This is a genomic window from Streptomyces actinomycinicus (assembly GCF_016741775.1).
GTDB classification, from domain to species: Bacteria; Actinomycetota; Actinomycetes; order Streptomycetales; family Streptomycetaceae; genus Streptomyces; species Streptomyces actinomycinicus.
Window position 1 is genome coordinate 1 of sequence record NZ_JAERRK010000014.1, and the last position, 57,671, is coordinate 57,671.

The 57,671-nt window shown below is 71.2% G+C and carries 48 protein-coding genes and 1 tRNA gene (1 of these 49 running past the window's edge); 28 read left to right on the forward strand and 21 right to left on the reverse strand.

Annotation, left to right across the window (positions count from 1 at the left end):
- Positions 1–113 precede the first annotated feature (113 nt).
- Positions 114–776: a DegT/DnrJ/EryC1/StrS family aminotransferase gene (locus JK359_RS24440; protein WP_201840004.1), complete on the forward strand. Its 663-nt coding sequence runs from the start codon at positions 114–116 to the stop codon at positions 774–776.
- 83 nt (positions 777–859) lie between these two features.
- Positions 860–935 (forward strand) — tRNA-Thr (locus JK359_RS24445).
- A gap of 45 nt (positions 936–980) precedes the next feature.
- Here JK359_RS24445 and JK359_RS24450 read toward each other — a convergent pair.
- Positions 981–3,740, reverse strand: a complete 2,760-nt coding sequence (locus JK359_RS24450) for a SpoIIE family protein phosphatase (protein ID WP_201839603.1) — start codon at positions 3,738–3,740, stop codon at positions 981–983.
- A gap of 409 nt (positions 3,741–4,149) precedes the next feature.
- On the opposite strand from JK359_RS24450, the gene JK359_RS24455 reads away from it, so the two are divergent.
- From JK359_RS24455 to JK359_RS24495, 9 genes are all read left to right on the forward strand, one after another.
- Positions 4,150–9,609, forward strand: a complete 5,460-nt coding sequence (locus tag JK359_RS24455) for a HAMP domain-containing protein (protein WP_201839605.1) — start codon at positions 4,150–4,152, stop codon at positions 9,607–9,609.
- Between the two features lie 297 nt (positions 9,610–9,906).
- A complete protein-coding gene (locus JK359_RS24460) occupies positions 9,907–10,587 on the forward strand; it encodes a response regulator (RefSeq protein ID WP_201839607.1) in 681 nt (226 codons plus the stop codon).
- A 124-nt stretch (positions 10,588–10,711) separates the two neighbouring features.
- Positions 10,712–13,459 carry a DNA translocase FtsK gene (locus JK359_RS24465; protein WP_201839609.1) on the forward strand — a complete coding sequence of 916 codons (2,748 nt, stop codon included), beginning with the start codon at positions 10,712–10,714 and terminating at the stop codon, positions 13,457–13,459.
- A gap of 279 nt (positions 13,460–13,738) precedes the next feature.
- Positions 13,739–14,581, forward strand: a complete 843-nt coding sequence (locus tag JK359_RS24470) for a helix-turn-helix domain-containing protein (RefSeq protein WP_201839611.1) — start codon at positions 13,739–13,741, stop codon at positions 14,579–14,581.
- Between the two features lie 104 nt (positions 14,582–14,685).
- On the forward strand, positions 14,686–16,158 hold the full coding sequence (gene rimO / locus JK359_RS24475) for a 30S ribosomal protein S12 methylthiotransferase RimO (protein ID WP_201839622.1): 1,473 nt from the start codon (positions 14,686–14,688) through the stop codon (positions 16,156–16,158).
- Positions 16,155–16,907, forward strand: a complete 753-nt coding sequence (pgsA, locus tag JK359_RS24480; protein WP_201839625.1) for a CDP-diacylglycerol--glycerol-3-phosphate 3-phosphatidyltransferase — start codon at positions 16,155–16,157, stop codon at positions 16,905–16,907. Before rimO ends, pgsA begins: the two co-directional genes overlap by 4 nt.
- On the forward strand, positions 16,904–17,449 hold the full coding sequence (locus JK359_RS24485) for a CinA family protein (RefSeq protein WP_201839628.1): 546 nt from the start codon (positions 16,904–16,906) through the stop codon (positions 17,447–17,449). The genes pgsA and JK359_RS24485 overlap by 4 nt, the downstream gene beginning before the upstream one ends.
- A gap of 109 nt (positions 17,450–17,558) precedes the next feature.
- Entirely contained in the window at positions 17,559–17,933 is a 375-nt protein-coding gene (locus tag JK359_RS24490; RefSeq protein ID WP_201839630.1) for a helix-turn-helix domain-containing protein, read from the forward strand.
- A gap of 208 nt (positions 17,934–18,141) precedes the next feature.
- Entirely contained in the window at positions 18,142–18,612 is a 471-nt protein-coding gene (locus tag JK359_RS24495) for a Dps family protein (RefSeq protein ID WP_201839632.1), read from the forward strand.
- A gap of 514 nt (positions 18,613–19,126) precedes the next feature.
- On the opposite strand, the gene JK359_RS24500 is transcribed toward JK359_RS24495, so the two are convergent.
- From JK359_RS24500 to JK359_RS24510, 3 genes are all read right to left on the reverse strand, one after another.
- On the reverse strand, positions 19,127–19,891 hold the full coding sequence (locus JK359_RS24500) for an SDR family NAD(P)-dependent oxidoreductase (protein WP_201839634.1): 765 nt from the start codon (positions 19,889–19,891) through the stop codon (positions 19,127–19,129).
- A 214-nt stretch (positions 19,892–20,105) separates the two neighbouring features.
- Positions 20,106–20,951, reverse strand: coding sequence for an Fpg/Nei family DNA glycosylase (locus JK359_RS24505; protein WP_201839637.1), 846 nt, complete (start codon positions 20,949–20,951; stop codon positions 20,106–20,108).
- Between the two features lie 44 nt (positions 20,952–20,995).
- A complete protein-coding gene (locus JK359_RS24510; RefSeq protein WP_201839639.1) occupies positions 20,996–26,116 on the reverse strand; it encodes an ATP-dependent helicase in 5,121 nt (1,706 codons plus the stop codon).
- Between the two features lie 120 nt (positions 26,117–26,236).
- Here JK359_RS24510 and JK359_RS24515 point away from each other — a divergent pair, with 120 nt between their 5' ends.
- Genes JK359_RS24515 through JK359_RS24525 form a run of 3 tightly spaced genes read left to right on the forward strand, consistent with a single transcriptional unit; the run spans position 26,237 to position 28,289 of the window.
- Positions 26,237–27,094, forward strand: coding sequence for an AraC family transcriptional regulator (locus JK359_RS24515; protein ID WP_201839641.1), 858 nt, complete (start codon positions 26,237–26,239; stop codon positions 27,092–27,094).
- Positions 27,095–27,117: 23 nt separating this feature from the next.
- Positions 27,118–27,984, forward strand: a complete 867-nt coding sequence (locus JK359_RS24520) for an AzlC family ABC transporter permease (RefSeq protein ID WP_307788260.1) — start codon at positions 27,118–27,120, stop codon at positions 27,982–27,984.
- On the forward strand, positions 27,981–28,289 hold the full coding sequence (locus tag JK359_RS24525; protein ID WP_201839642.1) for an AzlD domain-containing protein: 309 nt from the start codon (positions 27,981–27,983) through the stop codon (positions 28,287–28,289). Before JK359_RS24520 ends, JK359_RS24525 begins: the two co-directional genes overlap by 4 nt.
- 100 nt (positions 28,290–28,389) lie before the next feature.
- On the opposite strand, the gene JK359_RS24530 is transcribed toward JK359_RS24525, so the two are convergent.
- On the reverse strand, positions 28,390–29,334 hold the full coding sequence (locus JK359_RS24530; RefSeq protein ID WP_201839643.1) for a hypothetical protein: 945 nt from the start codon (positions 29,332–29,334) through the stop codon (positions 28,390–28,392).
- An 80-nt stretch (positions 29,335–29,414) separates the two neighbouring features.
- On the opposite strand from JK359_RS24530, the gene JK359_RS24535 reads away from it, so the two are divergent.
- Positions 29,415–29,609, forward strand: a complete 195-nt coding sequence (locus JK359_RS24535) for a DUF3046 domain-containing protein (protein WP_201839644.1) — start codon at positions 29,415–29,417, stop codon at positions 29,607–29,609.
- Positions 29,610–29,725: 116 nt separating this feature from the next.
- The gene (locus JK359_RS24540; protein WP_372445466.1) at positions 29,726–30,997 is read left to right on the forward strand and encodes an AI-2E family transporter; all 1,272 of its coding nucleotides are present in this window, start codon (positions 29,726–29,728) and stop codon (positions 30,995–30,997) included.
- 85 nt (positions 30,998–31,082) lie between these two features.
- Here JK359_RS24540 and JK359_RS24545 read toward each other — a convergent pair whose 3' ends face one another.
- Entirely contained in the window at positions 31,083–31,829 is a 747-nt protein-coding gene (locus JK359_RS24545; protein WP_201839645.1) for a hypothetical protein, read from the reverse strand.
- A 400-nt stretch (positions 31,830–32,229) separates the two neighbouring features.
- On the opposite strand from JK359_RS24545, the gene recA reads away from it, so the two are divergent.
- From recA to JK359_RS24560, 3 genes are all read left to right on the forward strand, one after another.
- Positions 32,230–33,357, forward strand: a complete 1,128-nt coding sequence (recA, locus tag JK359_RS24550; RefSeq protein ID WP_201839652.1) for a recombinase RecA — start codon at positions 32,230–32,232, stop codon at positions 33,355–33,357.
- 2 nt (positions 33,358–33,359) lie between these two features.
- A complete protein-coding gene (gene recX / locus JK359_RS24555; protein WP_201839655.1) occupies positions 33,360–34,106 on the forward strand; it encodes a recombination regulator RecX in 747 nt (248 codons plus the stop codon).
- A 398-nt stretch (positions 34,107–34,504) separates the two neighbouring features.
- A complete protein-coding gene (locus JK359_RS24560) occupies positions 34,505–37,033 on the forward strand; it encodes an FtsX-like permease family protein (RefSeq protein ID WP_201839657.1) in 2,529 nt (842 codons plus the stop codon).
- Between the two features lie 194 nt (positions 37,034–37,227).
- Here JK359_RS24560 and JK359_RS24565 read toward each other — a convergent pair whose 3' ends face one another.
- The 5 genes from JK359_RS24565 to JK359_RS24580 form a co-directional block, all read right to left on the reverse strand.
- A complete protein-coding gene (locus JK359_RS24565; protein WP_372445470.1) occupies positions 37,228–37,659 on the reverse strand; it encodes a rhodanese-like domain-containing protein in 432 nt (143 codons plus the stop codon).
- A gap of 32 nt (positions 37,660–37,691) precedes the next feature.
- A complete protein-coding gene (locus JK359_RS24570) occupies positions 37,692–38,276 on the reverse strand; it encodes a cupin domain-containing protein (RefSeq protein ID WP_201839659.1) in 585 nt (194 codons plus the stop codon).
- 68 nt (positions 38,277–38,344) lie between these two features.
- Positions 38,345–38,392: a hypothetical protein gene (locus JK359_RS40445; protein WP_309506048.1), complete on the reverse strand. Its 48-nt coding sequence runs from the start codon at positions 38,390–38,392 to the stop codon at positions 38,345–38,347.
- Between the two features lie 256 nt (positions 38,393–38,648).
- Entirely contained in the window at positions 38,649–40,271 is a 1,623-nt protein-coding gene (locus tag JK359_RS24575; RefSeq protein WP_201839661.1) for an FAD-dependent monooxygenase, read from the reverse strand.
- Positions 40,272–40,416: 145 nt separating this feature from the next.
- Positions 40,417–40,971 carry a response regulator transcription factor gene (locus JK359_RS24580; RefSeq protein ID WP_201839663.1) on the reverse strand — a complete coding sequence of 185 codons (555 nt, stop codon included), beginning with the start codon at positions 40,969–40,971 and terminating at the stop codon, positions 40,417–40,419.
- 369 nt (positions 40,972–41,340) lie between these two features.
- On the opposite strand from JK359_RS24580, the gene JK359_RS24585 reads away from it, so the two are divergent.
- Entirely contained in the window at positions 41,341–41,811 is a 471-nt protein-coding gene (locus tag JK359_RS24585; RefSeq protein WP_201839665.1) for a hypothetical protein, read from the forward strand.
- Positions 41,812–41,887: 76 nt separating this feature from the next.
- Positions 41,888–42,334 carry a hypothetical protein gene (locus JK359_RS24590; protein ID WP_201839675.1) on the forward strand — a complete coding sequence of 149 codons (447 nt, stop codon included), beginning with the start codon at positions 41,888–41,890 and terminating at the stop codon, positions 42,332–42,334.
- Between the two features lie 105 nt (positions 42,335–42,439).
- Here JK359_RS24590 and JK359_RS24595 read toward each other — a convergent pair whose 3' ends face one another.
- The 4 genes from JK359_RS24595 to JK359_RS24610 all read right to left on the reverse strand — a co-directional run bounded on the left by JK359_RS24595 (position 42,440) and on the right by JK359_RS24610 (position 45,969).
- Positions 42,440–43,360: an amino acid ABC transporter permease gene (locus tag JK359_RS24595; protein WP_201839677.1), complete on the reverse strand. Its 921-nt coding sequence runs from the start codon at positions 43,358–43,360 to the stop codon at positions 42,440–42,442.
- A complete protein-coding gene (locus JK359_RS24600; protein ID WP_201839679.1) occupies positions 43,357–44,004 on the reverse strand; it encodes an amino acid ABC transporter permease in 648 nt (215 codons plus the stop codon). Before JK359_RS24600 ends, JK359_RS24595 begins: the two co-directional genes overlap by 4 nt.
- Before the next feature lie 216 nt (positions 44,005–44,220).
- Positions 44,221–45,138: a glutamate ABC transporter substrate-binding protein gene (locus tag JK359_RS24605; RefSeq protein WP_201839681.1), complete on the reverse strand. Its 918-nt coding sequence runs from the start codon at positions 45,136–45,138 to the stop codon at positions 44,221–44,223.
- 54 nt (positions 45,139–45,192) lie between these two features.
- Positions 45,193–45,969, reverse strand: a complete 777-nt coding sequence (locus JK359_RS24610; RefSeq protein WP_201839683.1) for an amino acid ABC transporter ATP-binding protein — start codon at positions 45,967–45,969, stop codon at positions 45,193–45,195.
- A 296-nt stretch (positions 45,970–46,265) separates the two neighbouring features.
- On the opposite strand from JK359_RS24610, the gene JK359_RS24615 reads away from it, so the two are divergent.
- The gene (locus JK359_RS24615; protein ID WP_201839685.1) at positions 46,266–46,952 is read left to right on the forward strand and encodes a response regulator transcription factor; all 687 of its coding nucleotides are present in this window, start codon (positions 46,266–46,268) and stop codon (positions 46,950–46,952) included.
- A 9-nt stretch (positions 46,953–46,961) separates the two neighbouring features.
- Positions 46,962–48,389, forward strand: coding sequence for a sensor histidine kinase (locus JK359_RS24620; protein ID WP_201839688.1), 1,428 nt, complete (start codon positions 46,962–46,964; stop codon positions 48,387–48,389).
- A 41-nt stretch (positions 48,390–48,430) separates the two neighbouring features.
- On the opposite strand, the gene JK359_RS24625 is transcribed toward JK359_RS24620, so the two are convergent.
- Positions 48,431–49,429 (reverse strand): TAXI family TRAP transporter solute-binding subunit, encoded by a 999-nt coding sequence (locus JK359_RS24625; RefSeq protein WP_201839691.1) that lies wholly within the window; start codon positions 49,427–49,429, stop codon positions 48,431–48,433.
- Between the two features lie 107 nt (positions 49,430–49,536).
- On the opposite strand from JK359_RS24625, the gene JK359_RS24630 reads away from it, so the two are divergent.
- Positions 49,537–49,944: a pyrophosphohydrolase domain-containing protein gene (locus JK359_RS24630; RefSeq protein ID WP_201839694.1), complete on the forward strand. Its 408-nt coding sequence runs from the start codon at positions 49,537–49,539 to the stop codon at positions 49,942–49,944.
- A 15-nt stretch (positions 49,945–49,959) separates the two neighbouring features.
- On the opposite strand, the gene JK359_RS24635 is transcribed toward JK359_RS24630, so the two are convergent.
- From JK359_RS24635 to JK359_RS24645, 3 genes are all read right to left on the reverse strand, one after another.
- On the reverse strand, positions 49,960–51,396 hold the full coding sequence (locus tag JK359_RS24635; protein WP_201839696.1) for a hypothetical protein: 1,437 nt from the start codon (positions 51,394–51,396) through the stop codon (positions 49,960–49,962).
- Between the two features lie 194 nt (positions 51,397–51,590).
- Positions 51,591–52,034 (reverse strand): MarR family winged helix-turn-helix transcriptional regulator, encoded by a 444-nt coding sequence (locus JK359_RS24640; RefSeq protein ID WP_201839706.1) that lies wholly within the window; start codon positions 52,032–52,034, stop codon positions 51,591–51,593.
- Between the two features lie 46 nt (positions 52,035–52,080).
- Positions 52,081–52,440, reverse strand: coding sequence for a DUF6204 family protein (locus tag JK359_RS24645; protein ID WP_201839708.1), 360 nt, complete (start codon positions 52,438–52,440; stop codon positions 52,081–52,083).
- Positions 52,441–52,608: 168 nt separating this feature from the next.
- Here JK359_RS24645 and miaB point away from each other — a divergent pair, with 168 nt between their 5' ends.
- Both miaB and JK359_RS24655 read left to right on the forward strand, forming a co-directional pair.
- Entirely contained in the window at positions 52,609–54,135 is a 1,527-nt protein-coding gene (gene miaB / locus JK359_RS24650) for a tRNA (N6-isopentenyl adenosine(37)-C2)-methylthiotransferase MiaB (protein ID WP_201839716.1), read from the forward strand.
- A 542-nt stretch (positions 54,136–54,677) separates the two neighbouring features.
- Complete coding sequence (locus tag JK359_RS24655; protein WP_201839718.1) at positions 54,678–55,391, forward strand: class III extradiol dioxygenase subunit B-like domain-containing protein; 714 nt, start codon at positions 54,678–54,680, stop codon at positions 55,389–55,391.
- Between the two features lie 366 nt (positions 55,392–55,757).
- Here JK359_RS24655 and JK359_RS24660 read toward each other — a convergent pair whose 3' ends face one another.
- A complete protein-coding gene (locus tag JK359_RS24660) occupies positions 55,758–56,036 on the reverse strand; it encodes an antitoxin (protein ID WP_201839719.1) in 279 nt (92 codons plus the stop codon).
- A gap of 24 nt (positions 56,037–56,060) precedes the next feature.
- Positions 56,061–56,426: a hypothetical protein gene (locus tag JK359_RS24665; protein ID WP_201839721.1), complete on the reverse strand. Its 366-nt coding sequence runs from the start codon at positions 56,424–56,426 to the stop codon at positions 56,061–56,063.
- A 184-nt stretch (positions 56,427–56,610) separates the two neighbouring features.
- Here JK359_RS24665 and miaA point away from each other — a divergent pair, with 184 nt between their 5' ends.
- On the forward strand, positions 56,611–57,549 hold the full coding sequence (gene miaA / locus JK359_RS24670; protein WP_201839723.1) for a tRNA (adenosine(37)-N6)-dimethylallyltransferase MiaA: 939 nt from the start codon (positions 56,611–56,613) through the stop codon (positions 57,547–57,549).
- Between the two features lie 108 nt (positions 57,550–57,657).
- Positions 57,658–57,671: the beginning of a hypothetical protein gene (locus JK359_RS24675; RefSeq protein ID WP_201840012.1), read on the forward strand. It continues 610 nt past the right edge of the window; the window shows 14 of its 624 coding nt (coding positions 1–14); it begins with the start codon at positions 57,658–57,660; its stop codon lies beyond the right edge, outside the window.

Below are 57,671 nucleotides of genomic sequence, written 5' to 3' on the forward strand. Positions count from 1 at the left end.
AATTCTTCAAAGGTCGGACCCTGAACTTCGGTTCAGGGTCCGACCTTTTTTTGTTGTGCGTAACGTGTCGTTCACGTTCCGCGCCCAGCATCCACTACATGGGTACTGCTGCAATGCTCAGGGCCGCCGGCGTAGGAGTCGGTGACGAGGTCGTCGTACCGGCCTTCGGCAACGTCGAGATCGCCGAGGCCGTGACCCTGGCCGGCGCGCTTCCGGTGTTCGCCGACATAGACCCGGTGACCTACTGCCTCAACCCCGGCGCGGTCGAGGCCGCCGTAACACCGCGTACCGCCGCCGTCGTTGTCGTCCACCGCTTCGGACGGCACGCCGACATCGCACGGCTGCACGCGCTCGGGTCCCGGCACGGACTGCTCGTGCTCGAACAGGGCGAGTCCGAGGCGCCGTACGACGAGATAGCGCAGCGCCGCGAGCGCGCCGCGTACCTCGACGCCAAGCTGAAGGGGGTCCGGACGCCGGACGGCGGCGACGGTCACACCTACCAGCAGTACGTCGTACGGGTGCCGGGCAACGGCCGGCCGGACCGGGACGCCTTCGCACGCGCCGTGCGCGCCAAGGGAGTGGAGTGCCGGGTACCGGTTAAGACCCCCGTGCACCGGCTACCGGAATTCCGCCGGTGCGTGTCGTTGCCGGAGACCGAGCTGGCCGCGGACGAGACGCTCGCCCTGCCGGTGGACGCCTCACTGACGAAGCGTGAGATGCAGCGCGTCGTCTCCGCCTGCAACGCCCTCGGGGGACTGCTCCAGCCCGCCTTCTGAGCGTGCACCGAACGAGTTTGGGAACTCGAGCCTGTTCGGGGTACAGTTTCTTTGTCGCCGCGAGGGAAACCTCGAAACGACAGGCCCCTATAGCTCAGTCGGCAGAGCGTCTCCATGGTAAGGAGAAGGTCAACGGTTCGATTCCGTTTGGGGGCTCCAGCAAAAAGGCCCCACCCTTCCGGGTGGGGCCTTTTTCGTGTTTCCTCACGCTTCCTTGTGGAGTCCCGGGACGCGCATCGCCAGAATCGCCATGTCGTCCGAAGGGGCGTCCGAGGCGAAGCGCTCCACCGCGCGCATGATGCGTGCCGCCACCGCGCCGGCCGTCAGACCCGTACACGTCGTGAGGACGTCGGCGAGGCCGTCGTCGCCCAGCATGCGGGTGCCCTCCCGGCGTTCGGTCACGCCGTCCGTGACGCACAGCAGCACGTCACCGGGGTCGAGGGTGAGCGTCTCCTCGTACAGCTCCAGGTCCTCGATGACGCCCAGCAGGGGCTGCGGTTCGGCCGACGCCACCACGGTGCCGTCCTGGCGCAGGCGCAGCGGAAGCGGATGGCCGGCGCAGACCAGCTTCAGCTCGGCGCTGCCGTCCTCCTGCGGTCGCAACTCGCCGTAGAGGAGCGTCAGGAAGCGGCTGCGGTCCCCCTCGTCGAGGATCGCGGAGTTCAGGCGCTCCAGTACCGCCGGGCCCGACAGGCCCTCCCGGGCCAGCAGGCGCAGGGCGTGCCGGGCCAGGCCGGTCACCGCCGCCGCGTTCGGGCCCGTACCGCAGACGTCGCCGATGGCGAAGCCGTACGCGCCGTTGCCGATGGGGAAGACGTCGTAGAAGTCGCCGCCGACCTCGTTGCCCTCGCCGGCCGCGCGGTAGATGACCTCGACCTCGATGCCCTCGATGTTCGGAGTGCCCGGCGGGAGCAGGCTGCGCTGGAGGGCCTGGCTGATGGCCGTCCGTTCCGAGTAGAGGCGGGCGTTGTCCAGGGCGAGGGCGGCGCGGCGGCTCAGGTCCTCGGCGAGTTCGAGGATCTCCTGGCGGAAGTGCTCGTCGGTGGGCTTGCCGAGGGTCAGCATGCCGATGACGCGGTTACGGGCGACGAGCGGCAGCACCACGGTCTCGCCACCGACCGCGGAGGCCGTCGCCAGTGTCGGGCCGATCCCGGAGGCGACCCGGTGCGTGGGCCCGCCGGACAGCCCGAGGCTGCGCATCGAGCTGCGCAGGGCGGCCTGGTGGGCGACCTCGCCCGGGGTCGTCCACACGCGCGCGCCGGGCGTCGGTACCGGATCCGGCGGGGGGACCTTCGACAACAACGACTTGATGCCGTCGATGAGTTCCTCGTCCTCGTGCAGGACGTACGACAGATAGGGCTCCGAGGCCTGGTCGGCGATGGTGTACACCGCGCACCAGGTGGCCAGCGTCGGGACGGTCATCTGGGCCATCAGGGCCAGGGTCTGGTCCCGGTCCAGGGTGCCGGCCAGCAGGTCCGAGGCCTCGACCAGGAAGCTCAGCGAGCCGCGGCGCAGCCGCTCCAGCTCGCCGAGACGGGCGGACTCGACGGCCAAGGCGATGCGGTCGGCGGCGAACTGGAGGCGCAGTGCTTCTTCGTTGGTGTAGCGGCCGGGCGCCTCCGCGGCGACGCCGAGGGAGCCGGTCAGACGGCCCTCGACCTTCAGCGGGACCGTGACCACCGAACGCATGCCGGTGCCGGCGAGCAGCGGTACGGCACCGGGCACGGCGGCGAGGTCGTCGTGGACGGCGGGCATGCGGGCCGAGCCGTAGCGGCCGGGGCCCGCCTCGACGGGCACGCGCGCGAAGCGCTGCCGGGCCGAGGGCAGGCCCGTGGAGGCGCGGACCTCCAGTTCCGTCTCGTCGTCGGTGGCGAGCAACAGGAACGCGGAGTCGCCGTCGAGCATGTCGCGGGCGCGTTCCACCGTGCGCTGCAGCAGACCGTCGAGGTCGTCCGGGGCGGGGGAGCCGATGAACACCTCGAAGGGGTCGGCGCTCTGCCCGTCGGCGGACTGGGCCTGGTCGGTGGCCGGGACCCGGGGCGGGGACTGCAGGACGGCGCGCTCGTGGTCGCGGACCAGGAGGCAGACGGTGGACGGCTCGCCGCCGGTGTCGCGGACCCGGAGGTGGGAGGCGTACACCCGGGCCACACGGCCGTCGGTGCCGCGGATGCCGTAGGTGCCCTCCCAGCGGGACAGCTGGAGGGCCTCGGCGATGCCGGTGCCGGTACCGGGGGTGTGCGGCCAGGCGGCCAGCTCGGTGAGGGGCTTGCCGACGACGTCGCCCGCGCGGTAGCCGAAGAGTTCCTCGGCGTCCTCGTTCCAGGCGCTGATGGAGCCCTTGCGGTCGACCTGGAGGACCGCCACACGGACCCGGCCGTCGGCCAGCGGGAGAAGCTCGGCGGGCAGGGCGGGGCCGGCGGTGCGGGTACCGACCGGGCGTTCGGGCAGGTTGAGCTGGAACCAGACGTTCTTGTGCGTGGGCGTGTAGTCGACGCCCCAGCGGGTGGCCAGGGCGGCGCAGAGCTGGAGGCCGCGGCCGCCCTCGCGGTCGGGGCTGCCCATGGCCGCCGCGGAACTCTGCAGCGGGACCTCGCGCTCCGGGTAGCGGTCGGAGACCTCCACGCGCACCCCGTCCTCGGTGCGCAGACACAGCACGTCCGCGTGCGTGCCCGCGTGGACGACCGCGTTGGTCACCAGCTCGCTGGTGAGGACCACGGCGTCGTCGACGATGTCGGCGAAACCCCAGCCCTGGAGGGTGTCGCGGACGAAAGCCCGGGCGGTCGCAACCGAACGCCCGACGGGCTCGAAACGGGCAGCCGCGCGCGCGGTGATCACAGAACTCCTCGGCCGGTCGTCGTCGTGCAGGGCTTCCGGGCCGGACGGCTCGCGCCGCTGCTGCGGCATCAGCTCGCCCGTCGGCTGTGGCTCCGGGGGCTGTCCCCCGGGGATCAGTCCGGTGGTCATGGTCTGCGGCCGCCCCTCCGATGCCCGCTCGTTCTCGTGCCACCGCCCAGGCCGGTCGCACCGGTGCGGCTGGACAGCCGGATGCAAGGTTACTTACCTTCGCCGTCCGAACGGATGCCGGTCGCCGGTGTTCACCCCCCACGGTGTGCGGACGATGTGCGAAGCTGCCGAACTGTTATGGCCTGGTTCGGCCGGGGTGAAACACTGGGCAAGCTTCTGGTGAAGGTCGGGCCGGGGTGCGTGTGTTCCGTGCGCGGCGGGCAGCAGCCCCTGGTGTGGCCGGATCTCGTCTGGCAGAAATACGCAGCAGTAACCGGTACGCGGAAGTAACCGGTATGCCGATGAGCGGCACGCCGGGCCGAAGCGGCCGAGCACAGCAGTAACGGTCTACCCCTCCGGGAGGGACACAGTGGAGTCTGGCGCGGCGACGCGAGGCACGAAGACGCGCGCGAAAGGCGGACCGTCCCTGGGCAGGAGCGGCGGTACCACCGAGGTGGACACGGCTGCGCTGAACCGGCTGCTGGCGGCGCTGGTGTCCATGCGGGACGGCAACTTCCGCAAGCGGCTCACGGTGTCCGGGGACGGCGTGATGTCCGAGATCGCGGCCGTCTTCAACGAGGTGGCCGACCGGAATCTGCATCTGACCGGTGAGCTGTCGCGGGTGCGGCGCATGGTGGGGCGTGAGGGAAAACTCACGGAACGGCTGGAGACGGGGGCCTGTGAGGGCTCCTGGGCGACGGCCGTCGACAACTCCAACGCGCTCGTGGACGATCTCGTCTGGCCCGTCTCCGAGGTCAGCCGGGTGCTCACGGCGGTCGCCGAGGGCGATCTGTCGCCCCGGATGGAGCTGCGTACGCAGGCGCCCGACGGCGGCACCGGGCATCCGCTGCGGGGTGAGTTCCTGAAGGTCGGCCGTACGGTCAACAACCTGGTCGACCAGTTGTCGACGTTCACGGACGAGGTCACGCGGGTGGCCAGCGAGGTTGGCACCGAGGGCAAGCTCGGCGGACAGGCCCGGGTGCGCGGTATGTCCGGTTCGTGGAAGGACCTGACCGAGTCCGTCAACACGATGGCGGACCGGCTGACCGCTCAGGTGCGGGACATCGCACTGGTGACCACGGCGGTCGCCAAGGGTGATCTGTCACGCAAGGTGACCGTGCATGTCGCCGGCGAGATGCTGGAGCTGAAGAACACCGTCAACACGATGGTGGACCAGCTTTCGGCCTTCTCCTCCGAGGTCACGCGCGTGGCCCGCGAGGTGGGCACCGAGGGCATCCTGGGTGGCCGGGCGCAGGTGCCCGAGGTGGCCGGTGTGTGGAAGGAGCTGACCGACTCCGTCAACACCATGGCGGGCAACCTGACCGCGCAGGTGCGGGGGATCTCCCAGGTCACGACGGCTGTCGCCAACGGTGATCTGTCGCAGAAGGTGACCGTCCAGGCGCGCGGTGAGGTGGCGCAGCTCGCCGAGACGATCAACCAGATGACGGAGACCCTGCGGATCTTCGCCGACGAGGTCACGCGCGTGGCCAACGAGGTCGGTGCGGAAGGGCGGCTCGGCGGGCAGGCGAACGTGCCGGGGGCGGCCGGTACGTGGAAGGACCTGACGGACTCCGTCAACACGGTGTTCCGGAACCTGACGACCCAGGTGCGGGACATCGCCGCCGTGACGACGGCGGTGGCCAGCGGTGATCTGTCGCAGAAGGTCACCGTGGACGTGGCCGGCGAGATGCTGGAGCTGAAGAACACCGTCAACGGCATGGTGGACCAGCTGTCGGCGTTCGGTGCCGAGGTGACGCGGGTCGCGCGGGAGGTCGGTGTCGAGGGTGAGCTGGGCGGCCAGGCTCAGGTGCCGGGTGCGGCCGGCACGTGGAAGGACCTGACCGACTCGGTCAACACCGCATTCCGCAACCTCACCGGTCAGGTCCGCAACATCGCCCAGGTGACGACGGCGGTGGCCAACGGCGACCTGTCGCAGAAGGTCACCGTGGACGTGTCCGGCGAGATGCTCCAGCTGAAGAACACCGTGAACACGATGGTGGACCAGCTGTCGAGCTTCGCCGACCAGGTCACACGGATGGCCCGGGACGTGGGTACGGAGGGCCGGCTGGGCGGTCAGGCTCAGGTGGACGGCGTCTCCGGCACCTGGAAGGAGCTGACGGACTCCGTCAACTTCATGGCCGGCAACCTGACCTCCCAGGTGCGGCAGATCGCCCAGGTGACGACGGCGGTGGCGCGCGGCGACCTGTCGCAGAAGATCGACGTCGACGCGCGCGGTGAGATCCTCGAGCTGAAGAACACGATCAACACGATGGTCGATCAGCTGTCCGCCTTCGCCGACCAGGTGACCCGGGTGGCGCGTGACGTGGGTACCGAGGGGCGGCTCGGCGGGCAGGCGCAGGTGCCGGGTGTCGCCGGTGTGTGGCGGGACCTGACGGATTCGGTGAACGGCATGGCCGGCAACCTGACGGCCCAGGTGCGCAACATCGCGCAGGTCGCCACCGCGGTGGCGCGTGGTGACCTCTCCCAGAAGATCACCGTGGACGCGCGCGGGGAGATCCTGGAGCTGAAGAACACCCTGAACACGATGGTCGACCAGCTGTCGTCGTTCGCCCAGGAGGTCACGCGGGTGGCCCGTGAGGTGGGCACGGAGGGCATGCTCGGGGGGCAGGCCGAGGTGCAGGGCGTCTCCGGCACCTGGAAGGACCTCACGCAGTCCGTGAACTTCATGGCGAACAACCTGACGATCCAGGTGCGCAACATCGCCGAGGTGACGACGGCGGTCGCCAAGGGCGACCTGTCGAAGAAGATCACTGTTGACGCCAAGGGTGAGATCCTCGAGCTGGTCACGACGGTCAACACCATGGTCGACCAGCTGTCCAGCTTCGCCGAGCAGGTGACCCGGGTGGCCCGCGAGGTGGGCACCGAGGGCATCCTGGGCGGCCAGGCGCACGTACCGGGCGTGACCGGTATCTGGAAGGACCTGAGCAACAACGTCAACCTGATGGCAAACAACCTGACCATGCAGGTGCGGAACATCTCCCAGGTGTCGGCGGCCGTCGCCAACGGTGACCTGACGCGTCAGGTGACCATCGAGGCGAGCGGTGAGGTGGCACAGCTGGCCGACACCATCAACACGATGGTGAAGACGCTGAGTTCGTTCGCCGACCAGGTCACCAAGGTGGCCCGGGAAGTGGGTACGGACGGCATCCTCGGCGGTCAGGCGCACGTGCCGGGTGTGGCCGGCACCTGGAAGGACCTCACCGAGTCCGTGAACCAGATGGCGTCCAACCTGACCGGACAGGTGCGGAACATCGCCATGGTGACCACGGCCATCGCCAAGGGTGACCTGACGAAGAAGATCGACATCGACGCGCGCGGTGAGATCCTCGAGCTGAAGACGACGATCAACACGATGGTCGACCAGCTGTCCAGTTTCGCCGAGGAGGTCACGCGCGTGGCCCGCGAGGTGGGTACGGAAGGACAGCTCGGCGGTCAGGCACGCGTGCGTGACGTCGACGGCACCTGGCGGGACCTGACCGAGTCGGTGAACGAGATGGCCGGGAACCTGACCCGGCAGGTGCGTGCCATCGCGCGCGTGGCGACCGCGGTGACCCGTGGCGACCTGAACCTGAAGATCGACGTGGACGCGTCCGGTGAGATCCAGGAGCTGCAGGACTACATCAACAAGATGATCGCCAACCTGCGCGACACCACGATCGCCAACAAGGAGCAGGACTGGCTCAAGGGCAACCTGGCCCGGATCTCCGCCCTCATGCAGGGCCGGCGGGACCTGGAGGACGTGGCCTCGCTGATCATGAGCGAGCTGACTCCGGTGGTGTCCGCGCAGCACGGGGCGTTCTTCCTGGCGATGCCGCTCATGGAGGGCAAGGACGTCGGGTACGGCGACGACGACTACGAGCTGCGGATGCAGGGCTCGTACGGCTACTCGATGGGCTCCATGCCGACGTCGTTCCGGCCCGGTGAGGCACTGGTCGGCACGGCCGCCGAGGAGAAGCGCACGATCCTGGTGGAGAACGCGCCCAGCGGCTACCTGAAGATCTCCTCCGGGCTCGGGGAGGCACCGCCCGCGCAGGTGATCGTGCTGCCGGTGCTGTTCGAGGGCAAGGTGCTCGGCGTGATCGAGCTGGCGTCCTTCACCCCGTTCACGCAGATCCAGAAGGACTTCCTCAACCAGATCGCCGAGATGATCGCGACCAGCGTCAACACCATCTCGGTCAACACCAAGACCGAGGAGCTGCTGAAGCAGTCGCAGGAACTGACCGAACAACTGCGCGAGCGGTCGGCCGAGTTGGAGAACCGGCAGAAGGCGCTGCAGGCCTCCAACGCCGAGCTGGAGGAGAAGGCCGAGCTGCTGGCCCGCCAGAACCGGGACATCGAGGTGAAGAACACCGAGATCGAGGAGGCCCGGCAGGTTCTGGAGGAGCGTGCCGAGCAGCTCGCGGTCTCGATGCGCTACAAGAGCGAGTTCCTCGCCAACATGTCGCACGAGCTGCGCACCCCGCTGAACTCGCTGCTGATCCTGGCCAAGCTGCTCGCCGACAACGCCGAGGGCAACCTGTCGCCGAAGCAGGTCGAGTTCGCCGAGACCATCCACGGGGCCGGCTCGGACCTGCTGCAGCTGATCAACGACATCCTGGACCTGTCGAAGGTCGAGGCGGGCAAGATGGACGTCTCGCCGACGCGTATCGCGCTCGTACAGCTCGTGGACTACGTGGAGGCCACTTTCCGGCCGCTGACCGCCGAGAAGGGCCTGGATCTGTCCGTACGGGTCTCCCCGGAGCTGCCGGCGACCCTGCACACCGACGAGCAGCGGCTGCTGCAGGTACTGCGGAACCTGCTGTCCAACGCGGTGAAGTTCACCGACTCCGGGTCGGTGGAACTGGTCATCCGGCCCGTCGGCGGGGAGGTGCCGCAGTCCATCCGGGAGCAGCTGCTGGAGGCCGGTTCGCTGACCGATCCGGACGGCGAGCTGATCGCCTTCTCGGTGACCGACACCGGCATCGGCATCGCCGCCGGCAAGATGCGGGTCATCTTCGAGGCGTTCAAGCAGGCGGACGGCACCACCAGCCGCAAGTACGGCGGCACCGGCCTCGGCCTGTCGATCTCGCGGGAGATCGCGCAGCTCCTCGGGGGAGAGATCCACGCGCAGAGCGAACCGGGCCGTGGCTCGACGTTCACGCTGTACCTGCCGCTGTACCCGAGCGAACTGCCGCCGCAGGGCTACCAGCAGGCCGTGCCCGCACTGGAGGCCGGCGACCTGGTCGCCTCCGAGGCGCAGCGCTCCTCGGAGCTGTCCGCGGCCGAGGTCGAGACGCCGGCCGAGGTGAAGTCGTACCAGGAGACGCAGAACGGCGCCGCCGCGCTGTTCCGGCGCCGCCGGCGGACGTTGCCCGAGGAGGTGCAGCGGCCCGAGCAGTGGACGGTGGTCACGGAGCAGGAGAGCGGACAGCAGCAGGGGCGCGCGGTACGGTTCGGCGGCGAGAAGGTGCTGATCGTCGACGACGACATCCGCAACGTGTTCGCGCTCACCAGCGTCCTGGAGCAGCACGGTCTGTCGGTGCTGTACGCCGAGAACGGCCGCGAGGGCATCGAGGTGCTGGAGCAGCACGACGACGTGGCGGTGGTGCTGATGGACATCATGATGCCCGAGATGGACGGGTACGCGACGACCACGGCGATCCGGCGGATGCCGCAGTTCGCGGGACTGCCGATCATCGCGCTCACCGCGAAGGCGATGAAGGGCGACCGGGAGAAGGCGATCGAGTCGGGTGCCTCCGACTACGTCACCAAGCCGGTCGACCCCGATCACCTGCTGGCGGTGATGCGCCAGTGGATGACCGCGCGGTGACAGTGCCGGGCGGCCCGGCCGGACCTGGCGTGAACGGCCGGGGAACCTCGGACGGGCCTCGGGAGTTGCTGCATGATGAGGGTCGGCGACGCGCAGGAATCCCGGAGCAGGAATCCCGGATTCCGGGAACCTTCCGGGGTTCCGCGGCGTTTCCGGTAAGTGCACAGTGACATCACGGTGACAGGGTGTGGCGACGGGCGGGGTGCGGCTACGATGACCGGCACAAGGACGGGCGGCGAAAGGGAGTCGTCCCCTGGGGCGGCGCCCGGTGTACCGCCGGGGCGAGGAGGGCGGGCCATGGTGCAGAAGGCCAAGATCCTCCTGGTCGATGACCGGCCGGAGAATCTGCTGGCGCTGGAGGCCATCCTCTCTGCGCTCGATCAGACGCTGGTGCGGGCATCGAGCGGGGAGGAAGCGCTCAAAGCGCTGCTCACGGACGATTTCGCCGTGATTCTTCTGGATGTCCAGATGCCGGGCATGGACGGGTTCGAGACCGCCGCCCACATCAAGCGGCGCGAGCGGACGCGGGACATCCCGATCATCTTCCTCACGGCGATCAACCACGGCCCGCACCACACCTTCCGGGGCTATGCGGCGGGCGCGGTGGACTACATCTCCAAGCCGTTCGACCCGTGGGTGCTGCGCGCGAAGGTCTCGGTCTTCGTCGAGCTGTACATGAAGAACTGCCAGCTGCGCGAGCAGGCCGCGCTGCTGCGGCTCCAGCTGGAGGGCGGCGGCAAGGGCGGGGCCGCGGGCAAGGAGTCGGCCGGGCTGCTCGCGGAGCTGTCCGCGCGACTCGCGGCCGTCGAGGAGCAGGCGGAGGCGCTGTCCAAGCAGCTGGACGACGACTCCGCGGACGCGGCGGCGGTGGCCACGGCGGCGCATCTGGAGCGCAAACTCACCGGACTGCGCCGGGCGCTGGACGCCCTGGAGCCGGGCACGGGCGGCGCCGGTGCCGCCGTGCCCTCACAGAACTGACGTACGCCGGGGCCGGAGTTGCCGGTGAGCGTGCGTCAGTTCCGGGCCCCGGCAGACACGACACGAACGGGTGAAGCTGTGGGCACACGTGTCCGCCGTCGTCTCCCCCGGTAACCTCACACCCATGGCCTCACGTCCCTCCGCAGCCAAGAAGCAGCCCGCCAAGAAGGCTGCGGCTCCCGCGAAGGCTCCGGCGAAGAAGGCCGCAGCGAAGAAGGCCCCGGCCAGGAAGACCGCGGCGAAGAAGCCCGCGCCGAAGCCCGCCCCCAGCCCCACCGGGGGCGTCTACCGGCTCGTGCGCGCCGTCTGGCTGGGCCTCGCGCACGCCGTCGGCGCCGTCTTCCGGGGCATAGGGCAGGGTGCGAAGAACCTCGACCCGGCCCACCGCAAGGACGGCGTCGCGCTGCTGCTGTTCGGCATCGCGCTGATCGTCGCCGCCGGCACCTGGGCCGACCTGAAGGGCCCCGTCGGGGACCTGGTGGAGATCCTCGTCACCGGCGCCTTCGGCCGGCTCGACCTGCTGGTGCCGATCCTCTTCGCGGTGATCGGCGTACGGTTCGTCCGGCACCCGGAGAAGCCCGAGGCCAACGGCCGGATCGTGATCGGCCTGTCCGCGCTCGTCCTCGGCGTGCTCGGCCAGGTCCACATCGCCTGCGGCTCACCCGCCCGCAGCGCGGGCATGCAGGCCATAAGGGACGCCGGCGGCCTCATCGGCTGGGCGGCGGCCACCCCGCTGACGTACACCATGACCGAGATGCTCGCCGTACCCCTGCTGGTGCTGCTCACGGTCTTCGGACTGCTCGTGGTGACCGCCACCCCGGTCAACGCTGTCCCGCAGCGGCTGCGCATGCTGGGGGTGCACCTGGGCGTGCTCCCCGACCGTGACGACGAGTTCGCCGTGGACGCGGAGGAGTACGACGAGCCGTGGCGCGAGACTCCGCCCCCGCGCACGCGCAGGCGCTCGGGCGCCCCTCGGGCGTACGACCCCGAGAGCGCCGAGGAAGAGGCCCTCTCGCAGCGCCGCGGGCGCCCCAGGCGCTCCGCGGTGCCCCAGCCGGATCTGCAGCGGCAGATGGACGCCGTGGACGTCGCTGCGGCGGCCGCCGCCGCCCTCGACGGTGCCGTCCTGCACGGCATGCCGCCGTCCCCGCTCGTCGCCGACCTCACCCAGGGGGTCAGCGCCGGGGAACGCGAGGACACCACACCGGTGCCCGCTCCCGCGCCGACGCCGGTCCCGGCCGCCCGCCCCGAGCAGGAGAAGCTCGACGCCGAGCCCGCACCCGACCGGACCAAGTCCGTCGCCGACCGGACCAAGTCCGTACCCGACCTGACCAAGAAGGCCCCGGAGGCTCCCCGCGAGCTGCCCGCGCGCGCCGAGCAGCTCCAGCTGTCCGGCGACATCACCTACGCGCTGCCCTCCCTGGACCTGCTCCAGCGCGGCGGCCCCGGCAAGGCCCGCAGCGCCGCCAACGACGCGGTCGTCGCCTCACTCACCCAGGTCTTCACCGAGTTCAAGGTCGACGCGGCCGTCACCGGCTTCACCCGCGGCCCGACGGTCACCCGCTACGAGGTCGAACTCGGGCCCGCCGTGAAGGTCGAGCGGATCACCGCGCTCACCAAGAACATCGCGTACGCGGTGGCCAGCCCCGACGTGCGGATCATCAGCCCCATCCCCGGCAAGTCCGCGGTGGGCATCGAGATCCCGAACACCGACCGGGAGATGGTCAACCTCGGCGACGTACTGCGCCTCGCGGAGTCCGCGGAGGACGACGACCCGATGCTGGTCGCGTTCGGCAAGGACGTCGAGGGCGGGTACGTGATGCACTCGCTCGCGAAGATGCCGCACATGCTGGTCGCCGGCGCCACCGGGTCCGGCAAGTCGTCCTGCATCAACTGCCTCATCACCTCCGTCATGATGCGGGCGACCCCGGAGGACGTCCGGCTGATCCTGGTCGACCCCAAGCGCGTCGAGCTGACCGCCTATGAGGGCATCCCGCACCTGATCACGCCGATCATCACCAACCCGAAGCGGGCCGCCGAGGCGCTGCAGTGGGTCGTCCGCGAGATGGACCTCAGGTACGACGACCTGGCGGCCTACGGCTACCGGCACATCGACGACTTCAACCGCGCGGTGCGCGAGGGCAAGGTCACGGCGCCCGAGGGCAGCGAGCGGGAGCTGCAGCCGTACCCCTACCTGCTGGTCATCGTGGACGAGCTGGCCGACCTGATGATGGTCGCCCCGCGTGACGTCGAGGACGCGATCGTACGGATCACCCAGCTCGCGCGCGCGGCCGGCATCCACCTGGTGCTCGCCACCCAGCGGCCCTCGGTGGACGTGGTCACGGGCCTCATCAAGGCCAACGTGCCCTCCCGGCTGGCCTTCGCCACCTCCTCGCTGGCCGACTCCCGCGTCATCCTCGACCAGGCCGGCGCAGAGAAGCTGATCGGCAAGGGCGACGGGCTGTTCCTGCCGATGGGCGCCAACAAGCCGACCCGTATGCAGGGCGCGTTCGTCACCGAGGAGGAGATCGCGGCCGTCGTCCGGCACTGCAAGGACCAGATGGCGCCGGTCTTCCGGGACGACGTCACGGTCGGCACCAAGCAGAAGAAGGAGATCGACGAGGACATCGGCGACGACCTCGACCTGCTGTGCCAGGCGGCCGAACTGGTCGTCTCCACCCAGTTCGGATCGACGTCCATGCTCCAGCGCAAGCTGCGCGTCGGCTTCGCCAAGGCCGGGCGGCTCATGGACCTCATGGAGTCCCGCAACATCGTCGGACCGAGCGAGGGCTCCAAGGCACGTGACGTTCTCGTGAAGCCCGACGACCTGGACGGCGTGCTCGCGCTGATTCGCGGGGAGACCGGGGGATGAGGCGTACGGCCGTCCGGCGGATGCCGGTTAGGCCGGCCGGCGGCATCGCCGTGATACACCCGTTAGAGAGCGGCGAGCAACCGTTTCCCTTTGTCGCACGTCAAGTTGAGCGAAAGGACAGCTAGGCGTCCCACCCTGGGGTACCTGCTTGTCCAGCCCTCGGGATGTCCGGCCGTTCCGATGGGGTACAAAGTCATACCGTCCGGTTGTTCCACCCTTTCGTACCCCCTCTAGACTGAGCTTCCAGCACAGGTGGCTTCACGCTCGAAAGGCGCCCCCGTGTCCATCGGCAACTCCCCTGAAGACGAGCGTCCGTTCCCAGACGAGTCCCAGGAAGCCCGACCCTCCGTCGGCCGCGCCCTGCAGCAGGCGCGGATCGCGGCCGGGCTCACCGTGGACGAGGTCAGCAGTGCCACTCGTGTCCGTACCGCCATCGTGCACGCCATCGAGGCGGACGACTTCGCCCCCTGTGGCGGCGCCGTATACGCCCGTGGCCACATCCGCACGCTGGCCAGGGCCGTCCACCTCGATCCCGAACCGCTGATCGAACGGTACGACGCCGAACACGGCGGTCGTCCCGCACCCACCCCCGCCGCACCTCTGTTCGAAGCCGAGCGGATCCGGCCCGAGCGACGCGGGCCGAACTGGACCGCGGCCATGGTCGCCGCGATCGTCGTCGTGATCGGCTTCGTCGGGTTCACCGCCTTCAAGGGCGGCGACGACAGCGGCGACTCCAAGTCGCAGGTCGCCGAGGGTGCCAAGCCCTCCGCCGGCAAGACGTCCTCGCCCAAGCCCCAGAAGGAGAAGCCCGCCGAGCCGAGCGGCGAGCCCTCCGACAGCGCCATCGCCGCGGCGCCGCAGGACAAGGTAACCGTCCAGGTCAGCGCGCCCGACGGACGCAGCTGGATCTCCGCCAAGGACCACAACGGCCGGATGCTCTTCGACGGGCTGCTGAAGAAGGGCCAGTCCAAGACCTTCCAGGACAGCTCGAAGATCAACCTGATCCTGGGCGACGCCGGCGCGATCGAGCTGTACGTCAACGGCAAGAAGATCGAGGACGACTTCAAGCCGGGCTCCGTGGAGCGCCTCACCTACACGAAGGGTGACCCCGTGGCGGGCTGACGGGCGGTGCGGCGGACGCACGCGCAGCGGATGTGACGGAGTCGGCCAAGATCGGCCAACCCCGTCGACGTGGGCTGTCAGTGAGACAAAGTAGTCTTGAGCCCATGCCTGAACGCCGTACCGTCGCACTCGTCACTCTCGGCTGCGCTCGTAACGAGGTGGACTCCGAGGAGCTCGCAGGCCGTTTGGAGGCGGACGGCTGGCAGCTCGTCGAGGACGCCGCGGACGCCGATGTCGCCGTGGTCAACACCTGTGGCTTCGTGGAAGCCGCGAAGAAGGACTCCGTCGACGCCCTGCTCGAGGCCAACGACCTCAAGGATCATGGCAGAACCCAGGCCGTCGTGGCGGTGGGCTGCATGGCCGAGCGGTACGGCAAGGAACTGGCCGAGGCGCTGCCCGAGGCCGACGGCGTGCTCGGCTTCGACGACTACGCCGACATCTCCGACCGCCTGCAGACCATCCTGTCCGGCGGCATCCACGCCGCCCACACCCCGCGCGACCGCCGCAAGCTGCTGCCGATCAGCCCCGCCGAGCGGCAGGAATCGGCCGCCGCCGTCGCGCTGCCCGGCCACGGCCCGGCCGACCTCCCGGAGGGCGTGGCGCCCGCCTCGGGCCCCCGCGCACCCCTCCGCCGCCGCCTGGACGGCTCCCCGGTCGCCTCGGTGAAGCTCGCTTCCGGCTGTGACCGGCGCTGCTCCTTCTGCGCCATCCCGTCCTTCCGCGGGTCCTTCATCTCCCGCCGCCCCAGCGACGTGCTGAACGAGACCCGCTGGCTGGCCGAGCAGGGCGTGAAGGAGATCATGCTGGTCTCCGAGAACAACACGTCCTACGGCAAGGACCTGGGCGACATCCGCCTGCTGGAATCCCTGCTGCCGGAGCTGGCCGAGGTCGACGGCCTGGAGCGGGTGCGGGTGAGCTACCTGCAGCCGGCCGAGATGCGCCCGGGCCTGATCGACGTACTGACCTCCACCCCGAAGGTGGCGCCGTACTTCGACCTGTCCTTCCAGCACTCCGCGCCCGGCGTGCTGCGCGCCATGCGCCGTTTCGGCGACACCGACCGCTTCCTGGAGCTGCTCGACACCATCCGCACCAAGGCCCCCGAGGCCGGCGTGCGCTCCAACTTCATCGTCGGCTTCCCCGGCGAGAGCGAGTCGGACCTGGCCGAACTGGAGCGCTTCCTGAACGGCGCCCGGCTGGACGCCATCGGTGTCTTCGGCTACTCCGACGAGGAGGGCACGGAGGCGGCGACCTACGCCGACAAGCTGGACGAGGACGTCGTCGCCGAGCGGCTCGCGAGGGTCTCCCGGCTCGCCGAGGATCTCGTCTCGCAGCGGGCCGAGGAGCGCCTCGGCGAGACCGTGCGGGTTCTGGTGGAGTCGGTGGACGAGGAGGAGGGCGTCCACGGCCGTGCCGCGCACCAGGCGCCGGAGACCGACGGCCAGGTCCTGCTCACGAGCGGCGCCGGCCTGAGCGTCGGACGTATGGTCGAGGCGAAGGTGGTCGGTACCGAAGGGGTCGACCTGGTGGCCGAGCCGCTGACCGGCTCGCTCGCGTGTAGTGAGGAGGCGGGCAGATGACCGGAGTCCCGGCATCCGCCGCGGGCGGCTCCTCCGGTGCGCAGGGCGCCCGGGGCCCCGCCGCCGACGGCACCCGGTCCGAGGTCTCCGGTTCTGCTTCCGGCCCCGACGGCGGGGGCAGGGCACCGCGCGGCGGCAAGATCGCGGCGGCGGCCGTCAACCAGGCGAGCGTCTGGAACGTAGCCAATCTGCTGACGATGCTCCGGCTGGTCCTGGTCCCCGGCTTCGTCGCGCTGATGCTGGCGAACGGCGGCTACGACCCGGCCTGGCGCTCGCTGGCCTGGGCGGCCTTCGCCGTCGCCATGATCACCGACCTGTTCGACGGGCATCTGGCGCGCACCTACAACCTGGTCACCGACTTCGGGAAGATCGCCGACCCCATCGCCGACAAGGCGATCATGGGGGCGGCGCTCATCTGTCTCTCCGGCCTGGGCGATCTGCCGTGGTGGGTGACGGCAGTGATCCTCGGCCGGGAACTCGGCATCACGCTGCTGCGTTTTCTGGTCATTCGCTACGGCGTGATCCCCGCCAGCCGGGGCGGCAAGCTGAAGACCCTCACCCAGGGCGTGGCCGTCGGGATGTACGTCCTGGCGCTGACCGGCTGGCTGGCCACCCTGAGGTTCTGGGTGATGGCCGCGGCGGTCGTGCTCACGGTCGTGACGGGCCTTGACTACGTAAGACAAGCCATTGTGCTGCGCAGGCGGGGAATCGCAGAGCGCGCGGCAGCGTTGGAGGAGAAGGAAGCGTGAGTTCCGCGGCCACCGAACTGGTGCGACTACTGACTGTGAGGGGCGAGACCCTCGCCGTCGCCGAGTCGCTCACCGGTGGCCTGGTGGCGGCGGAGATCACCGCGGTGCCCGGGGCGTCCCGGGTGTTCCGGGGCTCGGTCACCGCCTACGCGACCGAGCTGAAGCACCGGCTGCTGGGCGTCGACGCCACTCTCCTGGCGCAGTGCGGGGCGGTGGATCCGCAGGTAGCGGGGCAGATGGCGGCCGGAGTCCGCAAGGAACTCGGCGCCGACTGGGGTATCGCGACCACCGGGGTCGCCGGCCCCGACCCCCAGGACGGCAAGCCCGTCGGGACGGTCTTCGTGGCCGTCGACGGGCCCCTCACCGCCCGGACCGGTTCTGCCGGTGGCGGAAAAGTCGGGGCTCTGCGGTTGAACGGCAACCGTGCGGAAATTCGTATGGAGAGTGTACGGAGCGTACTCGCGCTGCTCCTGGAGCAGCTTGCGGGCGAACAGACCGGGAATGAGCGGGCACAGGATACGGAACGGAACGGGGGGTTTTGATGTTTGCAGCCCTGAGTGAACACGACATCGCTCCCCGCACGGCCGCGGCGCGAGGCGGTACGGTGGGGCGAGAAGGATGCGGCTACGCGGTCCGAGGAGGGAGCCACCGATGATTCTGCTCCGTCGCCTGCTGGGTGACGTGCTGCGTCGGCAGCGCCAACGCCAGGGCCGTACTCTGCGCGAAGTCTCCTCGTCCGCCCGAGTCTCACTCGGCTATCTCTCCGAGGTGGAGCGGGGGCAGAAGGAGGCTTCCTCCGAGCTGCTCTCCGCCATCTGCGACGCGCTGGACGTACGGATGTCGGAACTCATGCGAGAAGTGAGCGACGAGCTGGCGCTCGCCGAGCTGGCCCAGTCCGCCGCGGCCACCGAGCCGGTGTCCACGTCGGTCCGTCCGATGCTGGGTTCCGTGTCGGTGACCGGTGTGCCTCCGGAACGGGTGACCATCAAGGCGCCCGCGGAGGCGGTGGACGTGGTCGCCGCGTGAGGTTCGCGCGCGCGGCCTGACGACCCGAGACGACTGAAGCCCCGGCAGGCTTCCCAGGGGGACCTGGGAGGGCCCGTCCGGGGCTTCGTGCTGCGGGGCTGTCCTCCTTCTGCGGCACCTTGTATCCGTCCTGCCGCATTTGCCGGGGTTGCGTGGTGCGGTCATCGTGGGAGGCACGTGACGGCGCCGAAGCACCCGGAGGAAGCCGATGTACGTCGTGAAGAGCCCGTTGCCCGACGCGGATCTGAAGGTCGTCTCCGAGGCGCTGCAGGGCGCGCTCCTCGACCTGGTGGACCTCTCCCTGGTCGCCAAGCAGATCCACTGGAACATCGTCGGGCCCCGCTTCCGCTCCATCCACCTGCAGCTCGACGAGGTGGTCGCCTCCGCCCGCGCCCACTCGGACACGGTGGCCGAGCGGGCCTCGGCCCTCGGTGTACCGCCCGACGGGCGTGCCGCAACGGTGGCCTCGAGCAGCGGCATCAAGCCCACGCCGGCGGGATGGATCAAGGACGAGGACGCGGTCGGGACGATGGTGGACGCGCTGGGCGCGGTCATCACCCGGATGAGGGAGCGCGTGGAGGCGACCGGGGAGCCCGACCCGGTGTCCCAGGACCTCTTCATCGGGATCACCGCGGATCTGGAAAAGCACCACTGGATGTTCCAGGCGGAGAACGCATAGCGGGTGCGACCCGGCGGGCGCGGCTCGGGCACGGCTCGGGTGCGGCTCGCGGGTTGTACGGGTGCGGCTCGGATGCGGCTCGAGTGCGGCACGCGGGCCGCTCGGAGGTGACTCAAGGGTGGCTCGGGTGCGGCTCGCGGGTGATGCGGTCGCGGACGGGTTGACGGGCCCTCGCGAGATCCGCTGTCTCTGATGCCGGATGGTCCTGCGTTGCATCGGTGAGCCCGTGGTGCGCCTCCCGCGCGGGGCAGGCGACGGTCTAGCGTCCGGCTGGAGGTGATGGCGGGCATGGTGGGGCGGATAGTGCGCCGGGGGGTTGCGCTCGGGCTCGGAGCCCTGTGGTGGTGCGCCGTGCTGCGGCTGGCCATGAGCGACGACGCGAGTGCGGTCGAGGCAGCCTTCGTGGCCGGCGGCTGGGGACTGAGTCTGCTGCCCGTGCACTGCGCGCCCAAGGGACGTGCGACCGGGGCGGTCCCACCGGGACGCCGGGCGGCGGCCCGGCGGACACGGGACGCTACCAGGGCATCGCCACACCCCCGTTCGGGCGAAGTATCTGACCCGTCGTGAACGCCGATGCGTCCGACGCCAGATACAGCACCGCATGAGCGACGTCGTCCGGCTCGCCGACCCGGCCCAGCGGTGTCATCCGGGTCAGCGTGGCCTCGGTGTGCGCCTGCGCCTCACGGTCGTGGCGGTCGGTCATGGGGGTGCGGATCCAGCCGGGCGCAATGGCGTTGACCCGGATGCCGTGCGGACCGACCTCGGTGGCCAGCGTCTTGGTCAGCTGTACGACGGCCGCCTTGGCCGCGCCGTAGCAGAGCAGTCCGGCTCCGCCGGTGTCGACGGCGCCGGAGGCCATGGTGACGATGCTGCCGCGCATCCCCCGCGCGAGCATCAGCCGGGCCGCCTCCTGGCAGGCGTACAGCACACCCTTGAAGTTGACGTTCAGCACCCGGTCGAGATCCTCGTCCCGCGTCTCCAGGACCGGGCTGCTGTGCATGATGCCGGCGATCGCCGCCATCACGTCCAGCCGCTCGCAGGACCGGACCGCCTCACCGAGCCGGGCCCGGTCGGTGACGTCGAGGACGTGCACGTGGGCCGCGCCGCCGCGGTCCTTCACCAGCGCTGCCGTACCGTCCAGGCCCTCCGCGTCCCGGTCGGCACAGTGCACCGTCGCCCCCGCCTCGGCCAGCAGCACGGCCGAGGCCCGGCCGATCCCGCCGGCGGCTCCGGTGACGAATGCGGTGCGTCCACTGAGGTCGTACGCGGTGAGGGCCATGCAGGGACCGTACGAGCCTTTCTGACGGGGCGTCAATTATTGGGAGCTGGCTCATGACTTGCGGGGCGCCCCTGACGGCGGGTGGAGGGTGCGGGTCAGGCGGTCGTGACTTGGGCGGGAGCCTGCACGGGAGGGGGAGGCGGAGGGTGGGGTTCGGTGACGGCCTTGCAACGGAGGGCGTGTGGCTGCCGGCCGGCCCGAGGTGTCGCGGGGGTCAGCCGGTGCGGCGGGGATAACGGTCGCGCCAGCGCTGGGCCGTGCCGGCTGCGGGAGCGGGGCCCGGCTGGCAGGTGGGGCACCAGTAGGTGGGGCGTTCCTGCGAACCGTCACTCTGGTCGGCCACCCGTACCGAGGTGTGGCAGCGCAGGCAGGGGCGGGGTGCACGGCCGTAGACGAACAGGTCGTGCCGGTGCAGGCCCGTGGTCTGCCGGACCGGACGGTCCCGGTTCGCCTCCAGGAGCCGCTGGGCCAGGCCGGGCAGCTTCTCGGCGCGGTCCGCGGGGAGCGCGCCGACCGGCAGCCAGGGCGTCACGCCGAGCAGGAAGCACAGCTCGCTCTTGTAGACGTTGCCGATACCGGCCAGATTGCGCTGGTCGAGCAGGGCCTCGCCGAGCGGGCGGGCGGGGTCCGCGAGGACGTTCGCCAGGGCACGCTCGGGGTCCCAGTCCGGCCCGAGCAGGTCGGGACCCAGGTGGCCGACGACCCGCTCCTCCTCGGTCGTGCGCAGCAACTCGAGGACCTGCAGGCGGTACCCGACGGCCGTGCGGTCGTCCGTCCCGAGGATGACGCGGATCTGGTGCGCCGGGCCGCCTCGCCAGCGCTCGCCCGTGCCGTACACCTTCCACGCGCCCTCCATGCGCAGATGCGTGTGCAGGGTCAGGCCGCCCTCGAAGCGGGTGAGCAGGTGCTTGCCCCGCGGGATCGTGCTCAGCACTCCGCGGCCGGTCAGGTCGACCGTCGCGTACTTCGGCACCCGGAAGTCGCTGCGGGTCAGCGCCTTGCCGGCGAGGGCCTTGTGCAGTCGCCGCGCGGCCTGCCAGACCGTGTCACCTTCGGGCATGCGTCAAGGGTGCCACGGTGGGGTGGGGGCGGGCTGTGCCGTGGTCACGCTCTCAGGCGCAGGCCGCGGGGTGTCGCCACGAACCCCGCCGCTTCCAGGAGAGTGCCCACGGGTGAGGTCAGGGCCTGGGTGCCGTTGATCCGTTCGACCGTGACCGTGCCGAGCGAGCCCGCGCGGGCCGCCGCGGCCAGGGACTCGGCGGCCGTGCGGAGACGGGGATCGTCCGTGGCGGCGGTGTCCGGGTGCGCCGGCCAGGCCAGCAGTGTCTTGCCGCCGCGCTCCATGTAGAGCGTCAGCTCGCCCTCCACCAGGACCACCAGCGAACCCGCCTTGCGGCCCGGTTTGTGCCCGGCACCGGTCGGCGGCTCCGGCCAGGGGAGGGCGGAGCCGTAGGCGTTGGCCGGGTCGGCCGCGGCGAGGACCACGGCACGGGGGTCGGGCGCCTGGCTGCCGGTACGACCGTTTCCGTAGCCGCGGCGCGCGGCGGGGCCGTACGGGGCTGAGGGGGCGGAGGCGTACGGGGTGGGGCCGCCGCCACGGGGGCCGCCGTAGCCGGGGGAGGCGAAGGGGTCGGCGAGGCCGCGGGACGAGGTGCGGTCGCCGTAGGCGGCCGGGTGGTCCTCCGGCGGCCACGTGAAGTCACCCTCCAGGCCGGGGTGGGCGAAACCGCCGTCGGCCCCGTCGAAGGCGGCGGGGGCCGTGTGGCCGTGCGGAGCGCCGTCCGCTGCGTCGAACGGGTTCGGGTGGCCCGCATCGGTGTGGCCGGGCGGCGAGGTGAAGCCGCTGTGGGAGGCGAGGCCGCCGGGGGAAGCGAAGTCGCCCGGGGAAGCGAAGTCGCCCGGGGAGGCGAGGCTGCCGGGGGATGCCAGGCCGGGCGTGGAGGTGATGCCGTTCTGGTGGACCGGGCCGGGCAGGGCCTCGGCCCGGTCGCGGGCGTTGGCCACCGCGCGCAGGCGGTCCACCGCGCCGTCCATCGCGAACTGAGCCGCGCCCAGCCCTTCGACCACGTAACCGCGCCGGGCCTGGCCGCTCTCCTCGAACACGGACAGCACCCGGTACACCGCCGAGAAGCCGCCCTCGACGCCCTCCGCGGCGACCGCGCCCCGGGTGACCACACCGTGCCGGTCCAGCAGGGAGCGGGCCAGCGCATGGGCCCGCACGGTGGCGTCCGGATCGGCCGCGGGCAGCAGCGACCAGCGGCCGGCGACGGTCGGAGGCCCGGACCTCGAAGCGGTGCGGGCGGCGGCCGTCAGCGAGCCGTAGCGTCCGCGCGGGACGGCACGTTTGGCGCGGTGTGCGGTCGAGCCCGCCGTACGGCCGGAACCCAGCAGGGAGCGCATCGGAGCGAGGGTGTCATTGGTGAGCCGGCCCGACCAGGCCAGGTCCCAGAGCGCGTCCGCCAGCTGCGGGTCCGTGGCCTCGGGGTGCGTGGTGGCGCGGACCTGGTCGGCGATCTGCCGGAAGAACAGGCCGTAGCCGCCGGAGAGCGCGTCCAGCACGGACTGGTGGAGGGGAGTCAGCTCCAGCGGGTGGGGCGGTGGGAGCAGCAGCGGGGCCGCGTCGGCCAGGTAGAGGGAGACCCAGCCGTCCTTGCCCGGCAAGGCACCGGCACCGGCCCACACCACTTCACCCGCGGCGGTCAGCTCGTCGAGCATCGAAGGCGTGTAGTTGGCCATGCGGGAGGGCAGGACGAGCTTCTCCAGCGCGGAGGCGGGCACGGAGGCGCCCTGCAACTGCTCGACGGCACGCACCAGTCCGTCGATGCCGCGCAGCCCGTGGCCCTTGCCGATGTGCTGCCACTGCGGCAGGAACTCGGCGAGGGCGGCGGGCGGCACGGGCTCGAGTTCGTGCCGCAGGGCTGCGAGGGACCGCCGGCGCAGGCGGCGCAGTACTGCCGCGTCGCACCACTCCTGGCCGATGCCCGCAGGGTGGAACTCGCCCTGCACGACCCGGCCGGCCGCGGCGAGCCGGTGCAGGGCACCCTCGGTGACCGCCACGCCCAGACCGAACCGAGCTGCTGCCGTGGCCGACGTGAACGGGCCGTGGGTGCGGGCGTACCGGGCGAGAAGGTCGCCCAGCGGGTCCTTGACCGGCTCGGTGAACGCCTCGGGGACACCGACCGGCAACGCCGTGCCGAGTGCGTCGCGCAGCCGGCCCGCGTCCTCGATGGCCGCCCAGTGGTCGGCGCCGGCGATGCGGACCTTGATCGCCCGGCGGGCACCGGCCAGCTCCTGCGCCCACTGCGGGTCCGCGCCCCGCGCCGCCAGTTCGGCGTCGGTCAGCGGGCCGAGCAGTCGCAGGACGTCGGCGACGCCCTCGACGTCCTTGACCCGGCGGTCCTCGGTGAGCCACTGGAGTTCGCTCTCCAGCTCGGTCAGCACCTCGGCGTCGAGCAGTTCGCGCAGCTCCGCCTGGCCCAGCAGCTCGGCCAGCAGCCGCGAGTCCAGGGAGAGCGCGGCGGCGCGGCGCTCGGCCAGCGGCGAGTCGCCCTCGTACAGGAACTGGGCCACGTACCCGAAGAGCAGCGAGCGGGCGAACGGGGACGGCTCGGGGGTGGTGACCTCGACCAGGCGCACCTTGCGGGACTCGAGGTCGCCCATCAGCTCGACCAGACCGGGCACGTCGAAGACGTCCTGGAGGCACTCGCGGACCGCCTCCAGGACGATCGGGAACGAGCCGAACTCGCTCGCCACCTGGAGCAGCTGGGCCGCCCGTTGCCGCTGCTGCCACAGCGGGGTGCGCTTGCCCGGGTTGCGGCGGGGCAGCAGCAGCGCGCGGGCGGCGCACTCGCGGAACCGGGAGGCGAACAGCGCCGAGCCGCCGACCTGATCGGTGACGATCTGGTCGACCTCGCCCTTGTCGAACGCGACGTCCGCGGCGCCGACCGGGGCCTGCTCGCTGTCGTATTCGGTGCCGGCCCTCGTCGGTTCCCGGTCCAGCAGGTCCAGGCCCATGAGATCGGCGTCGGGCAGGCGCAGCACGATGCCGTCGTCGGCGTGCATGACCTGCGCGTCCATGCCGTACCGCTCGGACAGCCGAGCCCCGAGCGCGAGGGCCCAGGGGGCGTGGACCTGGGCGCCGAAGGGGGAGTGGACGACGACCCGCCAGTCGCCCAGCTCGTCCCGGAACCGCTCCACGACGATCGTGCGGTCGTCCGGGATGTGACCGCAGGCTTCGCGCTGCTCGTCCAGGTACGACAGCACGTTGTCCGCCGCCCACGCGTCCAGTCCCGCCGCCAGCAGCCGCAGCCGGGCGTCGTCCCTGGACAGCGAGCCGACCTCACGCAGGAACGCGCCCACCGCGCGGCCCAGCTCCAGCGGGCGGCCCAGCTGGTCGCCCTTCCAGAACGGCAACCGGCCCGGCACGCCCGGCGCGGGGGAGACCAGGACGCGGTCGCGGGTGATGTCCTCGATCCGCCAGGAACTCGTGCCCAGCGTGAAGACGTCGCCCACGCGGGACTCGTAGACCATCTCCTCGTCCAGCTCACCGACCCGGCCCCCGCCCTTCTTGGGGTCGGAACCGGCGAGGAACACCCCGAACAGGCCGCGGTCCGGGATGGTGCCGCCGGAGGTGACGGCGAGGCGCTGGGCGCCCGGGCGGCCGGTGACCGTGCCGGCCACGCGGTCCCACACCACGCGCGGACGCAACTCCGCGAACGCGTCCGACGGGTAACGGCCCGCCAGCATGTCGAGGACGGCCGTGAACGCCGACTCGGGCAGCGAGGCGAAGGGGGCCGCACGACGGACCACGGCGAGCAGGTCGTCGAACTGCCAGGTGTCCAGTGCCGTCATGGCCACCAGTTGCTGCGCGAGCACGTCCAGTGGGTTCGCGGGAACCTTCAGGGACTCGATCGAACCCGACCGCATCCGCTCGGTGACCACGGCGGCCTGGACGAGGTCGCCCCGGTACTTCGGGAAGACCACACCGGTGGAGACGGCGCCCACCTGGTGTCCGGCGCGGCCCACACGCTGGAGCCCGGAGGCCACCGAGGGCGGCGACTCGACCTGGACGACGAGGTCCACGGCGCCCATGTCGATGCCGAGTTCGAGACTGGAAGTGGCGACCACCGCGGGCAGCCGGCCCGCCTTCAGGTCCTCCTCCACCAGAGCGCGCTGCTCCTTGGAGACCGAGCCGTGGTGCGCGCGGGCGATCACCGGGGGCGCGCCCTGCGCCGCGCCGGAGCCGCCCATCAGCTGGGCCGGGGAGTGGTGCTCGTCCAGGGTCTCGCCGGTCGCACGCTCGTACGCGATCTCGTTGAGCCGGTTGCACAGCCGCTCCGCCAGGCGGCGGGAGTTGGCGAAGACGATCGTGGACCGGTGGGACTGGACGAGGTCCGCGATCCGCTCCTCCACGTGCGGCCAGATCGACGGCCGCTCCGCTCCCTCGGTCGCGTCCGAGGTCGGGGAGCCGCCCAGCTCACCCATGTCCTCGACCGGCACGACGACGGAGAGGTCGAACTCCTTGCCGGACTCCGGCTGGACGATCTCCACCTTGCGGCGCGGGGACAGGTACCGGGCCACCTCGTCCACCGGGCGTACGGTCGCCGACAGGCCGATCCGGCGGGCGGGCCTGGGCAGCAGCTCGTCCAGCCGCTCCAGGGACAGCGCGAGATGCGCGCCGCGCTTGGTGCCCGCGACCGCGTGCACCTCGTCCAGGATCACCGTCTCCACGCCCGCCAGTGCGTCGCGCGTGGCCGACGTCAGCATCAGGAACAGCGACTCGGGAGTGGTGATCAAGATGTCCGGCGGGCGCGTGGACAGGGCGCGGCGCTCGGCGGCCGGGGTGTCGCCGGAACGGATGCCGACCCTGACCTCGGGCTCGGCCAGGCCCAGGCGCACGGACTCCTGGCGGATGCCGGTCAGCGGACTGCGCAGGTTGCGCTCGACATCCACTGCGAGGGCCTTCAGCGGGGACACGTACAACACCCGGCAGCGCTTCTTCGGGTCGGCCGGGGGCGGGGTGGAGGCCAGCTGGTCCAGGGCGGCGAGGAACGCGGCCAGCGTCTTGCCCGAACCGGTCGGTGCGACCACCAGCACGTCCGAGCCCTCGCGGATGGCCTGCCACGCGCCCGCCTGGGCGGCGGTGGGCGCGGAGAACGCCCCCGTGAACCAGCCGCGGGTCGCGGGGGTGAAGCCGTCCAGGGCTCGATGTGCGGAGCTGACCATGCGTCCATCCTGCACCCGGCCACTGACAATCGCGCTGACCTGGGCAGACGGGGGCGGGCTCGAGTGGCATCAGGGCCGTCCGGGACCGGCACGGCTCCGGGCAGGGCGGACAATGGCCCCATGGCGGGTTCAGGAGAGCGGGCACGGCACTGGCAGTACGCGGGGTTGCCGGGGGTCGATCTCCTGCGGGCCCGCTACGTCCGCAAGACCTTCGTCCGGCACACCCACGAGAACTTCGTGATCGCGGCCATAGCCGACGGCGTCGAGGTCTTCCACCACCACGGCTCCGACGTCTCAGCCGGCGCCGGCGCCCTCGCCCTGGTCAACCCGGACACCCCGCACACCGGCCGGGCGGGCGTGCCCGAGGGCTGGCGGTACGGCGCGATCTACCCGTCCCCCGACGTGGTCGCCGGCATCGCCGCCGAGACCACCACCCTGCGGGGCACCCCGGGCTTCGTGAGCCCCGTCCTGGACGACCCCTACACCGTCCGCCTCGTGCACCAGGTGCTGCGCGCCGCCGACGAAGGCAATGCGCTGGCCGCCGACACCCTCCTCCGGGTCGCCGTGACCAGGCTGCTCCAGCTGAACGGTGGCCCGCTGCCGCAGCGGCGGACCCCGCCGGCCGGGGCGCGGATCGCGGCACGCGCGCGTGCGGTGCTGGAGGAGCGGATGGCCGGACCGCCGACCCTGGAACGGCTCGCCGCGGACCTCGGTACCACCCCGTTCGCCCTGCTGCGGGCGTTCCGCGACGCATACGGCATGCCACCGCACACCTGGCTGACCGACGCCCGGGTGCGCCGCGCGCGGCTGCTGCTGGACGCGGGCACCGCCCCCGCCGAGGCGGCCGTCGCCGTCGGCTTCACCGACCAGCCCCACCTCAACCGGCACTTCGCCCGGATCGTCGGCGTGCCCCCGGGTGCCTACCAGCGGGAACGCAGGATTGTGAGCGAGCGCAAGAACGTACAAGACCCGGACTGACGTCCGCCCGTACCGTCCGGGGCGTGGCACAGCACACTGCACTCAACGACCGGGCGGCCGACAGCGCGGACAAGCCGGACGCGGCCGTCGTACGGGACGCCCTCGGGGTCGGCGTCGCCGTGGGCCTGTCCGGATTCGCCTTCGGGGTGACCTCGGCGGGCAGCGGCCTCGGCCTGCTCCAGACCTGCGCGCTCAGCCTCCTGGTGTTCACCGGCGCCTCCCAGTTCGCCCTGGTCGGCGCGCTCGCCGCCGGCGGCAACCCGTTCACGGCCGCCGCCGGCGCCTTCTTCCTGGGCGTGCGCAACGCCTTCTACGGACTGCGTCTGTCGCAGTTGCTCGCCCTCCCGCGCGCGCTACGGCCGCTCGCAGCCCAGTGGGTGATCGACGAGACCACCGCGGTGACCCTGGCTCAGCCGACACGGCGCGCCGCACGCATCGGCTTCACCGTCACCGGGCTCAGCCTGTACGTGCTGTGGAACCTCACCACGCTGCTCGGAGCGCTGGGCGCCAGGGCGATCGGTGACACGCGCGCGTGGGGCCTGGACGCGGCGGGACCCGCCGTGTTCCTGGCGCTGCTCGCCCCGATGCTGAAGACGGCCACAGAGCGTGCGGTCGCGGGCGTAGCCGTAGTGCTGGGCCTCGGTCTGCTGCCCGTCCTGCCGGTCGGCGTGCCGGTCCTGGTGGCGGCAGCGGCGGCCCCGCTCGCGCTCTTCGCCGAGGGTCGGCGCAGTAGCCGTTCAGGTGTAGCGGGTGGATCACATGGACCGGGCGGATCACATGGACCGGGCGGATCACATGGACCGGGTGGATCAGGTGGACGGGGTGGATCAACAGGTCCGGCTCGGGTTGACCAGGTGGACGCAACGCATGACATGGAGGGGAACCGGTGAACACCTGGATCGCGATCGGTCTGACCGTCCTCGGCTGCTACGCCGTCAAGTTCGCCGGACTCCTGGTACCGGCGCACACCGTCGAACGGCCGTACGTGCGTCGGCTCGCCGCCCTGCTGCCCGTCGCCCTCCTCGCCGCGCTCACGGCCCAGCAGACGTTCGCCGACGGGCACACGCTCGTGCTGGACGCGCGGGCCGCGGGCCTCGGCGCCGCGGCCGTGGCACTGGTGCTGCGCGCACCGTTCCTGGTGGTGGTCGGGGCGGCCGTGGTGGTGACGGCGGGAGTACGGGCCATCGGCGGGTGAGGCGGCTTGCTCTAGCCCGGCCGGCGGGTGAGGCGGCTTGCTCCGGCCCGGTCGTCGGGTGAGGCGGCTCAGGCGGCCCCCGGCCGGCCCGCTGGACGGGTCAGCCCACGAAGCGGCCGTACGCCCTCAGCGTGCGCAGCGCCTCGATGGTCACCAGGGGCCGTGCCTCCAGCGCGGGGGCCGGGGCCCAGCCGCGCCGGCGCAAGGGCCAGCCGCCGTCCTCCTGCTGCTCGGCGGCCAGGTGGTCCAGCGAGCGGGCCATCTCGTCGTCGGTGAACCACGCGCGAGCGAGCGAGTCAGGGGTGCGGGCGAAGTCGTGCGGGAAGTGGTGCTCGCCCGGGGCGTAGCCGGAGGCGGCCGGGAACGCGTCGAGCCGGGCAGGGTCCAGCGCGGCGAGCCGCTGCTCGCGCACCAGGCGGCCGATCCGGTCCGCGGCGGCCTCCGCGCGCGGGCGGTCGGGAGCGGAGTCCAGGAAGGTCACGGCGGCCTCCACCTCGTAGGGGTGGGGCTTGTCCAGTGACTCCACGGCCTGCCAGCAGAAGTCGGTGGCCCGGAACAGCCAGGCGTGCCACACCTCGTTGCGGTGCAGCAGGCCGACGACCGGACCGGTGGCCAGCAGCTCGCTGGGGGGATCGTCGACGACTGGGACGAACGGTGCCGTCGGATAGCCGCGCTGGCCGGGGCGGACCGCGGGGAGCGCGCCGTCCGGACTGGAGACGGAGGTCAGATAGCGGCACACGCGCTCCACCCGCTGTCCGCCGCAACGCCCGACGGCGTCCAGTACGCGCAGCGCGTGCGCGATGTGCAGGGGCTGGCTCACCGGTCCGCGCAGATCGGGCTCCAGGGCGTGCCCGTAACCGCCGTCCTCGTTACGGTAGGCCTCCAGCGCGGCTTCCACCGCCTCCGGGCAGCCGTGCAGGAAGAGGTACGCGAAGAGGCGCTGCTCCAGCACGCGCGCGGTGAGCCACACGAACTGTTCGGCACGGAAGAGCGGTGATCGCGCCGGGGGCGTGGAGGGGAGTGGGGGAACTCCGGTTTCGGCCATGCGTCAGACCGTAGGGCGGAAAGCGGTCTCGGACAGTGCTCCCGGGCAGGGCCCACCCCCAGGGGCGGGATACTGGAGTCATGCGGTTGACGGTCTTCTGGCAGCGGATGGCGGAGCACTTCGGTCCGGGGTACTCCGAAACCTTCGCGCGCGATCACGTCATGTCGGAACTGGGCGGACGTACGGTGAACGAGGCCCTGGACGCCGGCTGGGCGGCCAAGGACGTCTGGCGCGTGGTCTGCTCCGTCATGGACGTGCCCGGCGAGAGGCACTGACGGCGGCGTACGGAAACGCCCTGATTGTCGGCTTCGGTGTCGACGGTACGGCACTGATCTGTCACGAAAATCGCAGGTGGGCGCCGGTTGTCGGTGGCGTGGGCGAGACTTGGCGCGTGGCACCGACTGACGAGGACTCCCTGGCCCACCCTGCCCGCGACGGCGAGCCGTCCGCCCGGCAGGCGGCACCCGCTGCCGCGACACCGCCCGGCCACCCCCCGGCCTCCGGCGCCGTCGCTCCGGGCGGCCGAATGCCGCGCTGGCTGCCACGCGCCATGGTGCTCGCGCTCGCGCTGATCGCCGCCTTCCAGCTCGGCAGCTGGGCGTTCCACCAGCTGACCGGACTATTGATCAACATATTGATCGCGTTCTTCCTGGCCCTCGCGATCGAGCCCGCGGTGAGCCGTATGGCCGCCCTCGGCATGCGCAGGGGACTCGCGACCTTCCTGGTCTTCCTCGGTCTGACCATCGTCGCCGCCGGGTTCGTCACCTTGCTCGGGTCCATGCTGGCCGGCCAGATCATCAAGATGATCGAGGGTTTCCCGGGTTACCTCGACTCGCTCATCAACTGGATCAACGAGACCTTCCACACGGAACTGAGACGGGTGGACGTCCAGGAGGGTCTCCTCCACTCCGACTGGCTGCGCAAGTACGCGCAGACCAGCGCGGCCGGTGTCCTCGACGTGTCCGCCCAGGTGCTCGGCGGCCTCTTCCAGCTGCTGACGGTCGGCTTGTTCTCGTTCTACTTCGCCGCGGACGGCCCCCGGCTGCGCCGCGCCCTGTGCTCCGTCCTGCCGCCCGCGCGTCAGGCCGAGGTGCTGCGCGCCTGGGAGATAGCCGTCGACAAGACCGGCGGCTATCTCTACTCCCGCGGCCTCATGGCGCTGATCTCCGGAGTCGCGCACTACATCCTGCTCCAGTCCCTGGGTGTGCCGTACGCGCCCGTGCTGGGTGTCTGGGTGGGCCTGGTCTCGCAGTTCATCCCCACCATCGGCACGTACCTCGCGGGAGCGCTGCCGATGCTGATCGCCTTCACCGTGAACCCCTGGTACGCGGTGTGGGTGCTGGTCTTCGTCGTGGTCTACCAGCAGTTCGAGAACTACATGCTCCAGCCGAAGCTGACCGCCAAGACGGTCGACATCCACCCCGCGGTCGCCTTCGGCTCGGTCATCGCGGGCACCGCCCTGCTGGGAGCCGTCGGCGCGCTGATCGCCATTCCGGCGGTGGCCACCCTGCAGGCGTTCCTGGGGGCGTACGTGAAGCGGTACGCGGTGACGGACGATCCCCGCGTGTACGGGCACCGCGGCAGAAGGCCGGGCGGCCCCGGAATGCTCACCCGCGCCCGACGGCTGTGGGCGGGCCGCCCCGGCGGGGAAGAGCGGTCGTAGAACGAGCCGCCGCTGAGAGTGCTCGTAGAGCGGGGGCGCGAAGAGCGGCCGTGGAGCGGGCCGGCCGGCAGTGGCCGGCAGACGTTCAGTACGTCAGCGCGGCCCGTACGGCGGCCAGGGCGACGGCTGCCGCATAGCACCCCGCCGCCGCGGCCACGATGCGCCGTCGCGTCCGCTCGCTCCACGGCGTGCGCGACAGCAGCCCGGCCAGCAGGGGCAGGGCGAGGACGGCGTGCAGGCTGATGCCGTGCAGCGGCTTGAGCGGAGCCGTCGAGTGGTAGGCGGCCTCCTGGTGGCCGGTCCGCGTCAGGACGACCCCCCGCGCGATCATCGCCGCACCCGAAGCCAGGGCCACCAGCAGCAGCGCGAAACCGGACCGCACCGCGAGCGGCATGCCGGCCGGGCCGGTCGGCCGGTGCCGGAAGGACACGACGGCGAAGACGGTGAGCAGGACGACCAGGACACCGCCGCCCACCGCGAGTGCCATGGACACGGAGGCGTCGAAGAGCGTCTCCATGTTCAGGTGGGAGGGCACACGGCGCCATGCCTGGAGGGTGATGCCTCCCACCTCCGCGACGAAGTCGGCGGCGAGGACGAGCAGCACGGCCGAGCGCAGCCGGGCGCCCATCCGCAGGTACGAGGTGACCCAGGTGAGCGCGATGAGGGTCACTCCGAAGGAGAGCCCGAACGTGACGGGCTTGCGCCAGGAGACCGGGCCGTCCCAGGGGCCGCCGTCGACCGCGAACACCACCAGGTGGACGAGTCCGGACACGACGAGGAGGAGCCCTGTCGTCCGGCAGACGCGGTCGACGGCGGCACGCGGCATCTTCATGGTCCCAAGGCTCGCCCTGACATGTCCGCGCGGTCGTCCTCCGTCCGGAGACACCTGCGCTACGCCGGCGGGAGCAGACGGCACCGCCGAAGCCACGGTCGTCGTCCCTGTTCGGTCTGGTCGTTCGTTCTGGTCGTTCGTTCTGGTCCAAGCCCTGGCGAGCGTGGGTCACCCCCTGCGGGACCCCCGCCCCCGGTGCGCATGGCGTGCTTGACACCAAAATCGAACATCCATTCTCATGGAGGCTCAGGCGAGGCTCTCGGTCGGGGATTCGTCCCGTTTCGCAGGGATATTTCCCCCGGTTATCCACAGGCTGGACCTGCGTCGGGGCGCATTGTCAGTGGCAGGCGTTAGCGTCTTTGACGTGAAGCGATCGACTCAAGCAAACCGGGTGGAACCCATGGCAGGAACCGACCGCGAGAAGGCGCTCGACGCCGCGCTCGCACAGATTGAACGGCAATTCGGCAAGGGCGCGGTCATGCGCATGGGCGAGCGGTCGAAGGAGCCCATCGAGGTCATCCCGACCGGGTCGACCGCACTCGACGTCGCCCTCGGCGTCGGCGGGCTGCCGCGCGGCCGTGTCGTGGAGATCTACGGACCGGAGTCCTCCGGTAAGACGACCCTGACCCTGCACGCCGTGGCCAACGCCCAGAAGGCCGGCGGTCAGGTCGCATTCGTGGACGCCGAGCACGCCCTCGACCCCGAGTACGCGCGCAAGCTCGGCGTCGACATCGACAACCTGATCCTCTCCCAGCCCGACAACGGTGAGCAGGCCCTGGAGATCGTGGACATGCTGGTCCGCTCCGGCGCCCTCGACCTCATCGTCATCGACTCCGTCGCCGCGCTCGTCCCGCGCGCGGAGATCGAGGGCGAGATGGGCGACAGCCACGTCGGTCTGCAGGCCCGGCTGATGAGCCAGGCGCTGCGGAAGATCACCAGCGCGCTCAACCAGTCCAAGACCACCGCCATCTTCATCAACCAGCTCCGCGAGAAGATCGGCGTGATGTTCGGCTCCCCGGAGACCACGACCGGTGGCCGGGCGCTGAAGTTCTACGCCTCGGTGCGTATCGACATCCGCCGCATCGAGACCCTGAAGGACGGCACGGAGGCGGTCGGTAACCGCACCCGCTGCAAGGTCGTCAAGAACAAGGTCGCCCCGCCCTTCAAGCAGGCCGAGTTCGACATCCTCTACGGCCAGGGCATCAGCCGCGAGGGCGGCCTGATCGACATGGGCGTGGAGCACGGTTTCGTGCGCAAGGCCGGCGCCTGGTACACGTACGAGGGCGACCAGCTCGGCCAGGGCAAGGAGAACGCGCGCAACTTCCTCAAGGACAACCCCGACCTGGCCAACGAGATCGAGAAGAAGATCAAGGAGAAGCTGGGCGTGGGCGTCCGCCCGGAGGAGCCCGCCACCGAGCCGGGCGCGGACGCTGCGGTCACCACCGCGGCCGAGGACACCGCCAAGTCGGCACCCGCCCCGGCAGCCGCCAAGGCCACCAAGCCCAAGGCCGCCGCAGCCAAGAGCTGACCGTGACGCGACGAACCGACTGGGCCGAGTACGAGTACGCCACCCCCGGTGCCCCACGGGGGAGGGGCGCCGGGGGCCACCCGGACTCCGCGCCGGACGGTGACGACGGACACCAGGACGGCGGGTACGGCGGGTACGGAGACCGTACCGGCCGGGGGCGCGGCCGGCGGCGGCGCGGTTTCGGGGACGCGCCCGGTGAGGACGAAGGCGCCCCTCCCTCGGCGAGGGACGAGCGGGGGGAGTCTTCTGGGGACCCGGCTGAGCAGGCCCGGGCGATCTGCCTGCGCCTGCTCACCGGGACCCCGCGCACTCGGAAGCAGCTCGCGGACGCCCTGCGCAAGCGAGAGATCCCCGACGAGATCGCCGACGAGGTGCTGTCCCGGTTCGAAGAGGTCGGACTGATCGACGACGCGGCTTTCGCGGACGCCTGGGTGGAGTCCCGTCATCACGGTCGTGGGCTCGCCCGCCGCGCACTCGCCCGGGAACTGCGCACCAAGGGCGTCGAGCCGGCGCTGATCGAGGATGCCGTCGGCCAGCTCGACTCCGAGCAGGAAGAGGCGACCGCCCGGGAACTCGTCGCCCGCAAACTGCGCGCAACACGGGGTCTCGACCGCGACAAACGCCTCCGGCGCCTCGCCGGCATGCTCGCCCGCAAGGGCTACCCCGAGGGCATGGCCCTGCGCGTCGTCCGCCAGGCCCTGGAGGAAGAGGGCGAGGACACGGAGTTCCTCGAGAACGGGGACTTCTGAGGACCCATCGGCGGCGTGATCCTTGAGCCCTTCGAGGACCCATCGGCGGCGTGACCCATGAGTCCTTCGAGGGCCGGCAGCCTTCGGCCCTTCGGGAGCCGGCAGCCTTCGGCCTTCCGGCGGCAGCGGTTACCGACGCTTCGCGGGCAGTGGCCTGCCACGGCGCCGTGGGAACGACCTCGCTGCCTGCCACCGGACCCTCGTGACGGCGGGGGTAGGGCTAACCCCCGCCGGAGACGGGTGGGGTCACCCCCGGTCCAAGACGCCAGGTCACCGCAGTGCTCTCTCTGCCCGCGCGGGCCAGTCTGTAGGCGTACCCCCGGTCACGGCTCACCAGCCGGGACCGACGCCTACGACACAACCCGTGCACACAACAGAACAGAAGAGAGCCCGTCCCCATGATGCTGCGTTACGCCCTCAAGACAGTCCGCGCCCGCAAGGCCGGGTTTCTCGGCGCCTTCCTCGCCCTGATGTGTGCCGCCGCGTTGATCACCGCGTGCGGCACCCTCCTCGACACCGGCCTGCGCGGCACCATCCGGACCGAACGCTACGGCGCCGCTCCCGTCGTGGTCTCCGCCGACCAGTACGTCCACCAGACCACCGTCAAGCACAAGAAGGGCAAGACGAAGGTCAAGCACAAGGCGAAGCCCATCGCCGAGCGCGCCTGGCTGTCCGAGCACCTGCGCAGCACACTCGTCCGCACCCCCGGCGTGGCTCGGGTCGTCCCCGAACTCACCTTCCCCGCCCAGCCGTTGACCCCGGCCGGTACCGGCGGCCGTACCGCCTACGGCCATGCCTGGGACTCCGCCGCGCTGACGCCGTACCGGCTCACCGCGGGCCGCGCTCCCTGGGCCACGGGTGACCTCGTCATCGACGCAGACCTCGCCGCGCGGGCTCGTCTGCGGCCCGGTGACCGGCTCGCGGTGCAGTCCTCGCAGGCCCCCCGCAGCTACCGGATCACCGGCATCGCCACGCCGGCCACCGCGGTACGCCACCAGACGTCCCTGTTCTTCTCCGAGGCCGAGGCCCGGCGACTGGCCGCCCACCCCGGACAGGTCACCGCGTTCGGTGTGCTGCCGGCCAAGGGGGAGGACACCGACCGGGTGCGCCGGGCCGTGGCCGAGGCGCTGCACGGCACCACCGCACAGGTCAGCACCGGGGACGCCCGCGGGCCCGTCGAGTTCCTGGACGCGGCTTCCGCCCGCATCCGACTGGTCAGCATGGGCGGCGCCATGGGCGGCACCTCGCTGCTGGTGGCGGTCCTCGTGGTCGTCGGCACCTTCGCGCTCACCGTCCAGCAGCGCCACCGTGAACTCGCCCTGCTCCGGGCCATCGCCGCCACACCCGGCCAGATCCGCAAGCTGCTCGGCCGGGAGGCACTGATCGTCGGAGTCGCGGCAGGCACGACCGGTGCACTGCTCGGACTGCCGCTGGGCAGTTGGCTGCACTCCAGGTTCGTCGCCCTGGGCGCCGTACCCGACACGCTCGAGCACACGGCCAGCGTCTTCCCGCCGCTCGCCGCTCTCGCCGCCACCCTGCTCGGGGCGTGGGCGGCAGCCCGGATCGCCTCCCGCAGGGTCGCCCGGATCCGCCCGGCCGAGGCTCTGGCCGAGGCCAGGAGCGAGCGCACCGGGCCGGCCTGGGGCCGGATCATCGCAGGGCTGCTGCTCCTCGCCGGCGGAGTGGTCCTCGTCATCGTCCTCACCTCCCTGCGCACCGAGCCCGCTTCCACTCCCGTGACGTTCCTCGCCGTCGTCGTCCTGGCCACCTCCGTCTCCCTGCTCGGGCCCGCCCTGGTCAAGGCCGCCGCGCTGCTGCTCGCCGGCCCCCTCCGGCTCACGGGTCACGGCGGCAGGCTCGCCACGGCCAACCTGCGCGGCAACGCCGCCCGCATGGCCTCCGTCGTCACCCCCCTCACCCTGCTCGTCGGCATGACCTGCACCGTCCTGTTCGTCCAGTCCACCCTCGGGGATGCCGCCCGCACCCAGGTCCGAGAGGGAACCAGGGCCGACTGGGTCGTCGCCGCCCAGGGCCCGGGCGTGCCCGGCGAGGCCGCCGAGCGGCTGCGCGCGCGGCACGACACGGTCACCGAGGTGGTCCGCACCACGGTCCGCGTCGGCCTCGACAAGTACCCCGCACAAGGCGTCAGCCCCGCAGGCCTGACCCGTACCTGGGACCCGAAGGTCACCGCCGGCTCCCTCGGCCGGCTCGGTCCCCGCACCGTCGCCGTCAGCGAACTCGTTGCCGACCAGCACTACTTGAAGCCCGGAAGCACGCTGAAACTCACGCTCGGCGACGGCACGCCCGCCACACTCACCGTCGCCGCCGTCTATGCCCGGGGTCTCGGCTTCGGTGACCTCACCTTTGACCACGGCCTCGTCGCCCGCCACGTCGACAATCCGCTCGCCTCCTCCGTCCTCGTCAGCACGACCCGTACACAGACACAACTCGCGACTACGCTCCGTGAGTTCCCGGGTCTGCAGATTCTTTCGCCGACCGCCGCCGACGACCTCCAGGCCGACCGGCAGCAGACGAACGCCGAGGTCAACTACCTCGCCATGGGACTCGTGCTGGCTTTCACCGCCATCGCAGTCGTCAACACGCTGGCCATGTCGGTCGCCGAGCGTGTCCGGGAGTTCGCCCTGCTCCGCCTCGCCGGGGCGACCCGCCGTCAGGTGCTGCGCATGCTGCGCACCGAGGTGCTGTCGGTCCTGCTCATCGCCACCACGCTCGGCAGCGGTATCGCCCTCGCCGTGCTCACCGCGTTCAGCGTGGGCATGACGGGCGGGGCGGCGCCCGAGGTCGTACCGCTGCTCTACGTCGCCGTCGTCGCCGTCGCCGGGCTCCTCGCGCTCGTGGCCGGCGCCGTGCCGGGGCGGGTGGCACTCCGGGTGCGGGCGGTGACCGTAGCCACGTCGAAGGAGTAGGGCCGGCGGGGACTGCTGAGCGCCGCGTCCATCAATACGCCGCCTGCCCGCCCGTACGCCCCGGCCGCCCGTTCCGTACGCCCCGCCCGCCCGTTTGCCTGCACGTCCGCGCGTCCGCTGCGTCGGTCCGTGCGGCGAAAAGCGGTGAACCCTCTGGCACGCCAGGGGGTTCACCGTATTCCGGGACGCATGGCTCAGGACGTCGCCGGCCCCACCGGCCCCTGCGACCGCACCGGCTCGACCGGCAGTCCCGCCGCCCGCCACGCCTGGAAACCGCCCACCAGGTCGGTCGCCCGGTGCAGACCCAGCTGGTGGAGGGAAGCGGCGGCGAGGCTGGAGGCGTAGCCCTCGTTGCAGATCACCACGACACGCAGAGCGTGGCCGGTGGCCTCGGGAAGGCGGTGGCTGCCCTGCGGGTCGAGGCGCCACTCCAGCTCGTTGCGCTCGACGACGACCGCTCCTGGAATGAGTCCGTCCCGCTCGCGCAGAGCCGCGTACCGGATGTCGACCAGCAGCGCCGCACCGGACTGCGCCGCCTCGTGCGCCTCCGGTGCCTCGATGCGCTGGTAGCCCGCGCGCACCCGCTCCAGCAACTCGTCGATGCCCAGTGGCCGTTCCACCGCCACCACAGTCGCCTCCGAACCTCCGTGCGTGCCGCTCACTGCCAGTCCTCCGGGCGTTCGACCTGCTCCAGGCGCAGCACCTGGCCGACGCGACTGTAACGACGGATCCGCGGCAGCGGTGGGTGGTAGGCGTGCACGGAGACCGCGTGTCGGTCGCGGGACTTGTTGAGTACCTCGTGCACGTGGTGGCGGCCGAAGGTGCGGCCCCGGCCGGCGGGCAGCCGGCGTTCGCGGTCCACGTCCTCGGCGAGTTCCAGTGTCTTCCAGCCGTCGGTGGGCAGCCGCGCGGCCAGCGAGTACTCCGTCAGCTCACCCGACGCGGTGAGGAAGGCGCCGACCGAGTCCGCGTGGTCGTGCCAGCCGGTACCGGTACCGGGCGGCCAGCCGATCAGCCAGGCCTCGCTGCCGCCGGGACCCTCCAGCCGTACCCAGGTGCGGCCCTCGGGATCGAGCGGCAGGGAGGCGATCAGCGCGGTGTCGGCCGCCGTACGCCGGACGAAGTCGAGCAGGTCAGCCTGGGTCGGCACCGAGCCGGAGGCAGGGGTCGTGGAAGGAGACGCAGCCGGAGAAGCAGGGGCCGGGGAAGAAGAGAGGGAAGACGGGAAAGAGGGGACAGACACGTGCACCGTCCTGGGGGTTCGCGGAAACGGGCGCGCGACGGCGCCCGGAAAGGAAAGAGGGTGCGAATTCAGCAGGACGGGCGACACACGCAGCCCGCGTAGCGGACGAGGTCCATATGGACCCTCCGCCACAGGCGCACACAGGTGTCGGTCACGATCCGGAGTACAGCATGCCGCCGTACTCCGGTCAACCGGGTGTCACCCTGCGGACGGAGGGCACGTGAGCGCAGGGCCGGCGCGCACCTGTCCCGTCTCCGACAGGGACTCCGGGCACGCGGTAGCCGCGCAGGCCGGCCAAAGCGCGCCCGGCGCGGCCGAGCGGGCGCTGCTCCCGGTGGCGCTCGGCGGCGCGCGGGACTACATGGCCCGGGATCAGCGTCGCGCGCCGGACCCCGCCTGCGCCGGCTCCTCCTGCGCGGCCTCCTTCGCCGCACCGCCCAGCGCGGCCTCGGCCGCCGTGTACAGCTCGGCCGGGCGGACCCCGCTCAGCGCGGCGACCAGGTGGCCGTCGGGGCGCACGAGCAGGACACTGTGCGCCGGCGCACCGGGGTAGCTCTCCGCGACCAGCAGTTCGGCGGGGTGCGGAAGGGCCGTCACTGCCGCCGCCAGCCGGGGCATCACCCCGGCGGACACCCAGTGCTTGCGGTCCCAGACCCCCGTGCCGGGCGCGATCAGGACGACGAGCAGCGCGCCCCGGCCGAGCCGGTCGCGCAGCTGGACGAAGGAACCGTCCTCCGCCGTGACCCGGACATCGGCGACCGGCGCGCCGGGCGGGGTCTCGACGGGGATGGCCGCCTCCAGGGGCCGGGGCATGAGCGGCGAGTCGGCGTGCGTCCCCGGCGCGCCCAGCAGGCCGCGCCCCAGATGAGCATCCGTGAGCAGCGCCTCATGGCCCCGAGCCGTGCCCGGAACGATGTGGCGCAGGCCGCCTCCGCCGCGCAGCACCGGCAGCACCTGGTCGGCGGCGCGCAGCCGGGCCGCGACCGCCGCTCGTCGCTCGGTCTGGTAGCTGTCCAGCAGGGCCTCGTGCGCACCGTGGTGCCAGGCCGTGGCCAGTTTCCAGGCGAGGTTGTCGGCGTCCCGGAGGCCCTCGTCGAGCCCCTGGGTGCCGAGCGCGCCGAGCAGGTGCGCCGCGTCCCCGGCGAGGAAGACACGGCCGGCTCGCCACCGGCGGGCGAGGCGGTGGTGCACGGTGTGCACGCCGGTGTCCAGCAGGTCGTACACCGGAGTGGGCCCGTCCGACCAGCCCGCGAGGGTCTCGCGGATGCGGGTCAGCAGGACTTCCGGCGTGACCAGGTCCTTGCCCGGCGGGAGCAGCCAGTCCAGGCGCCAGGCACCGCCAGGGAGGGGGCGGGCGGTCACCTCCCCGGCCGAGGGCCCGGACGACCGCCACGGCGGCATCCGATGGAGCAACGCCTGACCCTCCCACGGAAGTTCCACACGCAGCGTGGCGACCGCGTGCCGCTCCACCGCCGTACGGCCCGGGAAGCGGATGTCCTGGAGTTTGCGCACGGTGGAGCGGGGGCCGTCGCAGCCGATCAGGAAACTGCCGCGCCACCAGGTGGCGGTGGAGCCGCGGGTGTGGGCGGAGACGCCGGAACGCTCCTGCTCGATCGCGTCCAGGCGGCTGTCCACGGCCACGTTCACCAGGGGTTCGTCGGCCGCGGCCGCGCGCAGGGCGTTCGTGAGGACGTGCTGGGCGATGTGCAGCGGGGCAGCAGGGTCCGCATTGTCGAAAGTGACCTCGCTCATCGCCTGTTTGCGGCGCAGGGACCGCCATCCGGCCCAGCGCACGCCATGCTCACCGAGGGCCACTGCGGTCAGCCGCTCCAGCAGGGCTGCCGTGTCCTCGCGCAGGACGACCGTGCGCGCCGGGCGGGGCTCGTCCTGGCCGGGGCCCTCGTCCACGACGACGGCGGGCACGTTCTGACGGGCCAGCAGCAGGGCGAGCGTCAGTCCGACCGGCCCCGCTCCGATGATGATCACCGGGTCCATGACGTGGCGCTCCCTGGCCGTGATGATGCCCTGACAGGGACAAGTGAACAGGAAGGTGAAGCGGGGTGCACGATCACAGAACGTATGCAACCCAGTGCGCGTGCTTGCGTCAAGTGATGTTGGTGGTCATGCGGCTGAGTGTTGGTCAGTCACCGACCCCGGCCTGCCAGGCGATACGGGCGGCATGCATCCGATTGTCGACACGCAGTTTCCCGCACAGCGTACGGATATGGTCCTTGACTGTCTCCGGACTGATGCACAGGGCCTGGGCGATTGCGCGGTTGGGGAGGCCGTCGCTGAGGAGGGTCAGGACCTCGCGCTCGCGTGAACTGAGGCCGGCCACGCGTTCATGAGCGCCGTGTCGGGAGCGGGGCGGGGCGGGACAGCCATGGATGATCGCGTCGGCGATCTCGGGTGACAGCGCGCGGCTGCCCTCGGTGACGGCAGTGAGGGCCCAGGTGAGGTGCTTGGGCGCGGAGCGGTGCAGCAGGACACCGGCCGCGCCACGGGTCAGGAGGGTGAGGGCATCCCGTTCCGTGACCCGCTCCGCGATGACCAGGACGGCGGGGGGCGCGGGAAGGCGGGCGACGGTCTCCATCAGAGCCAGGGAGTCCTTGCCGTATGTGTCACCGCAGACGAGGAGCTTCGGGCGGGTGGCCCGCACCAGAGCGGCCGTGTGGGCACGCTTTCCTTCGGCCACGACGCTGGGCATCTTATGTCCGGCTGTCTCCGGTCTCAGGGAATGAAGCATTCCACGTAATCCCGCGCGTGAGAGTGATCTGTCGTCAATGATTCCTACCCGTAGCATCCCGACCCCCGTGTGGCTTTGTGCATAGGCAACGGAACGTGTGATCACACCCGCCCGGTCATGGCGAGTGACGCTCGGATGATCCTCTCGATTGTCGCCGCCGTGCGTCAAGTTTCTTTTGGGGCAAGCCCTGTGGTGATGTCAATCCCCGATTTAGGGGGCAAGTTTTCGTCATCCCCCGAATGGGGGGTCGTCGCTTCGTCTTCCGGAACGCAGGATGGAAGCCGCTCGACAAGCCTGAGCGAAAGGAAAGGAATTCAGATGGCCAATGTGTACCGGCGCGGTGCGGTGTGGGCAGCGGCCGCGGCCGCCAGTGTGCTGACCATGGGGGCAGAGAGCGTGCCGGCGGAAGCGGCTCCCGCGCCCGCGTCAAGCCTCAGGATCAGTTGCGGTAACCCGGAACTCAAGGTCTGGTACGACTCGGACCAATTCGGCAAATACCTCAAGGTGTGGTTCCAGACGCCTAGGGGCTGCCCCAGGGGTCGGCGGGTCGACAACCTCGGCGGGCAGATCTACTGCAAGTCGCCGTCCGGGCACGCCAAACTGGTCTATCGCGACAATGTCATGAATGCCAAGGCCCCGGCGGAAACCGAGATGAAGGCCTTGCCGCCGAAGAGCAAGTGCAAGTCCTTCTACGCCGAGGCGAAAGTCGTCTACTTGGTCCTCGACGGCCACACGACGCCGGTGTTCAAGGACACATGGCACTGGAACTGGGGCGGATATCCGGCGTAGTCAATTTCTCCCACAAAGCTCACGTCTCCTCGCATCCGGGTGTTCCCTGCGTGAGGTCCCTCAAAGGAGTTCGTTCATGCGCACCAATGAAGGTACGAAGGTGAAGCGTCGCGCGGCCATGCTGCTCGGCACGGCGGTCCTGGCTTCCACCCTGGCCGCACCCACCGCGTTCGCGGACGGCCCCTCCGAAATCTATCTCGGCAAGGTCTCCGGCACCATCAAGATCGGCGGTTTCCCCACCAAGTACACCTATGTCGACAAGCAGTACCGCAGCACCTCGATGCCCAACCTGCGCAAGCACTCGATCCGCATCACCTTCCCCGGCTGTGCCATATGGCGAGCCCGCGCGGCCGTCAAGTGGGGTACCACCTACGACACCGAACAGTCATCGACCAAGGGCTGCCACAAGTCCATCCTGCTCACGCCCATAGGTGACATGAACGCCAACGTCAACCTGGCCGTCCACCAGGACCCTGCGGACATGTCGGCCACCGTCGTCATCAAGCCCGTCAGGAGGAGGTGACCGCGGTGTGAGGCGGGTGCGGGCGGGCGACCGGTTGCCGTCCGCACCCGCCTCGCCGGTGTCGTCCGGCCGCGGCGCCCGCCCGCGGTGGGCTGCGCTTCCCGGCTACTGCACCGTTTGGTCGCCGTCCCCCACGGTTTCGAGCACTGCCGGCTGTTCGGCCGGCTCGGCCGCTGCCGCGACGGCGACACCCGTCTTCGTACGGCGCCCCCGCCGCTCGATCCAGGTCGCGAGCGAGGAGAGCGCGAGGCACATGGCAACGTAGATCGCGCCGGCGACGAAGGTGACCGCCGTGTACGGATTCTCCCCGTCGACGATGATGTTGCCGGCCATCTGCCGGGTGGCGTACAGCAGCTCGGTGTAGGTGATGACGTAGCCGAGCGAGGTGTCCTTCAGGGTGACCACCAGCTGGCTGATCATGGTCGGCAGCATGGAGCGGACAGCCTGCGGCAGCAACAGGGTCGTCATCACCTGGTACTTGCGCAGCCCCAGCGCGTAAGCGGCCTCGACCTGCCCGCGGGGAACTGCGTTGATGCCTGCCCGGAACACCTCGGCTTGGACGCAGCCGTTGTAGACGGTCAGCCCGATGACCAGGCCCCAGAAGGCGGAATTCTCCCCGATCACCCCCAGGTCGCCCTTGTAGCTGAGGAACAGCACCCACAGGGCGTAGATGGTGATGAGCAGCGGGACCGCGCGGAACAGCTCGATGAACACGGTCGCGAACCAGCGGACTGGCCGGTGCTCGGACACCCGGGCCACGGCGAGCAGCAGGCCGAGCAGCAGGGACAGCGCCCCGGCCACGGCGAACACCTTCAGTGTGGTCAGCACGCCGTCGCGGATCATGGTGCGCACACCCGCGTTGTTGAAGATGTTCCAGACCTTCGGATCCAGCTGGCCCTTGACGTCCAGCCGGTACACGACGAAGACGAGCAGGCCGACGAGTGCCAGCGAACCGATCGCCGTGTAGAAGCGGTTGCGCACCCGGGCCTTGGGGCCCGGCGCGTCGTACAGAACGCTCGAAGTCATCGCGCGACCCCCAGTCGGCGCTCCAGCAGCCGGAACAGGCCGCTGATCGAGAAGGTGATGACGAGGTAGCCGAGGGCCACCCACAGGAAGATCCAGGCGATGGCGTAGCCCTGGTCGCTCATCGTCTTCTGCCAGCCGAACAGTTCGGTGACACTGAACGCGCCCGCGATGGCCGAGTTCTTGGTCAGTGCGATGAAGATGGAGCTGAGCGGCGCCACCACGGTCCGCGTCGCCTGCGGCAGCACGATGAGGCGCAGCGTCTGCACGAAGGTCATGCCGAGCGAGCGGGCAGCCTCCGCCTGACCCATGGGCACGGTGTTGATGCCCGACCGCACCGCCTCGCAGACGAAGGCCGAGGTGTAGAAGCTCAGGGCCAACAGCGCCTTCATCCAGGGACTCAGACCCGGCGCGAAGACGACCGGGACGACGAACCACGCTACGAGGAACAGCAGCGTCAGCGGCGTATTCCGGAAGAGGGTGACCCACGCGGTGCCGAACATCCGCAGCGGAGGCACGGGGGAGACACGGAAGCCCGCGATGATGACACCCAGCACCATCGCCAGGAGTCCACTGGCCAGAGTCAGCAGCACGGTGCCGACGAACCCCTCGCGGAAGTCCGCGAGATGGTCGAGCAAAACGTTCACGGGGAGGTCCTCGTGGCGGTGTACGGGCAGGGCAGGAGCCGTCCGGCGGCGAAGCGCGGGACGGCGTCGCCGGCACAGTCCGGCCTGCCGCCGCGGACCCGCGGGAAACCGGGTCGGCGGCGGCTTGGTCGGCGACGGCCGGATCCGTCGAGGCCGCGGCGGCGACGCCTCAGCGGCGCGTCCACGGTGCTCGGCGCGTCAGTGGCGGACGGCGCGTCAGTAGCGGACGACGGCCGGCGGCTCGGTGTACGCGGAACCGGACAGGCCGAGAGTCGCGTCGTACGCCTTCTTGTAGTCGCCGTTCTTCTCGTGCTTCTCCAGCGCGCCGTTCACGGCGTCTCGCAGGGCCTTGTCGTCCTTGTTCATGCCGACGCCGTACGGCTCCTTGGTGAACGGCTTGCCGACCACCGTGAGCTGCTTCGGGCGCTGCGCAGCGTAGCCCTTGAGGATCGCGTCGTCGGTGGTGACGGCGTCGACCTCGCTGTTCAGCAGCTGCTGCACGCACTCGGAGTACTTCGACAGCTCGACGGTCTTCGCGCCGTACTTGGGCTTCTTGATCTCCTGCAGAGGGGTCGAGCCCTTGATAGAGCAGACCGTCTTGCCCTTGAGCGCGTCGGGACCGGTGATGCCCTTCTCGTCCTTGCGTACGAGCAGGTCCGCGCCAGCGAGGAAGTACGGGCCCGCGAAGCCGACCTGCTTCTTGCGCTCGTCGTTGATCGTGTACGTGCCGACGTAGAGGTCCACCTCGCCCTTGGAGATGGTGGTCTCGCGGACGTTGGAGTCCACGGTCTTGAACTCGATCTGCTCCGGCTTGAAACCGAGGTCGGCGGCGACCATCCTGGCGATCTCGATGTCGAAGCCGGACCGCTTACCGGTCGTGTCCTCGAAGCCCAGGTACGGCTGGTCGCTCTTGGCGCCGATGACGAGCTTGCCCGCCTTCTGCGCCTTCTTCAGGGTGGCGGAGTCGATCTTCACGTTGCTCGCGACGGCGTACGTCGGCAGCTTCGGCGCGTTCGCCCCGGTGCTTTCGCCGCCGGGCTGGTCACCGGCATTGCCGGACTCGCCGCCACAGGCCGTCAGGCTCAGAGCGAGGGCGACGAGAACGGCCGCGGAGGCGGACTTGTGGAACTTCATCTGGAACATCCTTCGGGTCATCGGGTGGGCGGTCGGGGTGACGTCCCAGCGCGGTCAGTGGTGCAGGATCTTCGACAGGAAGTCCTTGGCCCGGTCGCTGCGCGGGTTGCTGAAGAACTGGTCGGGCGCAGCCTGTTCGACGATCCGGCCGTCGGCCATGAAGACGACGCGATTTGCAGCCGATCGTGCGAAGCCCATCTCGTGGGTGACGACGATCATCGTCATGCCCTCACGGGCGAGCTGCTGCATGACCTCGAGGACCTCGTTGATCATCTCGGGGTCGAGGGCGGAGGTCGGCTCGTCGAAGAGCATGACCTTCGGGTCCATCGCCAGTGCCCGCGCGATCGCGACCCGCTGCTGCTGGCCGCCCGACAGCTGGGCGGGGTACTTGTCGGCCTGGGTGCCCACGCCGACCCGGTCCAGCAGGGCCCGCGCCTTCTCCTCGGCCTGCTTCTTGTCCGCCTTGCGGACCTTGACCTGGCCCAGCATCACGTTCTCGAGCACGGTCTTGTGCGCGAAGAGGTTGAACGACTGGAACACCATGCCGACGTCGGCCCGCAGCCGGGCCAGCTCGCGGCCCTCGTGCGGCAGGGGCTTGCCGTCGATCGTGATCGTGCCGGAGTCGATCGTCTCCAGGCGGTTGATGGTGCGGCACAGGGTCGACTTTCCGGACCCGGAGGGCCCGATGACCACGACGACCTCGCCGCGGGCGATCGTCAGGTCGATGTCCTGGAGCACGTGCAACGCGCCGAAGTGCTTGTTGACGCTCCTCAGGACGACCAGTTCGTCGGACGTGGCCACGTCTTCCTTGGCCACCGATACATTGGTCATCGCTCTCAGGCTCCGTCCTCCTCGGGTTTCCGAGGACAGTAGTGAGGGGCTGTGACCTGCGTCATCACATCTGAGGGAGATCTGAGCATCACGATCCGATAGCAAACGGACACGTGTCGTAGCACTTGTCACCTGCGCGCGTATCGGCCGGGTAACGGAAGTGGCGGGCAACCCGAACCCTCTTGACGCCGTCCTTATCCATCGGCGTCACTGCCATGGTGCACGCGCGCGTGCCCGCGATCTACAAGCCGGACGGAAACCGAGACCGTACGACCGCTGAACCGGAGGGGGCCGGGATGAGACTGCTGCTCGTCGAGGACGACAACCACGTCGCCGCGGCCCTGTCGGCCGTGCTCGCGCGACACGGCTTTCACGTCACCCACGCGCGCAGCGGCGAGGAAGCCCTCCAGGCACTCGTCCCCGAGGGCGCCAACTTCGGGGTCGTCCTGCTCGACCTCGGTCTGCCCGACCAGGACGGCTACGAGGTCTGCGGCAAGATCCGCAAGCGCACCAGCACCCCGGTGATCATGGTCACCGCGCGCTCCGACGTCCGCTCCCGCATCCACGGGCTCAACCTGGGCGCCGACGACTACGTCGTGAAGCCCTACGACACCGGGGAACTCCTCGCCAGGATCCACGCCGTCAGCCGGCGCAGCGTCCACGAGGACGCCGTGACCGGCGGAGACAGCGCCCTGCACCTCGGTTCCATGCGCATCGAACTGCCCACTCGGCAGGTCAGCGTGGACGGCGCCGTGATCCAGCTGACCCGCAAGGAGTTCGATCTGCTGGCCCTGCTCGCCCAGCGGCCGGGAGTCGTCTTCCGGCGGGAACAGATCATCAGCGAGGTCTGGCGCACCAGTTGGGAGGGCACCGGCCGCACCCTGGAGGTGCACGTCGCCTCCCTGCGCGCCAAACTGCGCATGCCCGCGCTGATCGAGACCGTACGCGGCGTCGGCTACCGGCTCGTCGCCCCGGCCGCCTAGCGGGGACGGGTGCGCACACGCCTTCTCCCGCTCCTCATCGTCCTGCTGGCCGCCGTGCTGCTCGCGCTCGGCGTCCCGCTCGCCGTCAGCGTGGCCGCCGCCCAGCAGCAGCGGGTCGTCGTCGACCGGATCGACGACACGGCACGCTTCGCGGCGCTCGCCCAGTTCGTCACCGACGGGCCGGGCGGCCCCCAGCTCACGCCCACGGACGAGCGCTGGGAGACGCTGCGCAGCGAACTGCAGAGCTACTACGGCGTCTACGGCATCCGCGCGGGCGTCTTCTACCGCAACGGCTCGGCGATGGCCAACGCACCCGGCGACTGGTTCGTACCGCCGACGGGGGAGTTCCGCCGCGCGTTCGACGAGGCGCTGCTCAGCCGGCGCAGCCACGACCCGCGACAGGTGTGGCCCTGGCAGCGCGGCCGGCTGATCGTCGCTTCGCCGGTGATCCGGGACGGGGACGTCGTGGCGGTCGTGGTCACCGACTCGCCCACCGGGCAGGTACGGTCCCGGATCCTGCGCGGCTGGCTGTTCATCGGGGCCGGCGAGATCGCGGCCATGCTGCTCGCCGTCGGCGCGGCACTGCGGCTGACCGGCTGGGTGCTCAGGCCGGTACGGGTCCTGGACGCCACCACCCACGACATCGCCACCGGGCGCCTGAAGTCCCGGGTGGCGGCAGCCGGAGGACCGCCGGAACTCAGACGTCTGGCCCGCTCGTTCAACGAGATGGCGGACAACGTCGAGGCCGTGCTGGAGCAGCAGCGCGCCTTCGTCGCCGACGCCTCGCACCAGCTGCGCAACCCGCTCGCGGCGCTGCTGCTGCGCATCGAACTGCTGGCTCTGGAACTCCCCGAGGACAACGCGGAGATCGCCTCGGTCCGCACCGAGGGCAAGCGGCTCGCGCAGGTGCTGGACGACCTGCTCGACCTCGCCCTGGCCGAGCACGCCGAGGCCGACCTGGAGCTGACCGACGTCGGTGCGCTCGCCGAGGAGCGGGTTGCCGCCTGGACACCGGCCGCCGACGCTCAGGGCGTCCGGCTGACCGGGGACTGCCCGCCCACCACCGCCTGGGCGGACCCGATAGCCCTGTCCAGCGCCCTGGACGCGGTGATCGACAACGCCGTGAAGTTCACCCCGGAGGGCGGCACGGTGGAGGTGACCGTCTCCGCCGACGGCGACACCTCGACGGTCGTCGTCACGGACACCGGCCCCGGACTCACCGACGAGGAACTCGCGCGCGTGGGCGACCGTTTCTGGCGCAGCGGACGGCACCAGAACGTGAAGGGCTCGGGCCTGGGACTGTCCATCAGCCGTGCCCTGCTCGCGGCGGCCGGCGGCTCGATCGACTACGCCCACCACGAGCCACGGGGCTTGCGGGTGACGGTCACGGTGCCGCGGCACGGCCGGACCGGGACGGGTTCGCCGGGCGCCCTCTAGGCCCACGGTCCGCAGGCTCGTCCGGCAGGGGGAGGCGATTCCTAGGGCTTCATCGACCGGTAGTAGCGCCGGGCGCCCTCCTGCAGGGGCAGCGGGTCGGTGTAGATGGCGGTGCGCAGGTCCACCAGCTGGGCGGAGTGGACGTGGGCGCCGATGCCGTCGCGGCTGTTGATCACCGTACGGGTCACCCATTCGGTCAGCCGGGGATCCATGTCCGCCCGGGTCATCAGCAGGTTGGACACCGCGATGGTGGGCACCTGAGCGCCCAACTGCACGTGCGGGTACGCCGACTCCGGGATGTTGGTGGCCCGGTAGTAGCGCGCCCCCTCGCCCTCGGAGTGCAGCCTGGTGATGAGGGCGTCGTCGATCGGCACGAACCGGAACGCGGCCTCCTTCGCCAGCCCGGTCAGCCCTTTGGTGGGCAGGCCGCCCGACCAGAAGAAGGCGTCGATCTTCCCTTCCTGCAGCCGCGCGGGGCCGATGTCGATGCCGTCCGCCACCGGGGTGATGTCCTTGCGCGGGTCGATCCCGGCGGAGCGGAGCACCCGGTCGGCGATCAGCCGCACCCCGGAATCGGGCAGCCCGGTCGCCACCCGCTTGTGCCGCAGGTCTGCGACGCTCTGGATGTCCGAACCGCGGGGCACGATGAGATGCACGTAGTCGTCGTAGAGCCGGGCCACACCGCGCAGCCGTCCGGCACCGCTGCCGTGCCGCAGTTCGTACGCCGCCACCGCGTCGGCCGCCGCGATGGTGAAGTCGGCCTTCCCGGTGGCCACCCGCTGGACGTTCTGCTGGGAACCGGCGCTGGTGAGCAGCTTCACCTTCAGGCCCGGCATGTCCCTGCCCAGCTCGGTGCGCAGCCGTTCGCCGTACTCCTGGTAGACCCCGCGGGACGAACCGGTGCTGAACACGATCGTGCCGCTCGGCGGCTTCTCGCCCAGGGGCAGCAGCCACCACAGCAGCAGCCCGAGGGCCACGACACCGGCGGTTGCGCCCTGCAGAGCCCGACGCCTGCTGATTCGGGGGAAGACCTGGGACATGCGGCGATCCTGCCAGGCGGCGCGCCACCCTGACCAGGGCCGGGGTCACTCCGGGCCGGTTCGGCGGGCGGCCGGGCGTTGTCAGTGGCGGCCGCTAGGGTCGCCGTATGAGTTCTTCGCCCGCCGACCTCGTCCGTGAGTTCCACCGTGCCTTCGGCCTCGACGCCCGCAGTACGCCGACGGAGGTGGACGCCGAACTGGCCGCGCAGCGCGGGGAACTGCTCGCGGAGGAGGCCGCCGAGGTCGCCGAGGTCGCGGTCGGGGGGCCACTCGACCGGCTCGCGCACGAGCTGGCCGACGTGGTGTACGTGGCGTACGGCACGGCCCTGGTCCACGGCATCGACCTCGACGAGGTGATCGCCGAGATCCATCACGCCAACATGAGCAAGCGCGGCCCGGACGGGCAGATCGCCCGCCGGGCCGACGGCAAGGTCCTCAAGGGGGACCACTACCGGGCGCCGGACGTGTCGGCCGTGCTGCGCCGCCAGGGCTGGGCACCGGGCGGCGCGGCCTGACACCGGTGCCGGTGCCTACGAGGACAGTGAGCCGCCCGCCAGTTTCCACTCGCGGTGCAGGCTGCCCAGGGGAATGGAGCGCTGGATGACCGGTGTGCCGAAGATCGACAACTGGAGCCGCAGGGTGCCGGACAGATCGACGCCGCCGTACACGCCCCAGGTGCCCTCCGCCTTGGGCGCGCTGCCGTCGGTGGCGGCGGTGACGGTGCCGGAGGCCTCGCCGCGCAGGTACGGGGCCAGGTCGGCGGTGACGCCGACGGCGCCGTAGAGGCCGACCGTGGCCTCGGCGCCGAGCGAGGTCTTCACGCTGCCGGCGGTGGTGAGGGAGGCACGCACCGGTGTGCTGGTCATGTTCGAGGAGCTGACCGGGGTCCATCCCCGGGCCAGGCCGAAGGTGCCGCCCGCCTTGAAGTCGCCCTTCAGGCTCTGTTCGACGTCGACGGTGACGCGGCCGTCGGCGCTGATCTGGAAGTAGCAGGTCAGATCGAGGTTGACGACGACGGGGACCGGGCCGACCTGCAGCACGGGGTCGGCGTGCAGCTTGGCGAACGGGATCCGCAAGGGGGTGCCGGTGGCCGCGGCCGCCCGTCCCCTGACCGCCCAGCCGGAGGACCAGTCGCCGGACACACCGAGGTACGCGGAGCCGGGCGGCGCGTCCGTCCCGGCGCCGCCGTAGGAGAAGTCGACCTGCGGGGCGACCTGGACGAAGCCGTTCACCGATGCGGTGGCCGAGGCCGGGGCGCCCTCGGCCGTCGGCACCGAGGCGCTCACGTCCAGCCGGAGGCTGCCCAGCGGCACCGTCGCACCCTTGGGTCCGGCGTGCACGTCACCGGCCTTCGACCAGGACACCTTCACATCGGGCAACAGCTTGTCCACCGCGAAGGAGGACGGGTCGACCGGCACGGCACCCTTCGCCGTGTCGTCGCCCAGCAGCGCGTTGAGCGTGGCGGGTTCGGTCTGCACCTCCGTGCCGCCGTCGGTCTCGCCGACCACCTTGGTGACCTTCGCGAGCAGCCCGTGCGGAGCGCCGGGCGCGGGCGCGCTGGCGATCACGTCGCCCACCGCGGCCCGGTGCGGGGCACTGGGCGAGGCGGTGGCGGAAGCGCCGGCGGAAGAGCTGGGTGAACCTGATGAACTCCCCTTGCCCTTCGGCTTGTCGGAGAGGACGGCCCGCCGCGTGTGGCTGTCGTAGGCGCTGATGGCGAGCGGGCTCTTGTGGGCCTGCCGCCCGGGTCCGGCCGGGCTGGCCGTCGCCGTCGCGGTGGTCTTGGGAGCGGCTGCGACGGCGAGCGAGTGGTCCGTGCCGTCGGTGGTCCGGGCGTCGGCCTGGATCTGCCGGGCGTGTCCGGCGGCCGGCTGTTCCTCGGCCTGCGGCGAGGCCGAGGAACAGGCTGCCGCGAGGAACAGAGAGGTCACGGCGAAAGCGGGCAGCAGGGCACGTCTGTGCCTCATGCGTCTGCGCAAGGTCTGTCCTGTGAGAGTGGGGGGTGGCAGAGAGGTACCGGAGAACAGGGTCTACTCGCAGGTAGAACCGGCCGGTAACTCGATGACGGCCATGAGCTTGCCATGATCGCGTGCAGACCCCTGCACAATCCGGCCACAACCCAACGTGACCTGTACCACGGTGAGTTGACGGGTGGAGAGGCTCAGCGGTCCGTCAGGCCCGTGCCGCCCAGCCGGGTCAGCAGGTCCGCGAGCAGCGCGATGTCCTCCGGTCCCCACGCCCCGCCGGCGAAGACCTCGGCGGCGGTCTCCTCCGCCGTGGCCAGCATCTCCGCCAGTCGCTGCCGACCGGTCCCGGTCAGCGCTGCGTAGGCCACGCGCGCGTCCCGGACGTCCCGCTCGCGGGTCACCAGCCCGATCCGCTCCAGCGGAGCCAGCCCGCGTGTGACCCCGGAGGCGGTCAGCCCCAGCGCGTCGGCCAGGTCGACCCGGCGCATCCGGCCGCCGGGTGCCTGCCCCAGCCGGAGCAGCAGGGTGAAGTCGGCGAGGCTGACACCGTGCAGCCCGCCGAGCCGCGCGTCGAACCGGCGAACGAGCGCGGCCTGGGCCCGTACCAGCCGCAGCGACGCGTCCAGGGCCTCACTCATGCCCGCGCACCCCCGAATCCCTTGCGATCTCCTTGACTACTCAAGTTTATGCGCCGTGAGAACGGGCGGCGCGGCGCTGACGCTTGCTCAGGGGGGCCAGGGAGAGGTCCTCGGCAGTGCTCCGCAGGCGCTTGAAGCCGTAGCCGCCCTCGTTCAGCCAGGCCTTCGCCGCCTCCTCGGCCTGCTCGGTGGCGTCGAGGATGTCCTCCTCTTCCTCGCCGGCGGCGGAGAAGCGGAAGACGAAGGCGGGCCGGGCGGCGATGTCGTAGGTGAGGGTGCCCTCGGCGGTGTAGGCGGCGCGCAGGGCGTCGTGTTCGGCGGCGTCGGCCAGCAGAGCGGCACGCTGCGCCTCGGTGAGGGAGTCGAAGACGCCACGGACGGTGATACGGAAGGTTCGCGTACTCATTCGGCGACCTTAGGCACAGCGGGGCGGCCTCCTCCACCGGGTTTCCGCCGCCGCCTCAGCATCCCGGCCGCCACAGCGCCCCGCCCGGATTCCGACGGGTGCCCCACGCATCCCGCCCCCCGAGGATCGGCGGCAGGGGCTGTCCGAGGGACCGCCTACCCTTGATGCATGACCAGCAGCAGCGACCGGAGCCCGGCAGTGGACGTTCCCTCCCCCAAGAGTTACGAGATCCGCACCTACGGGTGCCAGATGAACGTCCACGACTCCGAGCGATTGGCCGGCCTGCTCGAGGACGCCGGTTACGTGCGCGCGCCCGAGGGCTCCGACGGCGACGCCGACGTGGTGGTCTTCAACACCTGCGCGGTCCGCGAGAACGCCGACAACCGGCTCTACGGCAACCTCGGCCGCCTCGCGCCGAAGAAGGCCTCGCACCCCGGGATGCAGATCGCGGTCGGCGGCTGTCTCGCACAGAAGGACCGCGACACCATCGTGAAGAAGGCGCCCTGGGTGGACGTCGTCTTCGGCACGCACAACATCGGCAAGCTGCCCGTCCTGCTGGAGCGCGCCCGCGTCCAGGAGGAGGCGCAGGTCGAGATCGCCGAGTCCCTGGAGGCCTTCCCCTCCACGCTGCCGACCCGACGCGAGAGCGCCTACGCGGCCTGGGTGTCGATCTCCGTCGGCTGCAACAACACCTGTACCTTCTGCATCGTCCCGGCCCTGCGCGGCAAGGAGAAGGACCGCCGCCCCGGCGACATCCTCGCCGAGGTCGAGACGCTGGTCGCCGAGGGCGTCTCCGAGATCACGCTGCTCGGCCAGAACGTCAACGCCTACGGCTCCGACATCGGCGACCGCGAGGCCTTCAGCAAGCTGCTGCGCGCCTGCGGGAACATCGAGGGCCTGGAGCGGGTCCGCTTCACCTCCCCGCACCCGCGCGACTTCACCGACGACGTGATCGCGGCCATGGCCGAGACCCCCAACGTGATGCCGCAGCTGCACATGCCGCTGCAGTCCGGTTCGGACACGGTCCTGAAGGCGATGCGCCGCTCGTACCGCCAGGAGCGCTACCTCGGGATCATCGAGAAGGTGCGCGCCGCCATCCCGCACGCCGCGATCACCACCGACATCATCGTGGGCTTCCCCGGCGAGACGGAGGAGGACTTCGAGCAGACGCTGCACGTCGTCCGCGAGGCCCGCTTCGCCCAGGCCTTCACCTTCCAGTACTCCAAGCGCCCCGGCACCCCCGCCGCGACCATGGAGGACCAGATCCCCAAGGCGGTCGTCCAGGCGCGCTACGAGCGGCTGGTCGCGCTCCAGGAGGAGATCTCCTGGGAGGAGAACAAGAAGCAGGTCGGCCGCACGCTGGAGCTGATGGTCGCCGAGGGCGAGGGCCGCAAGGACGGTGCCACCCACCGCCTGTCCGGCCGTGCCCCCGACAACCGCCTGGTCCACTTCACCAAGCCGGAGCAGGAGGTGCGCCCCGGCGACGTCGTCACGGTCGAGGTCACCTACGCCGCCCCGCACCACCTCCTCGCCGAGGGCCCCGTCCTCGGGGTACGCCGTACGCGCGCGGGCGACGCCTGGGAGAAGCGCAACGCCGCGGAGGCCGCCAAGCCGGCGGGCGTCATGCTCGGCCTCCCGAAGATCGGCGTCCCGGCCCCGCTGCCGGCGGCCACGACCGGTTGCGGCTGCGACTGAGGCGGGGCGCCCCCGCTGCCGCCCGTCCGGGTCTGAGGACCGCCGCCCACGGCATCGCGTGCGGAGAACACGTTCGCCGGTCGTACCCCGCGGGGGTGCGTGCGGGTGGGCGCGCCGGTGCGCGCCGGTGGTGAGTGATCGGTGGGTGCGCTGATGGTGAGTGGTCGGGTGGGTGCGCTGCTGGGGTGCGTGCGGGTGGGCGCGCCGGTGGTGAGCGACTGGTGGGTGTGCAGATGGTGAGTGGTCGGGTGGGTGCGCTGCTGGGGTGCGTGCGGGTGGGCGCGCGGGTGGTGAGCGATCGGTGGGTGCGCTGATGGCGGTGCGTGCGGGGCGGGCGTGCCGATGGACGCCGGTCGGACCTGCCGGCAGAGGGGTGCCGGACGGATCCGCCGGCAGAAGGGTGTCAGGCCGGTGCGCCGATGCAGCGTGCCGGACGGACGTGTGGACCGAGGTGCACCAGAAGGTCACGCCGAACGCGGCGTACCGGGCGGACGCGCCGACCGGGGCGTGACGCGCGGTTTGCTCGGGTTACCCTGCCGATCATGCTTGTCGCCGCAGCCGTCCTGCCCTGCCCTCCGCTGCTCGTACCCGAGGTGGCCGCGGGCGCCGCACCCGAACTGGATGCCGCGCGCGCGGCCTGCGCGGACGCGCTCGGCGTGCTCGCCGCCGCCCGCCCGGACCTGCTGGTGGTCATCGGCTCCGCCGACCCGGCCGGTCAGGGCTCGTTCCCACAGGGCACGGCGGGCTCGTTCCGCGGGTTCGGAGTCGACGTGGACGTACGCCTCGGCGCAGCCCCGCACCCCGTCCCCGGACCCGAGCTGCCGCCCTCGCTGGCCGTCGCCGGCTGGCTGCTGGAGCGCACCGGCTGGGCCGACGCCCCGATCGAGGGGCTCGGCGTGGACGCCTCCCTGCCGCCCGAGCGGTGTGCCGGGACGGGAAGGGAACTGGGCGCGCGGGCCGGGCGGGTGGCGCTGCTGGTGATGGGAGACGCCAGCGCCTGCCGCACGCTCAAGGCGCCCGGGTACCTGGACGACCGCGCGGCACCCTTCGACGCGGAGGTGGCACGGGCGCTCGGCGCGGCGGACCTGGCGGCCCTGCGCGCCCTGGACCCCGCGCTGGCCCACGAACTGAAGGCCTCCGGCCGCGCCCCCTGGCAGATCCTGGCCGGTGCGGCCGAACATGCCGACCTCACCGGCGCCCTGCTGTACGAGGACGCCCCGTACGGCGTGGGCTACCTGGTCGCGACCTGGTCCTGACACCGGCCACGGCACCCCCCACTCGCCCGACGACCCCAGCCCCCGGCCTTCGGCTCCGGGCTCCGGCTCCGTGCTCCGGCCTTCGGCTCCGGGTTCCGGCCTTCGGCTCCGGGTTCCGGCCTTCGGCTCCGGGTTCCGGCCTTCGGCCCCCGGCCTTCGGCTCCGGGTTCCGGGCTTCGGCCCCCGGCCTTCGGCTCCGGGCTTCGGCCTTCGGCTCCGGTCCGGGCAGACTCTTCTGCGCATGAGGCGGCGGGCGGCCGGGAGAGGTTCCTCTCCGCGACCGTCCGCCGTACCGCCGGTCTCCGTACCGCCGTCCGCCGTATCGCCGTACCGCCGGTCTCCGCTGCGCCGCCGCACGCGGAAGCGTCACGAAGCCGGTGGCGGGCCCTCCGGGCGGGTGGGGGGCATCGGGTCACCGGCCGGAGCCTCCGGGCCGCCCTTGTGCGCGAGGCGGTCCATCGCACCCTTGGCCTTGCCCGTGCCCGCCTGGATCTTGTCGCTGTACTTGCCCTTGGTCCGCTCGTCGACGGCCTTGGCGGCCTTGTCGATACCGTGCTGAACCTTGTCCCCGTGCTGCCGCGCGAGGTCCGACACCTTGTCCCTGGCCGGGCCGAGCTTGGCCTTCATGTTGTCCATCAGACCCATGGTCCACCTTCCCTCGCGGGCCAGTTACCTGCGGGCGCCCTCGCCGGCCTCGCTGTCGGCGACCTCCTCGGCGGACTGCTGCCGGGGGATCCCGGCACCCTCGGACGCGTCGTCCGTTCCGGCGTCAGGCCGCGCGGCGACCTCCGCGTGCCCGTCCCCGTCCGTCCCCAGCGCCTCCGCCGCCTCGGCTGCCTCCGCCTCGGCTCCCTTCGCCTCGGCCGACTCCACCGACTCCGCCGACGCCACCGACTCCGCCGGCTTCTTCGACTTCTCCGGCTTCTCCGTCCGCTCCGCCTCGGCTCCGCCCGGCTCCTCGCCGGTCTGCGCCGCGACGTCCGACACCTCCGGAGTCGTCTTCGACCTGCCGAGGAGTCGTGCAAAAACGCCCATATCCACTCCATACGGTACTCGTGCGGGCGAATTCCCGCGTTGCCCGGTGCGTAAGGTTGCGCCGCCCGGGTCACCACTTCCGGCAACCGCCGCAGGCGGCACCACGTCCCGGGCAACGACCCGGGGTGTACACCGTCACGTAACTCGTTCGAGACCCCGCCAGAAGGTTTGCGAAACTGGTGCGGTGAGCAGTGCACCCCTCGCCCCCCGCGTCATCGCCGTCGTCGGACCCACCGCGGCCGGTAAGTCCGATCTCGGCGTCTTCCTCGCCCAGCAGCTGGGCGGCGAGATCGTCAACGCCGACTCCATGCAGCTCTACCGGGGGATGGACATCGGTACCGCCAAGCTGACGCCCGAGGAGCGCGGCGGCATCCCGCACCACCTGCTGGACATCTGGGACGTGACGGTCACCGCCTCGGTCGCCGAGTACCAGAAACTGGCCCGCGCCCGGATCGACGCGCTGCTCGCCGACGGCCGCTGGCCGATCCTGGTCGGCGGCTCCGGCCTGTACGTCCGCGGTGCCGTCGACAACCTGGACTTCCCCGGTACCGACCCCGAGGTCCGGGCCCGCCTGGAGGAGGAACTGGCACTGCGCGGCTCCGGCGCGCTGCACGCCCGCCTCGCCGCCGCCGACCCGGAGGCCGCCCGCGCGATCCTGCCGAGCAACGGTCGCCGTATCGTCCGGGCCCTCGAAGTGATCGAGATCACCGGCCAGCCCTTCACGGCCAACCTGCCCGGTCACGACTCCGTCTACGACACCCTGCAGATCGGCGTCGACGTGGCCCGTCCGGAACTGGACGACCGCATCGCGCGGCGCGTCGACCGGATGTGGGACGCGGGCCTCGTGGACGAGGTGCGCGCACTGGAGGCGCAGGGTCTGCGCGAGGGGCGCACGGCGTCACGCGCCCTCGGCTACCAGCAGGTTCTCGCGGCGCTCACCGGCACGTGCACCGAAGCGGAAGCGAGGGCCGAGACCGTCCGCGCCACCAAACGCTTCGCGCGCCGCCAGGATTCGTGGTTCAGGCGCGACCCCCGGGTGCACTGGTTGAGTGGGGCCGCGGTGGACCGTGGGGAACTTCCGCAGCAGGCCTTGGCGTTGGTCGAACGACCGGTTACAGCCTGATCACGTGATGGCATCGGGATGCGCCGCCGGTCATCCCGGCCTTCGGTGCCGTGCCATCATCGAGCTTCGATCGACCAAGTGGAGTCCTAGTTGGGAGGGCGCGTGGCGATGGAGGCCGGCCC

Bases quoted from the DNA above. Each gene is read 5' to 3' on its own strand.
- JK359_RS24660 (WP_201839719.1), bottom strand. From the start codon at position 56,036: ATGGGTCTGATGGACAACATGAAGGCCAAGCTCGGCCCGGCCAGGGAC.
- JK359_RS24590 (WP_201839675.1), top strand. From the start codon at position 41,888: ATGCGCACCAATGAAGGTACGAAGGTGAAGCGTCGCGCGGCCATGCTG.
- JK359_RS24575 (WP_201839661.1), bottom strand. From the start codon at position 40,271: ATGGACCCGGTGATCATCATCGGAGCGGGGCCGGTCGGACTGACGCTC.
- JK359_RS24635 (WP_201839696.1), bottom strand. From the start codon at position 51,396: ATGAGGCACAGACGTGCCCTGCTGCCCGCTTTCGCCGTGACCTCTCTG.
- JK359_RS24450 (WP_201839603.1), bottom strand. From the start codon at position 3,740: ATGACCACCGGACTGATCCCCGGGGGACAGCCCCCGGAGCCACAGCCG.
- JK359_RS24495 (WP_201839632.1), top strand. From the start codon at position 18,142: ATGTACGTCGTGAAGAGCCCGTTGCCCGACGCGGATCTGAAGGTCGTC.
- JK359_RS24585 (WP_201839665.1), top strand. From the start codon at position 41,341: ATGGCCAATGTGTACCGGCGCGGTGCGGTGTGGGCAGCGGCCGCGGCC.
- JK359_RS24490 (WP_201839630.1), top strand. From the start codon at position 17,559: ATGATTCTGCTCCGTCGCCTGCTGGGTGACGTGCTGCGTCGGCAGCGC.
- JK359_RS24440 (WP_201840004.1), top strand. From the start codon at position 114: ATGCTCAGGGCCGCCGGCGTAGGAGTCGGTGACGAGGTCGTCGTACCG.
- JK359_RS24610 (WP_201839683.1), bottom strand. From the start codon at position 45,969: ATGACCAATGTATCGGTGGCCAAGGAAGACGTGGCCACGTCCGACGAA.
- JK359_RS24460 (WP_201839607.1), top strand. From the start codon at position 9,907: ATGGTGCAGAAGGCCAAGATCCTCCTGGTCGATGACCGGCCGGAGAAT.
- JK359_RS24545 (WP_201839645.1), bottom strand. From the start codon at position 31,829: ATGAAGATGCCGCGTGCCGCCGTCGACCGCGTCTGCCGGACGACAGGG.
- JK359_RS24510 (WP_201839639.1), bottom strand. From the start codon at position 26,116: ATGGTCAGCTCCGCACATCGAGCCCTGGACGGCTTCACCCCCGCGACC.
- JK359_RS24605 (WP_201839681.1), bottom strand. From the start codon at position 45,138: ATGAAGTTCCACAAGTCCGCCTCCGCGGCCGTTCTCGTCGCCCTCGCT.
- JK359_RS24505 (WP_201839637.1), bottom strand. From the start codon at position 20,951: ATGCCCGAAGGTGACACGGTCTGGCAGGCCGCGCGGCGACTGCACAAG.
- JK359_RS24625 (WP_201839691.1), bottom strand. From the start codon at position 49,429: ATGTCCCAGGTCTTCCCCCGAATCAGCAGGCGTCGGGCTCTGCAGGGC.
- JK359_RS24535 (WP_201839644.1), top strand. From the start codon at position 29,415: ATGCGGTTGACGGTCTTCTGGCAGCGGATGGCGGAGCACTTCGGTCCG.
- JK359_RS24560 (WP_201839657.1), top strand. From the start codon at position 34,505: ATGATGCTGCGTTACGCCCTCAAGACAGTCCGCGCCCGCAAGGCCGGG.
- JK359_RS24615 (WP_201839685.1), top strand. From the start codon at position 46,266: ATGAGACTGCTGCTCGTCGAGGACGACAACCACGTCGCCGCGGCCCTG.
- JK359_RS24500 (WP_201839634.1), bottom strand. From the start codon at position 19,891: ATGGCCCTCACCGCGTACGACCTCAGTGGACGCACCGCATTCGTCACC.
- JK359_RS24665 (WP_201839721.1), bottom strand. From the start codon at position 56,426: ATGGGCGTTTTTGCACGACTCCTCGGCAGGTCGAAGACGACTCCGGAG.
- miaB (WP_201839716.1), top strand. From the start codon at position 52,609: ATGACCAGCAGCAGCGACCGGAGCCCGGCAGTGGACGTTCCCTCCCCC.
- JK359_RS24530 (WP_201839643.1), bottom strand. From the start codon at position 29,334: ATGGCCGAAACCGGAGTTCCCCCACTCCCCTCCACGCCCCCGGCGCGA.
- JK359_RS24465 (WP_201839609.1), top strand. From the start codon at position 10,712: ATGGCCTCACGTCCCTCCGCAGCCAAGAAGCAGCCCGCCAAGAAGGCT.
- JK359_RS24630 (WP_201839694.1), top strand. From the start codon at position 49,537: ATGAGTTCTTCGCCCGCCGACCTCGTCCGTGAGTTCCACCGTGCCTTC.
- JK359_RS24595 (WP_201839677.1), bottom strand. From the start codon at position 43,360: ATGACTTCGAGCGTTCTGTACGACGCGCCGGGCCCCAAGGCCCGGGTG.
- rimO (WP_201839622.1), top strand. From the start codon at position 14,686: ATGCCTGAACGCCGTACCGTCGCACTCGTCACTCTCGGCTGCGCTCGT.
- recA (WP_201839652.1), top strand. From the start codon at position 32,230: ATGGCAGGAACCGACCGCGAGAAGGCGCTCGACGCCGCGCTCGCACAG.
- JK359_RS24515 (WP_201839641.1), top strand. From the start codon at position 26,237: ATGGCGGGTTCAGGAGAGCGGGCACGGCACTGGCAGTACGCGGGGTTG.
- JK359_RS24655 (WP_201839718.1), top strand. From the start codon at position 54,678: ATGCTTGTCGCCGCAGCCGTCCTGCCCTGCCCTCCGCTGCTCGTACCC.
- JK359_RS24640 (WP_201839706.1), bottom strand. From the start codon at position 52,034: ATGAGTGAGGCCCTGGACGCGTCGCTGCGGCTGGTACGGGCCCAGGCC.
- pgsA (WP_201839625.1), top strand. From the start codon at position 16,155: ATGACCGGAGTCCCGGCATCCGCCGCGGGCGGCTCCTCCGGTGCGCAG.
- JK359_RS24645 (WP_201839708.1), bottom strand. From the start codon at position 52,440: ATGAGTACGCGAACCTTCCGTATCACCGTCCGTGGCGTCTTCGACTCC.